The sequence below is a fragment of the Phytopseudomonas daroniae genome, from assembly GCF_004327275.1.
Classification (GTDB): Bacteria; Pseudomonadota; Gammaproteobacteria; order Pseudomonadales; family Pseudomonadaceae; genus Aquipseudomonas; species Aquipseudomonas daroniae.
In genome coordinates this window covers 109,613-165,597 of the sequence record NZ_QJUJ01000001.1, presented here as the reverse complement: position 1 = coordinate 165,597, position 55,985 = coordinate 109,613, and the positions used below count along the sequence as shown (strand labels likewise).

Sequence of the window (55,985 nt, the reverse complement as noted above, 5' to 3'; positions counted from 1 at the left end):
CTGGTGGGGCGCGAAGTGAGTTCCTGGCGAACCAACCGATTTGTAGGGTTTGCCGTCGGGCTGTTGTTTGCGCTGTGGATTACTCTGGCTGTGCCCATGCAGCTTTCCGCAGATCCGCTGATGCTATTCATCGCGGGCGCCATCGCCATCAGCGCGATGATTCTGCCGGGAATTTCCGGCAGCTTTATCCTTGTGCTGCTGGGGCTCTACCCGGTCGTGCTGGGGGCGGTGAAGAATTTCGATATGGCGGTACTGGCGGTGTTCTGCGCCGGTTGCGTGCTGGGATTGCTGACTTTTTCCAAGGTGCTGAGCTGGTTGCTGGCGCACATGCGTGACCTGACCATGGCCTTTCTGGCCGGCCTGATGCTCGGCTCGCTGGTCAAGGTGTGGCCCTGGAAGCAGACGCTGACCTGGCAAACCAACCGACATGGTGAATCGTTTCCGTTGGAGCAGGTCAATCTATTGCCATGGCAGTTCACCGAGGTCAGTGGTGAGGATGCGCAATTGTTGCTGGCCATCGCTTTGAGCTGCTGTGCCATCGTACTGGTGCTGGGTGTGGAATGGCTGGCGCGCCGCCGTCAGTTGGAAGATGTCTGACGTTTCGGCGTTTGTTACTGGCCGTCTGCAAGGGAGATACGGGTGAGTTTCACAGCCAATCAAGGGTGCTGTTCCTCGGGCACGCTACGTAACCTGCTGGCCCTGGCAATGATCGGCACGTTGCTGGCCGGTTGCGCCAGCTCACCTTCCGGTGGCGTGCAGGTGGTTGATCGCAACAGCGCTGCGGCACAGCGCCAGCCGGTTACGTCCGGTCAGTACCGTGTGCAACGCGGTGACACACTTTATTCCATCGCCTTTCGTTACGGCTGGGACTGGAAGGCCCTGGCCTCGCATAACGGCATCGCCGCTCCCTACCTGATCCGTGTCGGGCAGGTGATACGTTTCGATCGGGGCGCCCCCAGCAGACCTGCTGTCGCTTCCAGACCTACCGTCACAGCTCCCGTGGTGACTACGCCGAGCCGTCCTTCCACTCCGGTTCAGGCGCCTCCCGCGCAGACCACTACGCAGCCTGCCACTCCGGTGGTGGTAACGCCGGCGACCACGCCCGTGCAGACGGTACAGCGTTCCGCCACGGGCTGGGCATGGCCTGCCAATGGTGCGATTATCGGCCGATTTTCTTCAAACGGTAGTTTGAATAAAGGCATTGATATCGCCGGTGAATTGGGACAGCCTGTTTTAGCTGCGTCTGGTGGCTCAGTGGTCTACGCCGGGAGTGGTTTACGGGGCTACGGCGAGTTAGTGATCATCAAACACAGCGATACCTACGTGAGTGCCTACGGCCACAACCGCAGGCTGTTGGTAAAGGAGGGGCAGCAGGTCAAAGTCGGGCAGCAGATTGCCGAGATGGGTTCCACAGGAACTGACCGGGTGAAGCTTCACTTCGAGATTCGTCGCCAGGGTAAGCCTGTAGATCCAATGCAATACCTGCCACGCCGTTGATTTGTCGCTCGTCTGTTCCCTCATGTGGGATGGACGGGCTCGGATGTAGCCAAGGATAGAGGCGACATCGGGGCTTGCTGGTCGAACTCAGCAAGGGACGGAACGATAAAATGGCACTCAAGACCAAAGAAGCGCCGGAGTTTGACATCGACGATGAAGTGCTCCTGATGGAGCCTGACATCGATCTGGACGATGGGGCTGGCGAGCAGGCAGGTGCAAAGACCGCTGCGCGCAGTAAAGCCAAGCAATCCACCGGCAGCAAGCAGCACAAGTACATCGACTACACCCGGGCGCTCGACGCCACTCAGCTTTATCTCAACGAAATCGGTTTTTCTCCCCTGCTCACTCCGGAAGAGGAAGTGTTCTTCGCGCGTCTCGCGCAGAAGGGGGATCCTGCCGGCCGCAAGCGCATGATCGAGAGCAACCTGCGGCTGGTGGTCAAGATCGCCAGGCGCTACGTCAACCGCGGGCTCTCGCTGCTGGATCTGATCGAAGAGGGCAACCTCGGTCTGATTCGGGCCGTTGAAAAATTCGACCCCGAACGTGGTTTCCGTTTTTCCACCTACGCCACCTGGTGGATTCGGCAGACCATCGAGCGGGCCATCATGAATCAGACCCGCACCATTCGCCTGCCCATCCATGTGGTCAAGGAGCTCAACGTCTACCTGCGCGCCGCGCGGGAATTGACCCAGAAGCTCGATCACGAACCCTCCCCCGAAGAAATCGCCAACCTGCTGGAAAAACCGGTGGGCGAAGTCAAGCGCATGCTTGGCCTGAACGAGCGCGTATCATCCGTGGACGTGTCGCTTGGCCCGGATTCCGACAAGACGCTGCTCGATACGCTCACCGATGATCGACCCACCGACCCTTGTGAGTTGCTGCAGGATGACGACCTTTCCCAAAGCATTGATCAGTGGCTTTCGGAGTTGACCGACAAACAGCGTGAGGTGGTGGTACGCCGTTTCGGCTTGCGTGGACACGAAAGTTGCACGCTCGAAGAGGTTGGCCAGGAAATAGGCCTGACCCGTGAGCGCGTGCGGCAGATCCAAGTAGAAGCACTCAAACGCCTGCGCGAGATCCTCGAGAAGAACGGTCTTTCTGCCGACTCCCTGTTCCAGTAACCCCGGCCTGCCAGCCGTGTGCCAGTCAGCTTTGCTGACTGGCATTTTTATTGGGCGGCGCGCTTCCTGGGAGCGTACTTTCGCAGCAGCTCTGTTCGCTTGGGGAAGGGTGCTTTCATAAATGAGCGGGCAAAAAATCGCCGGGAGCGATTTTTGACGTCGCTTGCGACGGCCCGCAGGGTGCCCTCCAGGGATGGCGGGGCACAAAAAAACGGCGCCTGAGCAGGCGCCGTTTCATTTTCACGCTTGGATGATCAAGCCGGCAGCGTTTCTTTCAGCTGCAGCAGTTCATCCGATTGCGACTGCACTGCACGATACTGCTCGGCATCGCTGCTCAGCACCTCAGAAGGTGCCGGGAAGATCTCGTGCAGCTTGCTGCTCCACTCGGCCGAAGCCGCCTGCTCGGGGAAGCAGCGACGGATCAGGTCGAGCATGATCGAGACCGTCACCGACGCGCCTGGGGAAGCGCCCAGCAGGGCGGCGATGGAACCGTCCTTGGCAGCCACCAGCTCGGTGCCGAACTGCAGAATGCCGCCTTTCTTGGCATCTTTCTTGATGATCTGCACGCGCTGGCCGGCGATCTCCAGGCGCCAGTCGCTGGCCTTGGCTTCCGGGTAGAAGCCGCGCAGCGTGTTGAGGCGCTGCTCCTGGGACTGCATGACTTCCTTGACCAGATAGCGGGTCAGGTCGAAGTTGTCGCGAGCCACTGCCAGCATCGGACCGATGTTGTTGAGGCGCACCGACATGGGCAGGTCGAGGAACGAACCCTTCTTCAGGAACTTGGTGGTGAAGCCGGCATAGGGCCCGAACAGCAGGGACTTCTTGCCGTCGACCATACGGGTGTCCAGGTGCGGAACCGACATGGGTGGCGAACCCACTGCGGCCTGGCTGTACACCTTGGCCTGGTGCTGGTTGACCACTTCCGGGTTGTCGCAACGCAGCCACTGGCCGCTGACCGGGAAACCGCCGAAACCCCTGCCTTCTGGAATCCCCGACATCTGCAGCAGGGGCAGGGCACCGCCGCCGGCACCGAGGAACACGAAGCGGGCCTGGATCTCGCGGTGGTGGCCGCTCTTCTGATCCTTGGTGCTCACGCGCCAGCCTTGCTCGTTGCGAGTCAGGTCTGTGACCTTCTGGCTGCAGGTCACGCGTGCATTGCCCTGTAGCGCCAGGTAATCCAGCAGGCTCTTGGTCAGCGCGCCGAAGTTGATATCGGTGCCATTGGCCACGCGGGTCGCTGCAATAGGCTCATCGGGGCTGCGACCCGGCATCATCAGTGGCATCCACTGAGCCATGGTGTCGCGGTCTTCGCTGTACACCATGTCTTCGAAGGCATGGTGTACACGCAGGGCCTCGAAGCGCTTCTTCAGGTAATCGATGCCTTCCTGGCCGCGAACGAAGCTGAGGTGTGGAACCGAGTTGATAAAGGTCTTGGGCGAGCCAAAGGTGCCTTTCTTGACCAGGTAAGCCCAGAACTGCTTGGATTCCTCGAACTGGGCGTTGATGCTCACCGCCTTCTTGATGTCGATGGAACCGTCCGCGGACTCTGGTGTGTAGTTGAGCTCGCACAGGCCGGCGTGGCCGGTGCCTGCGTTGTTCCAGGGGTTGGAGCTTTCCACCGCACCGGAATCCATAGCTTCCACGATTTCCAGTTTGATGCCCGGATCGAGTTCCTTGAGCAGCACGGCCAGTGTTGCGCTCATGATGCCGGCTCCGACCAGCACTACATCTACAGCTTCGTAATCGTTCTGCGCCATTACCACATCTCCAAAAAATCAGCTTCCAATCGATGGCCTTCGGCCTGGGCGTCAGATGCGCCTGTCAGCGGTTGCAGAGCTGTCCTGGGGATCCGGATGACGGGAGGGGGTCGCCTTGTCCTGCCGCAAGATGATTCATATGTTCGCCACACTCTTGTGAAGTTTATTGAAACCGTTTTTTCACGTTCTTTTGGAACGCGAACCTCAAAAGTTCATGTGCCTGTTGGGCCATCCTCGGTGGCAGATGTTCCGCGAAAACGCGGGAATCGCTGCATGGCGCGAGGAGGGCTGTCGATATCGAGCAGCACGAAGTGGGCGACTCTCTGTGGCATTGCCGATGGCATGAAGTGCATCAGCGGTACGGCGAGGCCGATCAGGAGGCGTCCTTATAATCGGGGCGCGATTATAAGGCGAAAGCGAGGAAATTGATCGACTGCGTGTGACTTTTATTGCACACGCGTTCGGGGCGAAACTGGCGGGGGCGGTGTTCAGCGGGAGATGAAGGCGCTTTCCGGGAGCGAAGTACCTAGCCAGGTCAGGCGTTGTTCGTTGACCTCGTGCCAGCTCGCAGGCCCCGGAGGCTGGGCGCTCTGGCGGAATGCACGGCAGATACCTTGCTCGTCGAGGCAGGCAAAGATGCGCGGGCGTGGTGGGGTGGCGACCTTTTCCAGGAGTGCGTGCATCAAACAAACTTCCATCATGCAAAGCGACCAAAGTCTTATACCGCTGGCATGTGACGGGTCTGTGACCGGAACCGCTTTCACCCATTGCAGGTCGATTGGTTATACTTCGCGGCGCCTTATGCGCCCCCTCCATGGAGAACCGAATATGCATCGCCTGTTGTTTGGTCTGGTTGCCGTTATCAGTCTGGCCCTTGTTGGCTGTGCCCATAGCCCTCAACAACTCAGCCCGCAGCCCAAGCTCACCGGGCCGTTGACCGCAGTCGGTCAGGGGCAGCCCGTCGTGGTGCGCGTGGTTGATGGGCGCCCATCTCCGGTTCTGGGAACCCGTGGTGGTCTGTATCCGGAAACCAGCGCTATCAGCGTGACTGGCCAGGATGTGCTGCCCAAGTTGCAGGCTCAGGCCGAAATAGCGGTGCGCCTGCTGGGCTTCACCCCGTCGGCCAACGCCTACAACGCGCCCCAACTGACCCTGACTCTGGCCGAGCTGAAATATCAGTCGCCGAAAGAAGGCCTGTATGTCACCGAAGCTGATATGACTGCCACCTTCCGTGCTGATGTGCAGAACAGCAACCGCCGTTACAGCGGTCGCTACGGTGCGTCCCTGAACCAGCGTTTCGGCATGGCGCCGAACCAGGAAACCAACACCAAGCTGGTCAGTGATGTGTTGAGCGATGCGCTGACCCGTGCATTCAAGGATCCGACCCTGGCGCAGATCCTCAGCGGCCAATAAGCCGGTTGCGCTACAAGAAAAAGCCCCGACATGTCGGGGCTTTTTCGTTTCTGTGCCAAGGCTTTAGAGCGCAAGACCAGCCTTGATACGGTACTGGTTGCGCACCGGCATGGCGTACTGCAGCACCAGGTAGGGCTGTTGCTCGCTCGGACAGTTGCTCAAGCGTTGCTGCCATTGTTGCTTGGCGGCTGCCAGTTCGGCAGCATCGAACAGCGATTCGGCCGCTGGAACCTCGAGCTGCGGGTCACGCTCGCTCCACATGGCATACGCCAGGTAGTGCACGGGGAACAGGCGGTAGCCGGTGAGGATATGTGCATCGGTGATGGCCGCCAGTTGCTTGGCATCCTCGAAACCACTGGTCAGCGGATCACCGAAGTGCACGTGCACGCGACCCTTGTAGCCAGTGATGCCTAGGGCGATGCTCTTGTCGTCCTCGCCAGGTTGTTTGGTATAGCTGCCGGTCGTGGCGCGGGTGTAGAGCTCACGTGCCTTGGCCAGGTCACAGGGGTCGTATTCGTAGCTGATCGATACCGGGGTCAGCTTGAGGCTGCTGATGACCTCGGCGAACGGTTCGTTCTTGCGGCTCATGTGGAACATCTTGAGGATCGCTGAGTCGGTGCGGTCGTCACCGTCCTTGGCACGGCCTTCGGCCTGGGCGATCCAGATCGACTCGCCGTCGTGGCGAATCGAGTGGCTGATGTAAGCCGACAGCAACTGGTAAGCCGCCAGTTTCTCGCGGCGGCCGCTGATCGAGCGGTGCACGATGAAACTCTTGTTCAGGCGCATCAGATCGCTGACGAAAGGCTTCTGCAGCAGGTTGTCGCCAATGGCGATGCGTGGCGTCTTCAGGCCGGCGTGGTACACCGCGTAGTTGACGAAGGCCGGATCCATGACGATGTCGCGGTGATTGGCCAGGAACAGATAGGCGCTGCCGGACTTCAGGGTTTCAACGCCGGAGTAGGTCACGCCATCGGTGGCTTTCTCGACGGTACGGTCGACATAGGGCTCGATGGTGTCCTGCAAGGTGCTCACCGAATCGATGGAGCGGAACTGCGAGCGCAGCCGATGAGCTATAAGAGGTTTGAGCAGCCAGCCGAATGGTCTCGCCAGACGCGGGAAACGAAACTGGGTAAGGATGTCGAGGAATGCATCATCGGCCAACAGGCGCGCCAGAACCGCTGGAATTTCCGCGTCGGCGTAGGGTCGGATGCTATCGAATTCGCCCATCATGATCTCTTGTGGTTGTCGCTGCGATTGAGAGGTTAGTGCCCCGTCGAGGAGAGACGTTGCCGTTCGAGCCTGTGGGGCGCGACGACAGCCGACTCGAGAGGCAGCAATAGACCGCCGATTATACCCTGCAAGTCACATGGAGGCGCCCTATGCTGGAAACCCAGGATTACCAATGCCCATACTGCGGTGAGCCGGTCGAGGCGGTGCTCGATCTCTCGGCGGGTGATCAGCAGTACATCGAGGACTGTCCGGTGTGCTGCCGGCCGATCATCTTCTCGCTCAGTACCGACGGTGTGGACTGGCAACTGGATGTGCGCGGGGAGAACGACTGATGAAGCGGATCTACGAGCCACAGGATCTGATGGAGGGCGAGCTGTTGAAGGGCATGCTCGCCAGTGAAGGTATTCAGGCACACCTGGTTGGCGGGCACCTGGTCGGTGCGGTTGGCGAGCTGCCGGCCTGTGGTTTGCTCGGGATGCTGGTCGAAGACGACGATGCCGAACGCGCCCGCCAGTTGATCGCCGAGTACAATGGTGCGCAACCGCTACCCGGTGACGAACCGGATAATTTTCAGGGCGTGTTGCTGTGCTGAGACAGTGGCGCGTCCGCCAATCCTGATCGGGTCACCCCATGAGTGGACGTTTCGCCCTGTTTCGCTGGACGCCTGCCTTTGCAGCGCAACCCGGCTTCCCCGCTGATCAACGGCCGCACTGGAATCTCGCGCCCGGCGCCCAGGTGCTCTTGCAGTGTGCCGATGGCGAGCAGCGTTCGCTGGTTCGGGCGCGCTGGGGGCTTACTCCGCCCTGGCTTACGGATCTGTCGAAAACGCCGGCCCACGCCCGCGCCGAGACGCTGGTCGATCAGCCGATGTTTCGCGAGGGTTTTCGCCTGCGTCGTGGGTTGATCCCGGCCAACGGTTTCTACGAGTGGCGCGGTGCCGCGCGCAAGCGCCCCTACTGGTTGAGTGGCCAGGACTCGCTGCTTTATTTCGCGGCCATCTGGGAGGCCTATCCGGTCGAGGGGCATGTCTACCTCAGTACCGCCATGGTCACCCAGGCCGCCGCCTCGCTGCGTCGCCCGCTGATTCTGAATGCGCAGGATCAGCAGCGCTGGCTGGCTACGGATACGCCATTGGAGGATCTGCAGGCGCTGCTCGTCGGCCCGCCGCAGGCACTGCGGGAACGGGTGTTGAGCAACCTGGTCAATGATCCGAAGCTCGATGGGCCGGAGTGCCTGACGCCCGCCTGACCGCTTGGCTTGCGAGCACCTCTAACACCCCCTAGCATACGTCGCTCAGTTCTCAGGGAGATCCAGCATGAAACCGTCGTTGTCTTTCACCACTCTGGCAGCGGCCTTGCTGTTGGCAGGATGCCAGGCCGTCAATACCACCAGCGGTGGTGCGGTAGGCGTCGAGCGCAAGCAGTACATGTTCAGCGCGCTGTCGACCGATGAAGTCAACCAGATGTATGCCCAGTCCTACCAGGCAACGCTCAAGGAAGCTTCCACCAAGGGTGTGCTAGACAAGAACAGTGCGGATGCCAAGCGCCTGCAACGCATCGCCGACCGCCTGATCAAGCAGGCACCATTGTTTCGGCCCGATGCCGCGCAGTGGCAGTGGGAAGTCAATCTGATCGACAGCCCTGAGCTGAATGCAAACTGTGGCCCCGGCGGCAAGATCATTTTCTACACCGGCATCATTCAGAAGCTGAAACTCACCGATGACGAGATCGCCGCGGTGATGGGCCATGAAATCGCCCATGCCCTGCGCGAGCATGGTCGCGAAGCGATGTCCAAGGCCTATGGCGTGAACCTGGCCAAGCAGGGCGCTGCCGCGCTGCTGGGCGTGACGCCGGACAAGATGGCCCTGGCCGATGCTGCGGTGAACTATGGTATGACCCTGCCCAACAGCCGCAGCAACGAGAACGAAGCCGATCTGATCGGTCTGGAGTTGTCGGCGCGTGGCGGGTTCAACCCCAATGCGGCGGTTTCGCTGTGGGAGAAAATGGCCAAGGCCAGTGAGGGCGCACCGCCCGAGTTCATGAGCACTCACCCTTCGTCGTCGAGTCGCATCGCCTCGCTACAGGCAGCCATTCCGAAAGTGATGCCGTTGTATGAGCAAGCGAAGAAGTGACCTAGCCGTTACGTTCGAGCCCCATCCGTTGGGATTCTCCCGGATGCCTGGGAGCCTTTCGTGAAAATCGCCGTCGTCGGTGCACCGGGCCTGCTCGGGCATCACGCGGCTCGTGCGGTCAAGGCTGCCGGGCATCAGCTGGTGCTGATTCACAGGCTGTCTTCGCGCATCGAGCGCCTGGCTTATCTTGGTGCCGAATGCCGGGCCGCTGAGCTGCTCGACCAGCGCGCCCTGACCCGAGCCCTGCAAGGTGTCGATGGCGTCATCTTCTGCGCCGGGTACTACCCGCAGCGGCCTCGGCACTGGCAGGACGAGGTCGCCAGTGCGCTCGACCAGACCCAGCATTTCTACAATGCCTGCCAGGCGGCTGAGGTGACGCGCATCGTTTACGTCGGCTCGGCGATCGCCCTGCCACGGCATCCCCAGGGCCAGCCCGGGCATGAGGGGCTGTTCTACGACGAGATGCCGCGCTCGCGCAATGCTTACCTCCTGTCGAAATGGGCGCTGGATCAGCAGGCCCGTGAGCAGGCGCGCGCCGGCCTGCCGGTGGTGATCGCGATTCCCGGCCTGTGCCTTGGCGAGCTGGATGCCGGGCCAAGCAGTGGTCGGCTTATCACTGCCATCGACAGTGGTGAAATGCGCGGTTACGTGCCGGGCGAACGCAATCTGATCGATGCCGGTGAGGCGGGACGTGGTTTGCTGCTGGCCCTCGAGCATGGCCGCGTGGGCGAGCGTTACCTGATCTGTGGCGAGAACATCCAGATGGCGGATCTGGTCAGCCGTATCGCTGAGCGGCTTGGCGTAGCTGCGCCGACAGAGTTGTCACTGAACAAGGCTAACGGCCTGGTGGCCTGGGGAAGGCTGCGTCACCGTTTGACCGGTGCCTGGCCGTGGCTGGATGAGACGGCCATCGCACTGATGTCCGGGAGCCAGTTCCTCAGTGGGCGCAAGGCCCGGGAGGAGCTGGGCTTCGTTGCCCGTCAGTCGGTGGACGACACCCTGCAGCGCAGCATTCAGTGGTTCGCCGAGAACGGCTATTTACGTCGCCGCCCGAGCTAGAGCCTGTACGGAGCGATCATCTACCGATCAGTCCACTCAACAGCAGCGCCTGGTAGGCCGCATAGAGCGCCAGGGCCGCGAAGGCGGTGGCGGCCAATCGGCGGATCAGGGTGAGAGGCAGGCGATCCGCTGCGAAGTTACCGGCCAGTACCACCGGCACGTTGGCGATCAGCATGCCCAGGGTGGTGCCGATCACCACCATGATGAAGTGCGGGTACTGGGCGGCGAGCATCACTGTCGCCACTTGGGTCTTGTCGCCCATCTCGGCGAGGAAAAAGGCGATCAGGGTGGTCAGGAACGGCCCGTAGCGTTTCAGCTTGGAACTTTCGTCATCGTCGAGTTTGTCTGGAATCAGCGTCCACAACGCCACGGCGATGAACGAGGCGGCGAGTATCCAGCTGAGCAATGCCGGCGAGAGCAGGCCCGCGACCCAGTTACCGACCGCGCCGGCGACCAGATGATTGGCCAGGGTGGCGACCACCATGCCCCAGATGATCGGCCACGGCCTGCGAAAACGCGCCGCCAACAGCAACGCGAGCAGCTGCGTCTTGTCGCCGATTTCCGCCAGGGCAACGATCAGGGTGGGAACGAAAAGAGATTCCAACATCAGATTTCCTAAAGGGGCGGGTAGACACGGCTATGACACGTACAGCCTTCCCGCCCCGGGTAAGGTGTTCGTGTCATAGGTCTTGTCAAACCCTGCGCGGCACTCGTGCTTGCTGTGGCCGAGTTGCGCAGATCCGTCTTGGCGGATCTTGGGTCGCATGCACCATGGTCAGCTGACCAAGTATGTTGATGCATGCCGGGCGAGCTGGCGCTCACGGGAGACTACTCCCCTAGGACGCGCGCATTCTGCCCAAGTGGGGCGCTTTGGGCAAGGGCTGCGCCGCTGTGCCGCAGCCCCGAAGATTCAGCGGCTGACGGCCTGGTAGATGCGAAAACCATCGGCGTCGGCCAGGGTGCGACAGGTGCCGATGTGTTGCTCGATCAGCGGTGGATACTTGAGGAAACGGTTGGCCACCAGGCGGATCTGACCGCCGCTCCGCAGATGCTTGGCCGCCTGGCGTAGCAGGTCTTCGCTGGCCTGATAATGGGTGTGCACACCCTGGTGGAAGGGTGGGTTGCTGAGGATGGCGCTTAGCTCGGAGGGCGCCGCAGCGATGCCATCACCGCTGATGACATCGGCCTCCAGACCGTTCGCTGCCAGGGTCAGGCGGCTGCTGGCGACGGCAAACGCATCGACGTCCAGCAGGGTGACGTGGCTGTCTGGATAACGGCGCTTGAGCACCGCGCCGAGCACGCCGGCGCCACAGCCGAAATCCAATAAGTGACCGCCCGGCAGCTCGTTCAGGTGTTCGAGTAGCAGGGCGCTGCCGACATCCAGTCGCCCGTGGCTGAACACGCCGGGAAGGGTGATCACCTCGAGCGGGCCGTCATCGAGTTGCAACTGGTAGTGCTGTGCCAGGGTGGAGAGATCAGGTGTGCCGGGCGCCTGTTCCACGCGCACTTGCCACAGCTGGCAGTGGCGCGCGCTGTCGAGTTTGCGCGGTGTGCCGTAAGCAGCCATCTGCTTGGCTGCACGCTCGACGCCGGCGCGTTTTTCGCCGACCAGGTAGAGCACACCGCCAGGCAGACGAGCGGCGAGGGCGTCCAGCAGGTAACCCGTCAACTCACGGGATTTGGGCAGGAAGAGCACGGCGGAATCGAAGGCAGTTTGCGGCGGGGTAACCCCAAAGGTACTGCGTTCGGCGAAGCGCGCCTCGAGTCGGTCATGGTCGCCAGCATGCCAGCCCCAGCCAAGTGCCTCCGGCAGTTGCCCGAGCAGATCATCGGCCGGCAGTCCCGCGAGCAGTATCGGGCCGTGGAACAACTCGGCCTGACGCAGCAGCACTTCACTTCGCGGATCCATGAGATCTCCCCCGGCAAAAGCGCGAAGGGTAGGGGGGCCAGCTTCAAGCTGCAAGCCTAACGCTACAAGCGAAGCGGGCAGCCTTCAGTTCACTTGCCGTTTTGCTTGGCCAGACAGAAAACCTGCCGCGTTCTCGGCCAGTTGCCCGACAATCCGCTGGCGCGCCTCGCGGCTGCCCCAGGCGCTGTGGGGCGTGACGATCAGGCGAGGGATGTCGCCGGCCAGCAGTGGGTTGCCATCCCTGGGAGGTTCCTGAGTCAGCACGTCGGTAGCTGCTCCACCGAGTTTGCCGGCGCGCAGGGCGTCGGCCAGCGCTTGTTCGTCGATCAGGCCACCGCGTGCGGTATTGATCACGAAGGCGCCGGGTTTGAGCAGATCCAGCTCACGGGCGGTAATCAGATTGCGGGTCTGCTCGGTCAGCGGGCAGTGCAGAGTCAGTGCATCGACCTGCGGCAGCAGCTCATCCAGAGGCAGGCGATCGGCCCGTGTCGGGCGACCTGGTAATTGCCCATAAAGCACGCGCATACCGAAAGCCTCGGCGAGACGTGCTACGGCGCCACCGAGCTCGCCGTGGCCAAGCATGCCCAGGGTCTTGCCTTCGAGCTCGACTATAGGATGGTCGAGCAGGCAGAACATCGGCGATTGCTGCCAGTGGCCGGCGCGGATATCACGCTGGTAATCCGGCAAGCTGGTGGCCAGGGCGAGCAGTAGCGTCAGGGTGTGCTGCGCCACGGATGGCGTACCGTAGCCCTGACAGTTGCAAACGGCGACGCCATGGGCCCGAGCGGCATCGAGGTCGACGTTGTTGGTGCCGGTGGCTGCCACCAGTACCAGCTGGAGATCAGGACAGGCGGCGAAGACCGATGCATCAATCACTGCCTTGTTGCTGATGACCACGCTGGCACCCTGCAAGCGTTCGATGATCTGTTGGGGCGTGCTCTGGGCGTGCAGCACCAACTCCGCGAACTGATCACGCAACGGGGTCATGTCCAGGTCGCCGAGGTCGAGGGAACGGTAGTCGAGAAATACTGCGCGGCCGGTTTTGCTCATCAGCTGTACCTTTCTGGCTGTCTTGTTGGAAAGTAAAGTGCAGCCTATCAGAACCCGTGCCATTTGCCGGTTGCGTGTCCGTCAGGGGCGAGGCCCCAGATGCCACGGGTTCGCGAAATCGTAAAGCGCTTATCCAACCCAATTGTCCGATGCGGAGCCGCTATGTACTGGATGGAATTTTTCACCGTCGCCCTGATTCATCTGCTGGCGGTGGCCAGCCCTGGGCCGGATTTCGCCATCGTGGTGCGGGAAAGCGTGGCGCACGGTCGCCGCACAGGTGTGTTCTGCGCACTCGGCGTGGGTATGGGGATCTTCGTTCACGTGACGTATTCGCTGCTGGGTATCGGCCTGATCGTTTCCCAGTCCATCGTGCTGTTCAATGCCTTGAAGTGGCTGGCCGCGGCCTACCTTTTGTACATAGGCTTCAAGGCGCTGCGCGCCAAGCCGGCGGCACCTGATGCGTTGCAAAGCCAGGCCCCAGTGGCAGCACGTACGTCTCGCGGGGCGTTCGTCACCGGTTTCGTCACCAATGGCCTGAACCCCAAGGCGACGCTGTTCTTCCTGTCGCTATTCACCGTGGTGATCAACCCGCACACCCCGCTGGTCGTGCAGGGCGGTTACGGCATCTACCTGGCTGTGGCCACCGCTCTGTGGTTCTGCCTGGTGGCGATGCTGTTCAGCCAACAGCGAGTGCGCAATGGCTTTGTGCGCATGGGCCATTGGTTCGATCGCCTGATGGGCGCGGTACTGGTTGGCTTGGGTATCAAGCTGGCCTTCACCGAACTGAAGTGAGGAACGCCTTGGCGCTCCTCCTTCACTGAGGGTTACAGGACTTCCACGGCGATTGCCGTCGCCTCGCCGCCGCCAATGCACAGCGAGGCGATGCCGCGCTTGCCACCGGTCTGGCGCAGCGCGTTGATCAGCGTGATGATGATCCGCGAGCCGGTCGAACCCACTGGATGACCTTGTGCACAGGCCCCGCCATAGATGTTCACCTTGGCATGATCGAGGCCGTGTTCGCGGATGGCCAGCATGCTGACCATGGCGAACGCCTCGTTGATTTCGAACAGGTCGACCTCGTCCTTGTGCCAGCCGACCTTACGCAGCAGGTTGCCGATGGCACCGATCGGGGCGAGGGTGAACTCACTGGGATCCTGGCTCTGCGTCGCGTGTGCAACGATCCGGGCCAGTGGTTTCAGGCCGCGCGCTCTGGCTTGCTCGGCGCTCATCAACAGCAGCGCGCTGGCGCCGTCGGAGATGGAACTGGCGTTGGCCGCAGTAATGCTGCCGTCCTTGCTGAAGGCCGGTTTCAGGTCTGGAATACGGTCGATCCTGGCACTCAGCGGCTGCTCGTCCTCGCTTACCTGCACGTCGCCCTGGCGGGTCGTCAGTGTGACGGGAACGATCTCGTCGGCCAGCAAACCTGAAGCCATGGCGTGCTGCGCGCGCCGCAGCGACTCGATGGCGTAGGCATCCATCGCTTCGCGGGTGATGCCATAGCGATCCGCCGTCTCCTGTGCGAAGGAGCCCATCAGGCGGCCCGTGCGGGCATCTTCCAGGCCATCGAAGAACATGTGATCCTTGACCTCGCCGTGGCCCATACGCAGGCCGCTGCGCGCCTTCTGCAGGAGGTACGGGGCGTTGGACATGCTTTCCATTCCGCCGGCGATCATCACCTCGTTGCTGCCGGCCTTGATCAGATCGTGAGCCAGCATCACGGCTTTCATGCCCGATCCGCAGAGTTTGTTGATAGTGGTGCAGCCCGTGGCGCTGGGCAGGCCTGCGGCCAATGATGCCTGACGTGCCGGGCCCTGTTTGAGGCCCGCGGGCAGTACGCAGCCCATGATCACTTCCTGCACATCGGCCGGCTCGATGCCGACTTTGGCTATCGCCGCACGGATTGCAGTGGCACCCAGTTCCACGGCGCTGACAGCCGACAGGCTGCCCTGGAAACCACCCATGGGCGTGCGTGCGCCACTGACGATGACTATGTCTGACATGCTTTACCTCGTTCTTGTTGGAGTTGGCGAAACGGCCATCGTGGCACCGGGAAGACGGCAAAATCATCCTTTCGGCTGATTGAGCGAGCGCGTGCTCGCGCTACTGTCGGCCAAGGTGCCAAGACACATTCAGGTTCCGCGTCATATCGTCGCCTTCAACAATAGCCCAGAACAGGTGAGCCCATGCTGCAGACCCGCATCATTCCTCCCGCCGCCAATGCCCATCAGTACCCGTTGCTCATCAAACACCTGCTGTTGTCCGGCAGTCGCTATGAGAAAACCCGCGAAATCGTCTATCGAGATACGCTGCGCTACAGCTACGCGACCTTCAACGAGCGGGTGGCGCGCCTGGCCAATGTGCTTAGTCAGGCAGGGGTCAAGGCCGGAGATACGGTGGCGGTGATGGATTGGGACAGCCATCGCTATCTGGAGTGCATGTTCGCGGTGCCGATGCTGGGTGCCGTGCTGCATACCGTCAACATTCGCCTGTCGCCCGAGCAGATTCTCTACACCATGAACCATGCCGAAGACCGCTTCGTGCTGGTCAACAGTGATTTCGTGGCGCTCTACCAGGGCATCGCCGGACAGCTCACTACCGTCACCGGCACGCTGCTGTTGAGCGATGGCGATAGCGCCAGCGCAGAGCTTCCTGGCTTGGTTGGCGAGTACGAACAACTGCTGGCAGCGGCCAGACCGGAGTACGATTTCGCCGACTTCGACGAGAATTCCGTCGCCACCACTTTCTACACCACGGGAACCACTGGCAATCCCAAGGGCGTGTACTTCACCCATCGCCAACTGGTGCTGCACACCCTGTCCTTGGCCTGTACCGTCGGTGGCCTGGACAGCATCCGCCTGATGGGTAGCGATGACGTGTACATGCCGATCACCCCGATGTTCCACGTGCATGCCTGGGGCGTGCCCTATGTCGCTACCTTACTGGGCATCAAACAGGTCTACCCCGGCCGTTACGAGCCGGAGATGCTCTGCAAACTGATCAAGGATGAGCAGGTGACGTTCTCTCACTGCGTGCCGACCATCCTGCAAATGCTGCTCAACGCCCCTGGCGCCCAGGGGCACGACTTCAAAGGGCTGAAGATCATCATCGGAGGCAGCGCCCTCAATCGCTCCGTGTACGACGCCGCCAAGATCCGAGGTATCCAGTTGACGGCGGCTTACGGCATGTCGGAAACCTGCCCGCTGATTTCCTGCGCCTACCTCAACGACGAACTGCTCGCCGGCAGTGAGGACGAGCGCATTACCTATCGCATCAAGGCGGGTATCCCGGTGCCATTGGTGGAAGCGGCGATCATGGATGCCGACGGCAATCGACTGCCGGCAGATGGCGAAACCCAGGGCGAGCTGGTGCTGCGATCTCCCTGGTTGACCCAGGGCTATTACCGCGAGCCGGAAAAGAGCGAGGAGCTATGGGCACACGGCTGGATGCACACCGGCGATGTGGCGACCCTGGACGGCATGGGCTTCATCGACATTCGTGACCGCATCAAGGATGTGATCAAGACCGGCGGCGAGTGGATTTCCTCGCTGGAACTGGAAGACCTGATCAGTCGTCACCCTGCGGTGCGCGAAGTGGCAGTGGTTGGCGTGGCAGATCCGCAGTGGGGCGAGCGTCCGTTCGCCCTGGTGGTCGCACAGGAAGGGCAAGCGCTGGACGCCAGAATACTCAAGGAACACCTCAAACCATTCGTCGAGCAGGGGCACATCAACAAGTGGGCCATTCCCACTCAAATCGCTCTTGTTACCGAAGTTCCCAAGACCAGTGTGGGTAAGCTGGACAAAAAGCGCATTCGCGCCGACATCGTGCAGTGGCAGGCGGCAGGAAGTGGGTTTCTGTCGACCCTGTGAGGCACGAATTTCAACGCCGAAAATGTGACTGATCAGTCAAACAAGCGTTTGGCTTGCTAATTGCTGGGTTCAGGCCATTCTTGGCTTGTCACGGATGGGACTGATCCGTCGAAACCAGCGAGCCAGAGTGTCTCGGGCACTGCAAATCACTCTTTCGAGTGATCCACTGGCAAGGCTCGCTGGCTATAGTCAATCAGCCATAACAAAAACAAATGGAGTAGCGTCGATGACCATCACAACAAGGCCGTTCTGGCGTCTGGCAAAACTGCCGCTGGCCGTCAGCCTCGCATCAACTCTTGCCAGCCCGGCATTCGCCGTCAATTTCAATATCGGGGAGATCGAAGGGCAATTCGATTCGTCGTTGTCCGTGGGGGCCAGTTGGTCGACTTCCAAGGCTGACAGAAATCTCATCGGTATCAACAACGGAGGCTACGGGCTTTCGCAAACCACTGATGATGGTCGGTTGAACTTCAAACGCGGTGAAACGTTCTCGAAGATCTTTAAAGGTATCCATGATCTCGAACTCAAGTATGGGGATACTGGCGTTTTTGTACGTGGAAAATATTGGTACGACTTTGAGCTCAAAGACGAGAGTCGCGAGTTCAAAGCTATTAGTGACTCCAATCGCAAGGAGGGTGCCAAATCTTCAGGTGCCGAGTTGCTGGATGCGTTTGTTTATCATAATTACAGCATCGCGGATCAGCCAGGTACCGTACGTTTAGGCAAGCAGGTCGTTAGCTGGGGCGAAAGTACTTTCATCCAAAACAGCATCAATGCGATTAACCCAGTAGACGTTGCCGCGTTCCGTCGTCCCGGTGCCGAGGTCAAAGAAGGGCTGATCCCGGTCAATATGTTCTACGTATCGCAAAGCCTGACCGATAATCTTTCTGCCGAGTTTTTCTATCAGTTGGAGTGGGATCAGACGGTCGTCGATAACTGCGGCACGTTCTTCTCTCAGCCGGATGTATATGCCGATGGTTGTGACGGTAATCTCGCTGTACTAAACCCGGCGTTAGCTCCCTTCGCCGCAGCAGCAGGGCCGTTCGCTTACAACACGACTTCAGAGGGGGTGATTGTACCTCGGAGTGCTGATCGGGATGCTCGCGACAGTGGGCAGTTTGGCCTGGCTTTGCGTTGGTACGCACAGGAGCTAGATACTGAGTTCGGCGCATACTTCATGAACTATCACAGCCGAGCACCAATATTCAGCGGTGGCGCTACCAGTTCTGCAGTTATCGGCGCGATTCCTACCCTTACAGCTCCCGGATCGCCTGCCTTCAACGCTGCAGTTTCAGCCTGTGGCGGAGATCCTACCTGTATTTCAACCTTGCTAACGGGCTTCGCCTCGTCCGTGGTGGCGGGTAATAGCAATTACTTTATTGAGTATCCTGAAGATATTCGCCTTTACGGTCTGAGCTTCTCCACCACATTGCCCACTGGAACCGCCTGGAGTGGTGAAATCAGCTATCGCCCCAACGCGCCAGTACAAATTAACTCGACCGACATCCTGTATGGTGGCTTGACGCTGATTGACCCTAGCGTTTCACCAATTCAGGCGACTGCAGGTGAAGACAGCCACGGGTATCGGCGCAAAGAAATAACGCAGCTGCAAACTACGTTCACCCACTTTTTTGACCAAGTCATGGGCGCGGCCCGCATGACTTTAGTCGGGGAGGTCGGTTGGACTCACGTTGGTGGGCTTGAGAGTGTCTCTGATATCCGTTACGGGCGTGATCCTGTGTTCGGTCCGGGCCCTCTGGCTGGCGGGCGATGCCAGTCGCTGAATGCCAGCACTATTGGCGCTGGTGGGGATGCGCGAAACCTCAGCCGCTATTGCGAGAATGATGGCTATACCACCACGGATTCGTGGGGTTACCGCATGCGTGCAATTTGGGATTACAACGATGCATTCGCTGGGGTAAACCTCAAGCCGAACGTGGCTTGGTCTCATGATGTGAAAGGTTATTCCCCAGGCCCAGGCTCCAACTTCGAGGAAGGCCGCAAGGCCGTCAGTTTGGGATTGGATGCTGAGTATCAGAACACGTATACCGCCAGTTTGGCCTATACCAACTTCTTTGGTGGCAAATACAACGTGCAGAAAGACCGTGACTTTGTCGCACTCAGCTTCGGCATGAGTTTCTAAGCGCCCGTATTCATAGGAAAACGCATTTATGAAAACAACAAAAAGACTGTTGCAGACCGGCGCTCTGACTTTGTCGCTGCTGGCCTGTGGCGTGATGGCGGCGGTGTCTCCTGACGAGGCAGCCAAGCTGGGTGACACGCTGACGCCGCTCGGCGCGGAAAAAGCCGGTAACGCCGATGGCAGCATTCCGGCCTGGACCGGTGGGCTGCCGGTCAATGCTGCTGCCGTCGACGGCGGTGGTTTCCTGGCTGACCCGTTCCCCAACGAGAAACCACTGTTCACCATCACCGCGCAGAACGTCGAGCAGTACAAAGACAAGCTCACGCCGGGCCAGTACGCGATGTTCAAGCGCTATCCGGAAACCTACCGGATGCCGGTGTTCCCGACCCATCGGACGGCTACCGTTCCGGACAACATCATCGCCGCGACCAGGAACAATGCGGTCAACACCAAGTTGTTGCCGGGCGGTACCGGTCTGGAGAACTTCGAACTGGCCAACCCGTTCCCGATTCCGAAGGATGGTCTGGAAGCGATCTGGAACCACATCACCCGTTATCGGGGCGGCAGCGTGCGACGCAACGTTGTGCAGGTAACGCCACAGGCCAATGGATCGTTCAGCCCGGTCAGCCTGCAGGAAGAGTTCGCCTTCCGCTCGATGATGCCAGGTGTCGATACCAGCAAGCCAAGCAATATCCTGTTCTACTTCAAGCAGCGGGTGACGGCGCCTTCGCGCCTGGCCGGTAACGTACTGCTGGTGCACGAGACGATCGATCAGGTGAAGGAGCCGCGTATGGCGTGGCTCTACAACGCCGGTCAGCGCCGCGTGCGCCGTGCGCCACAGGTGTCCTATGACGGCCCGGGTACTGCGGCCGACGGCCTGCGTACCTCGGACAACCTGGACATGTACAACGGCTCGCCGGATCGCTATGACTGGCAGTTGCTGGGCAAGAAGGAAATCTACATTCCTTACAACAGCTACCGTCTCGACTCGCCGAAGCTGAAGTACGCCGACATCGTCAAGGCCGGGCACTTGAACCCTGATCTGACGCGTTATGAGCTGCACCGCGTCTGGCACGTGACGGCCACCCTCAAGCAGGGCGAGCGTCACATCTATGCCAAGCGCGATTTCTATATCGACGAGGATACCTGGCAGGCCGCTGCCATCGACCACTATGACGGTCGCGGTACCCTGTGGCGCGTGGCCGAGTCCCATGCTCTGTACTACTACGACAAGCAGGTACCGTGGTACAGCGTTGAGTCGATCCACGATCTGCTCTCCGGGCGTTACCTGGCCCTGGGCCTGAAGAACGAAGAGAAGCGTGCCTACGAGTTCGATTATCCGGCCAAGGAAAGCGATTACACCCCGGCAGCCCTGCGCCAGTCCGGCGTTCGTTGATCGAAACGAGTGACAGAAAAGCCGGCCTCAGGGTCGGCTTTTTCTTGTCCGTTGGAGATGTTCTGGCATGTTCACTGTGCCTGCCGAGCCCATCCGGCGGGCCAGGCCTGGGTTATGTAAGCCGGACGCATCCTGAATCATCCAGTGCATTTATAAAGGCTTCTAAAGCGTCAGGTTACGGACTAGGCTCCAGGCTTATCTGCCCAATTCGCCGCGCCCTATAAGATCCTGGCAATGAACGATCTGTCCCCTTCGCTGCGTTCTGCCCCCTTCGTCGTACCCGTCGAGGGTGGCGGGCATTTCTTTCGGCCGCCCTTGCCTCTGGGCTATATATCGCGGCCACGCTTGTGCGAGCGGCTGCGGCAAGGATTGGGTGGGCGCCTGCTGTTGGTTGATGCACCGGCAGGGTTTGGCAAGAGTTCGCTGGCCATCGAGTTCTGCGAGCTGTTGCCTGCGAACTGGCAAAGCCTGTGGCTGGGCTTGGCCAGTCGTGATAGCGATCCAGGTCGATTTCTCGAACGTCTGTTGGCCGGGCTGCAGTCCTGCTATCCCGGTTTGGCGGGCGAGGCGGCTAGCGTGCTCAAACTGCGTCAGCGGCATCAACCGTTCGCTTTCGAGACCTGGCTTGACGGTCTGCTCGATGAGCTGGCCGAGCGTCTCGACACCAGCAAACCACTGCTCGTGGTACTCGATGATTACCACCTGGCTCAGGGGGCGGTACTGGACGGTTGCTTGCAGTTTCTGCTCAACCATCTGCCGGCTGGTTTGGTGATCCTGGTGACCAGCCGGCAGCGCCCCGAATGGCATCTGGCTCGCCTGCGTCTGTCACGGCAATTGCTGGAGCTGCAGGAGCAGGATCTGCGCCTCGACGAGCACGAGGTCGAGACCCTGCTGCGCGAGCAGGGTGTCAGTCTGCCCGCCGTCGAACTGGCAGAGTTGCGCCAGCGCAGCGAAGGCTGGGTGGCTGGGCTGCGCCTGTGGTTGCTGGCGGCTGAGGAGGGCGGCGACAAGGCTCGTGGACAGGCGCGCTTGCATGGCGCCCAGGGTTTGATTCGCGATTATCTGCTCGAAGAGGTGATAGGCCGTCAGCCACCGCCGGTGCAGACGTTCCTCTACGAAACGGCAGGGCAGGAGCGCATCTGCGCCGAGCTCTGCGATGAGCTACGCGATGCACATGACAGTGCCGGCATCCTGCGCCATCTGCAGACCTATCAAGTCTTTCTCGTACCCCTCGACAGTCAGGGCCGCTGGTTTCGTTATCACCACCTGTTTTCCGATCTATTGCGTGCCCGGTCGGATCCGGCGATGACCAGGATTCGCCATTTACGTGCCAGCAACTGGTTCGCTGTCCAGGGTTTGATTGGCGAAGCGGTGGAACACGCACTGCGATCCGGGCAGCCGGGAGTTGCCGCGCAGTTGGTTCAGAACCTGTCCGAGGAGCAGTTGCTCGGCGAACAGAGTTTCGCCACCTTGCTACGCTGGAAGAGCAACCTGCCGGACTGCCTGCTGGTCAGCACGCCACGTCTGATCGTGCTGTATGGCTGGGCGCTGGTGCTGGCCTGCCAGTTGGATGCTGCCGAGGACTTGCTTGGGCAGTTGTGCCGCTTCCTGCCTGCGCCGAACGCCGAACAGCAGCGTAACCTGATGGCGCAATGGCTGGCGCTGAGCGGGGTGATCGCCCGCGGTCGTGGTGATCGTGAGACAGCACTGGGATACTGTGAGGCGGCGTTGCAGGATCTGCCGCAGGAGCGCTATGGCCAACGGCTGTTGTGCCTGTCAGCCCTCGGTAATCTGGCCATTACCCAGAACGATATCTGGCAGGCCCGTGCGATCAATCGCAACGCACTGGAACTGGCGCAACGAGCCGGCAATCCGCTGTTCGAAGCTTTGGTGCATTACGATCGTGCACGCAGCCTGCAGGCCCGCAGTGAAGTGTCGCGGGCGCTTGGCGAGGTCGAGATCGGCCTGGAGCGGCTGAGCGATTTGCCAGGCACTGCCTATGTCGCCAGAGCCCGCTTGCAGTTGTATCGCGGGTATCTGCTGACCTTGCGGCTGCAGCCGCACCTTGCTCGTGAGCATTTGCGAGCCGGCATCACCGAGGCTCGGGCGTGTCGTGATCTCGGCCTGCTGCTCGGGCATTGCTGCCTGGCTGCGCTCGAAGGCCGCGAAGGCCGTTTCGCCGAGGCGTTCGCCGAGCTGGCTGAAGCCGAGCGGCTGATGCACATATGGGACGTGCCGGCGGTTTATCACCTGGCGATCATCACCCTGAGCAAATGCGAACTCTGGCTGCTTCAAGGGCAGAGCGAGCTGGCGGCGGTCTGGTTGCAACGCCTGGCAGAAACCTATCGTGGAGAACAGGCCGCGGCAGCGCCGGAATTTCAGCCTCAGTTGCACCTGTATATCGCCTTGTTACAGGGCATGTTGGCAGATGCCCAAGGCCATCCCGAGGATGCCGAGCAGCTTTTTTCAGAACTGACGAAAACAGGTTTCGACAGCCTGCCGGGGACGACGGCGCGAGTACGGATGATCCTGCTGCTGCGGCGCGCCGGCCGCGAACAGGAAGCTCGCGCAGTCCTGCGTGGCTGTGTGCAAGCCCTGGCGGGCGGTGCGCTACTGCCGTTTCGCGAACTGCTGCAGCAGGAGCCACAATGGCTGGGCGAACGCTTACGCGAGTACCCGAGCTGTCCGTTGTGCCTGTCACTGCTCGAACACTTGCCCGCCGCGCTGGTGTTCCCTGGGGCCAGCAACGAAGGGCTAAGTACGCGAGAGTTGGCGGTGCTGCAGCTGATCGCCCAAGGCTGTTCCAATCAGCAGATCAGCGAGCGCCTGTTCATTTCCCTGCATACGGTGAAAACCCACGCGCGTCATATCAACGGCAAGCTGAACGTGCAGCGCCGCACCGAGGCAGTGGCACGCGCCCAGGTGCTGGGGCTGTTGAGCCCATGATTGCGCCTGGTAGAAGCGTGACGCTCCGTCGTCAGCATCTTTGCGGCTAGAATCTGTGCCCGGTCTGCCATCAGCTTTACAGGAACACCTATGCCACCCTCACAGCCCACTCTGATCCGCGAAACCTTCCCCGTCGGCCCCTTGCAGTGCAACTGCACCATCATCGGCGATCCATTGACCGGTAAGGCCATCGTGGTCGATCCGGGTGGCAATCCGGAGTTGATCATGGCGCGTCTGGAGGTATTGGGCCTGAAAGTGGTGAGCATCATTCACACTCATGCTCACCTCGATCACTTTCTCGCGTCCGGGCAGATGAAGGAGAAAACCGGGGCGACGCTGCACTTGCACAAAGACGACCAGTTTCTCTGGGACAACCTGGAGATGCAGTGCCAGATGTTCGGCGTGCCTTATACGCCTGTTCCGGCTCCGGATCAGTGGCTGGCCGATGATGAGGCGCTCGCCTGCGGTTGTGGGGTGGCGCTGCACACACCAGGGCATACGCCAGGCTCGATGAGTTTCTGGTTCCCCGAAGCGAAATTGCTGATTGCCGGCGATACGCTGTTCCGGCGAGGCATCGGGCGTACCGATCTGTGGGGCGGCGACTATGCCACCATCGAGCGTTCCATCAAGCAGCGACTGTACCGCCTGGATGAAGACGCCACTGTGGTGACCGGTCATGGTGCGGATACGCTATTAGGTGATGAGATGCGCGAAAATCCATTCGTGAGAGCTTGAAAAACAAGTGCTTACAGATTTTCTTCTTTGCGGTTGTTAGGCTTGGCCGGGAACTTGGCCCTGTTTGCCGGCTCGAAGCCGCGGATAAATCCTGTCATTACACAACACAAGGGAATCATTCATGAATAAGTGCCGCTCTCTGATGGCCGCGATCGCTGTATTGGCCGTTCTGTCCGGCTGTACGGCCAACCCCTATACCGGCGAGAGCCAGGCCGGCAAGGCCGGGGTTTACGGTGGTGTTGGCGCCCTGGCCGGCGCAGCGATAGGCGCGGCTACCTCGAGCAAGAAGGATCGCACCAAAGGTGCCTTGATCGGTGCAGCCGTAGGCGGCGCCGCGGGTGGCGGCTATGGTTACTATGTCGATACCCAGGAAGCCAAGCTGCGTCAGCAACTGCAGGGCACGGGTGTTCAGGTGCAGCGCAATGGCAACGACCTGACCCTGATCATGCCGGGCAATATCACCTTCGCCAGCAACTCGGCGGACATTTCCAGCAGCTTCTACCCGACACTGAACTCCCTGGTGCTGACCTTCAAGGAGTTCGACAAGAACGGTGTGAGCATCGTCGGCCATACCGACAGCACCGGTTCGGCCGATCTGAATCAGAACCTGTCCAATCGTCGTGCCCAGAGCGTTGCCTCCTATCTGGCGGCCAATGGCGTCGCATCGTCGCGTATCTCTGCCTACGGCGCTGGCCCGAATCAGCCGATTGCCAGCAATGCCAGCGAAGCTGGCCGTGCACAGAACCGTCGCGTAGAGATCAACCTGCGTCCGCTGTAAGGATTGCCGGTGTATCCGAAACCCCGCTCAGGCGGGGTTTTTCATGCCTGCGATTGTGCTTCCAACGCGTGGCTATGCAACAGACCCTAGACTGTGTGAAGCAATGGTCGAACCCATAGGATCGTTTTCGACGCCTGTCAGGCGTTGACAACCACGTTGGATCGCAGTCATGGGCATGGAGGTAGGTGTGATGCTGGATCAGGATGAGGCGCTGGAAATCCTCGTCGTCGATGACCTCTGGGACAATCTCGAGGGTATGCAGGAGCTGCTGGAGGTGATCGACCGGCCGGTGCACTGTGTCGACTCCGGCGCCAAGGCGCTCGAATTCCTGGCGCAAGGGAATGTGGGTCTGGTGCTGCTCGATGTGCAGATGCCCCGCATGGACGGTTTCGAGGTGGCGCGACGCATGCGCGATGACCCGCGCATGCGCTTCACGCCCATCATCTTCATCTCCGGGATGATTCAGACCGATGATGTTCTGAGTCAGGGCTACGGCGCGGGTGCGGTGGATTTCATTTCCAAGCCGGTGCAGCCGGCGATCCTGCTGCACAAGGTGCGGGCGCTGCTCGAGCATGAGCAGTATCGCAGAGGCCTGTTGCGTCTGAGCCAGCAACTGGAGCGCGAGCGCGCTTTCAACGCTTCGATTGTGGAAAACACCGCCGAAGGCATCATGGTGGTGGGGGAGGATGGTCGCATCCGTTTTGCCAATCCGGCGATCACCCGGATGCTCGGTTGCACAAATGATGAACTCGCGGGTAGCGAGTTGTTGGCCTGGGTCGACACCCCGTGCGAGGAATGCTGGCAGACGTCGACCTTCTACCAGCATTGGCAACGCAGAGAGGATCTACGCCTGCACGACGCCAACCTGCGCACTCGGGATGGCCATAGCGTACCCGTGGCGTTGTCCTGCTCGCCCTTGCCGGATGACCAGAACGCGATGATTCTGCTGGCGCTGGACATGTCGGTGGTTCGCGGCCTGCATCGTCAGCTCGAGTCGCTGGCGATCACCGATGCGTTGACCGGGCTGCTCAACCGACGGGGCTTCCTCCAGGAGCTGCAAGCTTCGATCTCGCGTAACGAGCGCACAGGCCAGAAAGCTGCCTTGCTTTATCTCGATCTGGATGGCTTCAAATACATCAACGACACCCTGGGCCACGAGATGGGCGATGAGGCGTTGCGTTGGGTCAGCATGCAGCTCAAGGCCTGCCTCAGGCCGTACGACCGTCTGGCGCGGATAGGTGGCGACGAATTCACGGTGATCCTCGACAGCCTGAGTAGCCCGGAGGATGCCGCGGCCGTGGCGGAAAAACTGATCGATCAGGTATCCAGCGAGCAGGGCACTCAGGGTCGGTCGTTCAGCCTGGGGGTGAGCATCGGCATCGCTTGCGTGCCAGCCGATGGCAAGACCACCGAAGAGGTGCTGCGCGCCGCCGATACCGCCATGTACGCGGCCAAGCGTGGTGGGCGGCGGCAGTTCCGCTTTTACGGCGCCGAGCTGCAGCCGGTGAGCTGAGGGTTCATGGGTGCTGCTGATGCAGCCGTGTCAACTGGCTATCCTTGGCCTGCCAGAGCGCGTTGATCCATTGCTGGAATTCTTTGCGGTAGGCCTCGTCCTGATCGTAGGCGCGGCCGATGAAGTGCGTCGGAATCGGTAACTGTTCGATGACCACCACCACTTCCTCCAACTGGCCGCTGAGTAGCGCCCAGAACCCCGGGCTGCCCTGAGGATAATGCAGCGTGACATTGATGATGCCGTGCAGTTGTTCACCCATGGCGTCGAGTACGAAGGCGATACCACCCGCCTTGGGCTTGAGCAGATACCGGTAGGGCGACTGCTGTTCCTGGTGTTTGGCCGGGGTGAAACGCGTGCCTTCGACGAAGTTGAAGATGCCCACCGGGTTGTGCCGGAACTTGTCGCAGGTTCGCCGTGTGGTCTGCAGATCCTTGCCCTTTTTCTCCGGGTGCCTGGCCAGGTATTCCTTGGAATAGCGCTTCATGAAGGGGAAACCCAGTGCCCACCAGCACAGCCCTATTACCGGTACCCAGATCAGCTCCTGCTTGAGGAAGAACTTCAGCGGGCGGATGCGTCGGTTGAACAGGTACTGCAGTACCAGGATGTCCACCCAACTCTGGTGGTTACTGGTCACCAGGTAGGAGTGCTGGTAGTCGAAGCCCTGCGTCCCTTCGATCTGCCAGCGGGTGTTGCTCAGAAGCTGCATCCAGACCTTGTTGCAGCTGATCCAGCCTTCGTGGATGAAGGTCATCAGCCGATCGCAACCAAGCTGCACCACAGGCAGCGGCAGGACGATGCGCAGCAGCGTTACGGCAAACAGCGGCCAGCACCAGAACAGTGTATTGAGAGCCAACAGGAAAGTGCCCAGCAGGCCGAGCAATGGGGCAGGCAGAAAATGCAGCATGGACGTGCGAACCTCATGCAGGTTAGGGCCTCGAGCATGGCGTCGGGGCGGTTGGCGCACAGGTTAACGATTGGCGATGGAACTGCAAGCCGATCCGAACGCGAGCCTCAGTGCTCCGCGTTCGAATTGGCTGGCCCTCACTGGTGCATGTTGGCGGCCTGAATGGCGGTGAGCGCGATGGTGAAGACGATATCGTCGACCAGAGCGCCGCGCGACAGATCGTTCACCGGCTTGCGCAGGCCCTGCAGCATGGGGCCGACACTGATGCAGTCGGCGCTGCGCTGTACCGCCTTGTAGGTGGTGTTGCCGGTATTCAGGTCAGGGAATATGAACACCGTGGCACGCCCGGCCACCGGGCTGTTGGGGGCCTTTTGCCGGCCAACGCTTTCGATGGCGGCGGCGTCGTACTGCAAGGGCCCGTCGAGGAGCAGATCCGGATTGGCCAGGCGTGCCAGACGGGTCGCCTCGCGCACTTTCTCCACTTCCTCGCCACTGCCGGAGTCGCCGGTGGAATAGCTGAGCATGGCCACGCGTGGAGGGATACCAAAAGCCTGTGCCGAGTTGGCGCTCTGCAGAGCGATCTCGGCCAGTTGTTCGGCATTTGGATCCGGGTTGACCGCGCAATCACCGTAGACCAGTACCTGATCCGGCAGCAGCATGAAGAACACCGAGGACACCAGGTTGTAGCCCGGTGCGGTCTTGATCAACTGCAGCGCCGGGCGGATGGTGTTGGCGGTGGTATGCACGGCACCGGACACCAGGCCGTCGACTTCATCCAGGGCCAGCATCATGGTGCCCAGCACCACGGTATCTTCCAGCTGGGCGCTGGCCATGGGCGCGTTGAGGCCCTTGCCCTTGCGCAGCTCGACCATGGGCTCGACGTAGCGCTCGCGGATCAGATCCGGGTCGAGAATCTCCAGGCCTGGCGGCAGCTCGATGCCCTGGGCCTGAGCCACGGCATGAACCTCTTCAGGTTTGGCCAGCAGCACGCAGCGGGCGATACCGCGCGCCTGGCAGATGGCGGCAGCCTGCACGGTGCGCGGCTCGGCGCCTTCGGGCAGGACGATGCGCTTGTTCGCCGCCTTGGCTTGCTGCACCAGTTGATAGCGGAATGCCGGAGGCGACAGGCGCAGCTCACGCGGGCTGCCGCAACGGGCGGCGAGCCAGTCGTGGTCGAGGTGGCTGGCGACGAAGTCGGCGACCTTCTCGGCGCGCTCCTTGTCGTCCACCGGAATTTCCTTGTTCAGGCGGTTCAGGTTGGTGGCGGTGTCGTAGGAGCCGGTGCTCACGGTCATCACCGGCAGGCCGCTTTGCAGAGCTCCGCGGCACAGTTCCATGATGCGTGGGTCGGGGGCGAAATCGCTGCACAGCAGCAGGCCGGCAAGCGGCATGCCGTTCATGGCGGCCAGGCTGGCGGCGAGGATGATGTCGTCGCGGTCGCCAGGCGTCACCACCAGCGTACCGGGCTTGAGCAACTGCACGGTGTTGGCCACCGCACGGGCACAGAGCACGATCTTCAGCATGCGTCGCTGTTCGTAGTCACCGGCGTTGAGCACACGGGCACCGAGCAGTTCGGCGATATCACGGGTACGCGGCGCGTTCAGTTCATCGAGCCAGGGAATGCAGCCGAGCAGGCGAAAGTCCGGGTGACGCAGCAGCGAGGAGTGTTCGCGCAGGCGCGCGGCGAAGGCGTCGAGGCCGTCGTCACTGCGGATCTTGTTGAGGATCACCCCAAGCACCTTGGGATCCTTCGGCCCGCCGAACTGCTGGGCCTGGATTTCCACACGGTCGCACAGCTCGCTGAGGCTTTCCTGCTCCGGCGCGGAAACCAGGATCACGTCGGCGTCCAGGCTCTTGGCCAGGTGGAGGTTGACCCGCGCGGCGTAACTGGCCTGGCGCGTCGGCACCATGCCTTCGACTATCACCACGTCCTTGTCCCTGGCGGCCTCCTGATAGAGGCTGATGATTTCCTCGAGCAGTTCGTCCAGGTCGCCATCGCCAAGGCGTCGCTCGACATGGGCCAGGGCCAGCGGCTTGGGGGAATGCAAGCCGTGGGTACGGGCGACCAGCTCGCTGGAGCGCTCCGGGCCGGCATCGCCCTGATGCGGCTGGGCGATGGGCTTGAAGAAACCGACCTTGAGGCCGGCACGCTCCAGTGCGCCGACCAGGCCCAGGCTGATGGAGGTGAGGCCGACGCCGAAGCCGGTCGGGGAAATGAAGAAGGTGTGCATGGGGTTCTCCGTGTCAGTCGAGCAGCGCCAGTGTGTCGAGGGCGATCTGTCGCTCTTCATTGGTGGGCACCACCAGCACCCGAGTATGGTTCTGTGCGTGGATCGGGCCGCTGACGCCACGCAGGCAACGCTCGTTGGCGGCTTCGTCCAGTTGCAGGCCGAGCAGACCCAGGTGGGCGACCGTCTTGCTGCGGATCAGTGGCGAGTTTTCGCCGATGCCACCGGTGAAGATCAGCCCATCCAGACGCGGCAAGGCGCAGCTCATGGCGGCCAGGGATTTGGCCAGGCGGTAGCAGAACACCTCGATGGCCAGGGTGGCGCCAGCATGCCCTTCATCGCGGGCCTGTTCCAGGCTGCGCATGTCGTTGGACAGGCCGGACAAGCCAAGCAGGCCGCTATCGTGGTTAAGCATGCGGTCGATCTGCTCCAGGCTCCAGCCCAGGGTGCGCGAAAGATGGCTGTGCAGGTTGGGGTCGACATCACCGCTGCGGGTACCCATCACCAGGCCCTCCAGGGGCGTCAGGCCCATGCTGGTGTCGCGGCTCTGGCCGTTGACCACGGCGCAGGTCGAGCAGCCATTGCCCAGGTGGGCGACCAGCCAGGCGCTATCGTCGACGGCCAGGCCGGTGATCTCCGCGGCGCGGGCGCTGACGAAGCGGTGGCTGGTGCCGTGGAAACCGTAGCGCCGCACGCCGTGGTCGCGGTACAGCTGTTCCGGCACCGCGTAGCGGAAGGCATGCTCGGGCATGCTCTGATGAAAGGCGGTGTCGAACACCGCTACCTGCGGCAGTTGCGGGTACAGCGCCAGAGCCGCTTCGATGCCCAGCAACCCCGCCGGGTTATGTAACGGTGCCAGGGGCGCGACGGCACGGATCGCCGCGATCACCTCATCGTCCAGGCGCTGAGCGCTGGTGAAGTGCTCGCCGCCATGTACCACGCGATGGCCGATGCCATGCAGATGGCCGCCGGTGGTTTCCTGCACCCGCTGTAGCAGGTGAGCGAGAGCTGCGCGGTGGTCGTCTCCGGGTATCGCCTGGGTGTGCTTGATGCCATCTCGCTGCCAGTGCAGGGCGGCGTCCGCGCTGCCGAGGCGTTCAGCCAGGCCGCTGATGGCGAACTGAGCCTGATCCGGATCGACCAGCGCGAATTTGATGGAGGAACTGCCGCAGTTGATCACCAGAATATTGCGTGCGGGCATTCAAAGATCCTTAGGGGCTGTTGACGTTTCGGCTAGAGCTGCGACACACCAGCCACAGGTGAAGTTGGTGCCGATATGCGCGCGCCGTTGCGTGGTATCGAGCACCCAGGCGCGATTCTGCCAGGGTGGCTGGTGGCGCAGGTGTTGAGTATGGCCACAAGATAAGACAGCCACCCAGTGACCGTCATGATCTTGCTCAAAACCGACCACGGTAATGCCCGATGCGGCCCGCCCGTCAGGGGTTGGGTCGCTTTCGCATCCACCCTTGGTTACACTCTCACGTTCATTTTCCTCGAGCAAAAGGTTCGCCCCCATGCAAATCGCCGCCAACAAGGCCGTTTCCATCGACTATACCCTGACCAACGATGCCGGTGAGGTGATCGATAGTTCCGCTGGCGGCGCGCCGCTGGTTTACCTGCACGGCGCTGGCAACATCATCGTCGGTCTCGAGAAGGCTCTGGTCGGCAAGCAGGCTGGCGACGAAGTCAACGTCTCCGTCGAGCCGGAAGAGGCCTACGGCGAATACAGCGCTGAGCTGGTCGCCACCCTGAACCGTTCGATGTTCGAAGGCGTCGACGAGCTGGAAGTCGGCATGCAGTTCCATGCCTCCGGCCCGGACGGCGGCATGCAGATCGTCACCATTCGCGAGCTGGATGGCGACGACGTGATCGTCGACGGCAACCACCCGCTGGCCGGCCAGCGTCTGACCTTCGCGGTCAAGGTTGTCGACGTGCGCGATGCCAGCGCTGAAGAAGTCGCCCACGGTCACGTGCATGGCGAAGGTGGCCACCACCACTGATCCGTATGTCGGCAGTCGATCCTTCGCTGCTGGCCGCTGGTCATCCGTGACTGCTAAGCTGCAGTCACTAGAAGGGCGCCTTTTCAGGCGCCTTTTTTGTCCCTTCTTCACTCGTTTTCGCGTTGCCCGGAGCACACCATGAGCGCTTTTCACGACTTGACACTGCACGCACTGGACGGCCAGGAGCTGCCTCTGGCTCCGCTCAAGGGCAAGGTCGTGCTGGTGGTCAATGTCGCTTCCAAATGCGGGCTCACACCGCAATATGCGGGGCTGGAGCGTTTGCAGCAAGTGTACGCCGCCCAGGGTTTCAGCGTGCTTGGCGTGCCGTGCAACCAGTTCGCCGGCCAGGAGCCGGACAGCGAATCGGCGATCGCCCAGTTCTGCAGCCTGAACTACGGCGTAAGCTTTCCGCTGAGCAGCAAGCTCGAGGTCAACGGCAGTGGCCGCCACCCGTTGTATCGTCTGCTGGTGGGTGAAGGTGCGGAGTTTCCAGGCGATATCACCTGGAACTTCGAGAAGTTTCTGGTCGGCCAGGACGGTCGTGTGCTGGCGCGTTTCTCGCCGCGCACCGCACCGGATGATCCTGCCTTGATCCAGGCCATCGAGAAAGCACTGGCCTGACCGATCAGACCGCCCTTTCCCCCCTTGCCCGCTTGGTTTCGATAGCCAGCGAGGCACACCCGGCGGTCTGTGTATCGCTGCCGAGCATGGCGCCGTGCAGGTGGTTTTCGAACTGTTCGATGATTGCCGACCAGTTCTGCCTGGCCGCGTGCCGGCGCGCATTCAGGCGCATGCGGCGCAGGTTTTCCCGGTTCTCGAGGAGCCAGTGGGCGGCGTCGATAAAGCTCTGTTCATCGTCGACGCTGGCCAGCATGCCGTTGTGCCCGTGCTCGACGTGCTGAGCGGCTGCCGCCTGGTCGAAGGCGACCACGCCAAGGCCCGCGGCCATGGCTTCGAGCAGCACGTTGCCGAAGGTTTCCGAGAGACTGGGGAATAGAAACAGATCGCCGCTGGCGTAATGCTCGGCCAACGTTTCGCCGCGTTGTATACCGCAGAACAAGGCATCTGGGAGTTGCTGCTGCAGGTTTTCGCGCTGCGGGCCGTCACCGACCACGATCAGCCTGAGCCGCTGCGCCGTGCGTTGTTTCTGCAGGGCCTCGAAAGTGCTGACCAGCAAGTCCAGGTTCTTCTCCGGGGCCAGGCGGCCGACATGCAATACAGCGATATCCTGCTCGCCCAGCCCCCAACTGCGGCGCAGTTCGTCGTTGCGCCGTGCGGGATTGAACAGTTGGGCATCGACGCCACGGGCGAGCAATTCCAGGCGCTCGAAACCGCGGCGTTGCAACTCGCAACGCTGGCTGAGGCTGGGTACCAGGGTCATGCGCGAGGCGTTGTGGAACCAGCGCAGGTAGTTGGTCAGCAGGCGTGTCAGCAAGGTGATGCCGTAGTGCCCGGTGTACTGCTGGAAGTTGGTGTGAAAGCCGCTGATCACCGGGATGCGCAGGCGCCGGGCCGCTCTCAGGGCAGACAGGCCCAGTGGTCCTTCGGTCGCGATGTAGAGTACGTCAGGGCGTTGCCTGCGCCACAGACGCAGCAGCTTGTGGCGCGCCGACTGGCCCCATTGCAGGCCGCGGTAACCGGGCAGCGGCCAGCCGCGAGTGAGCAACAGATCGTCATCATTGGCCGCAGGAGCGTCGGCGATCTGTCTGGGGCGAATCAATTGCAGGCGATGACCGCGCGCGCGCAGCCCGGTAACCAGGTGGCCGAGGGTATTGGCCACGCCGTTGATTTCCGGGCTGAAGGTCTCGCTGACCAGGGCGATGAATAGCGGGGGAGTGCTCATGACAGCAGTCTGGGCTGCCGCCATGTAGCGTTTGTGACATCAGCGTGGCGTTTGCGTGACAGCGCGCGAGCCGTCGCTGACGCCGCCTTCACGTACCCAGAACAGGGTCGCGCCCGCTACGGCTGCCGGCATCATCAGGATATTGACGAAGGGAATCAGCAACACGGCATAGGTGATGCCGCCGAAGCCCAGAGACTGCCAGCGTTTCTCGCGCAGCCAGGCGAGCATGTCCTGCCAGCTCACCTTGTTGTTGTCGGCGGGATAGTCGATGTACTGGATTGCCATCATCCATACGCCGAACAGCAGCCACAACGGCGCTGCGACCAGGTTGACCACCGGAATGAAGGAAAGGATCAGCAGGCCCAGTGCCCGCGGCAGGAAGTAAGCCAGCTTGCGCGCCTCGCGGCCGAGGGTGCGCGGCACCATGGCCATCAGCTCGCCCCAACTGAAAGGCGGGAAATTATCTTCGCCGCGTACCACTACCTCGACCTTCTCGGCGAGAAAACCGTTGAACGGCGCGGCGACGATATTGGCCAGCATGGTGAAGGTGAAGAACACCATCAGCACCACCAGCACCACGAACAGTGGCCAGAGGATGTACTGCAGGAAGCTCAGCCAGCTCGGCAGGTTCGGCATGAAGGTGTCGACCCAACTGCTGAACTGTTGCACGGCGAAGCCGATCAGCAGGCTGAACAGGATCAGGTTGATCGCCAGGGGCAGCAACACGAACAGCCGCAGGCCGGGGCTCAATACCAGCTTCAGGCCCTCACTGAGGTATTGCGGGCCGGACAGCACGGGGGCGCGCATGAAGGTGTCTCCAGAAAGTGAACGTCGCGCGACCTTAACCATTTTGCAGGCCTGGCGAAAGCGCGGGCGCGTTACCGGTGGCGTCATAGACCCGGGCTATACGCGGGATTGGCAAAGCGCATTTCCATCATGTACGGGATGCGCCTTAGTCTTTCGGCGTCCCTTTTGGAGCCGTTCCGTCAGACCTTCCGGTTTCGGAGGGCTCCTTTTTTTCTTCGGCAGCTTTGCTGTGAGGAGTCTCTGATGTCCAGTGCACGCCACGCTCGCGTGATCATTCTCGGATCCGGCCCGGCCGGCTACAGCGCGGCGGTCTATGCCGCGCGCGCCAATCTCGAACCATTGCTGATCACCGGGCTGCAGGCCGGCGGCCAACTGACCACCACCACCGAGGTGGACAACTGGCCCGGCGACGCTCACGGCCTGACCGGGCCGGAACTGATGCAGCGCATGCAGGCCCACGCCGAACGTTTCGAGACCGAGATCGTCTACGACCATATCCAGGCGGTGGATCTCGCTGCACGGCCGTTCACTCTGGTTGGCGACAGCGTTTCCTACACTTGCGATGCATTGATCATCGCCACCGGTGCCAGCGCCCGTTATCTGGGGCTGCCGAGTGAAGAGGCGTTCATGGGCAAGGGTGTGTCGGCCTGTGCCACCTGTGACGGCTTCTTCTATCGTAATCGTGAAGTAGCGGTAGTTGGTGGCGGCAATACGGCCGTGGAGGAGGCTCTGTATCTGGCCAATATTGCCAGTCGGGTGACGCTGATCCACCGGCGCAACGTCTTCCGGGCAGAAAAAATCCTGCAGAACAAGCTGCAGGCCCGGGTGGCCGAGGGGCGCATCGTATTGGCACTGAATGCCGAGGTCGATGAGGTGCTGGGTGATGCGTCAGGCGTTACCGGTGTACGCCTGCGCGAGCATGATGGCGCTACGCGAGACCTGCAGGTCGATGGTGTGTTCGTGGCCATCGGACATACCCCGAACACTGCGCTCTTCGAAGGGCAGTTGGCTCTCAAGGATGGTTATCTGCAGGTCAATGGTGGGCGTGACGGTAATGTCACCGCGACCAACATTGCGGGTGTGTTTGCCGCAGGCGACGTGGCGGACAGCGTCTATCGCCAGGCCATTACCTCGGCGGGCGCCGGCTGCATGGCGGCGCTGGATGTGGAGCGCTATCTGGATGGCCTTTGACCGCTGAACTTCAGGCCAATGCTCTGAACGACGATGCCCGTATCGACTGATACGGGCATCCTTTCATCCTGCTCCGACGAGGGCGTCGTCTTACAGGTCGAAGTCGTATTCGGCCAACTGCTTGTGCAGGCGTCGCTCCTCGAGAAAATTGTCGATGATGCGACGCTTGGTCAGGTTGGTTTTCGCCACTTCCACGGGGGCTTCGCTATTGTCCGCGTCGTCGCTGACGAAGTCGTCTTCCAGTTCCAGGTCTTCTTTGCCGTTGCTCATTCGCTTTACTCCCGGCTACAGGGGCCATTTGCCGACCTTATAAGGGCAAACGTCAGGCGAGTAAAAAAGATTTTTTCAATCGACTGATGCAGGAAGTATATGAAGCCTCAATCGTCAGAGGTCTTCAGTTTGTATTCGCACAGGTCTTCGATCCGGCAACTGCCGCAGCGCGGCTTGCGCGCCTGGCATACATAGCGGCCATGCAGGATCAACCAGTGGTGAGCGTCGAGGAGAAAATCCCTGGGTACGAACTTCAATAGTTTCTTCTCCACCTCCACCACGTTCTTGCCTGGGGCGATGCCGGTGCGATTGCTGACCCGGAAAATGTGCGTGTCCACCGCCATGGTCAACTGACGAAAGGCAGTATTGAGCACCACGTTGGCGGTCTTGCGACCGACACCGGGCAGGGCTTCCAGGGCTTCGCGGGTTTCCGGCACCTGGCTGCCGTGTTGCTCGACGAGGATGCGGCAGGTTTCGATGACGTTCCTGGCCTTGCTGTTGTACAGGCCGATGGTCTTGATGTATTCGCTGAGCCCTTCGACGCCAAGTGCCAGGATGGCTTCCGGGGTATTGGCCACCGGATAGAGTTTGGCGGTGGCCTTGTTGACGCCAACGTCGGTGGCCTGAGCGGACAGAATCACTGCGATCAACAGCTCGAAGGGGGTGCTGTAGGCCAGTTCGGTCTTGGGCTCAGGATTGTCTTCATGCAGGCGGCGGAAGATTTCAAGGCGTTTGGCTGCGTTCATCGTCAGGGTTGTTCACGGTAGTCGGTGCGCTCTAGGTGGCGCTGGTATGCGCTTGCAGCCGGCGTTCGGCGGTGGCAAGGCGTTCGAGTGCGGCATTCAGGGTGTGTTCGTCAGTGTGTGCGTTGCGTTGCAGCTTGCTCAGGTCGGCGCGGGCATAGGCCAGGTCGGTTTTCAGTTGGCGCAGTTCGGCGCTCACCCCAGGCCTGTCGACCAATACCCGCTGCGGTGCGGGTTTGCCGCATTGCTGCTCGGCGTCGTGCAGCGCCTGTTGAGCCGCTGCGTAGTCTGCGCGCAGGATACTCAGCATGGCGTCATCGACGCCCCGTCGCTCGCCGGATTGCAGCGCTGCGCGGCGGCTGGCGACTTCGATCTTGGCCTGTTTCAGCGCCTGCTCTCCAGCGCTGGGCGCTTCGCCGGCGGTATCTGGCAGTAGCTCGGCCAGCCGTCGCTGCGCTTTGTCGGCTGCCTGGCGCAGCGTATCGAGTTGCTGCCTCTGAGGTTCATCGGGCGCTTCGCCAAAGGCCTTCAGCGCCTTCTGCAGCTGCGCCCGGCTCATCGCCGCATCGATCTTCGCCCGTTTCAATGCGCCCTCGTCGGTGGCCGCCGAGGCGGTAACCGTTGATGGCATCTCGTTCTGGGCGGCCTGCAGTGCGGCGGCGGCCCGTTCGCTGGCGCTTTGCAAGGCATCCAATTGTGCCGCGAACGGTGAGTCGGGGTGCATGGCGACCTGTTTGCGGATTTTCTCGTAGGCGACCTTGGCCATGGCCGCTTCGATCTTCAGACGCTTGAGTCGCGCGGCCTGATCGTCATCGGTGGCGGTGCTGGTAGCGACTGTTTCCGGCCTGGGGCGCGCGACCGTTGTGGTACGCGCGGCGCGGCGGCGTGCATCTTCGCGGGCCAGGCGGGAGAGACGTGCCTGATGGCGAGCGCGGAACTGGTCGGCACGCTCGCGCTGGATCGTCGCTTGTGGCGCAGCGAGGGTAATCAGGTCGATGCAATCCACCGGGCAGGGCGCAATGCACAGTTCACAGCCACTGCATTCGTCGGTGATTACCGTGTGCATCAGCTTGGCGGCGCCGACGATGGCGTCCACCGGGCAGGCCTGGATGCATTTGGTACAGCCGATGCACTCGGCCTCGCGGATCACCGCAATCTGCGCGGGTGTCGCCGGTAATGCCAGTGGCAGTTCCGGAACCTGCAGCAAATCGGCTAGCGCATGGATGGTGGCCGTGCCGCCTGGCGGACACTTGTTGATCGCTTCGCCGGCAGCGATCCCCTCGGCATAGGGCTGACAGCCTGGGTGGCCACATTTGCCGCACTGCGTCTGCGGTAGCAGGGCATCGATGGCGGCGATACGCAGGGCGTTGCTCATGGTCGAAGCACGCAGCGTTGCTCACACGGCGTCGGCCCGTGAGAGCGCATGCATGGGAAGTCGCGAGATTCGATCATCGGTGTTGCAGGTCTGGCTGAAGCGTTAGCCGTGCATTATCCGGCATGTGCCGCGCCCGGTACAGCGGCACGGTCACGCCAGTGCGGACTCAAGCGCCGTTGCGGGCGCGGCTGGCCTTGCGCCACAGCCAGCGGATCAGCAGGGCAAGTGGAAACAGGATGATCACGAAGGGAATGCCGTAACCGAGCAGTTTGAGGGCTTCGGTGGCGCCCTCGGTGGCGTTGTCGAGCATGCCGCCAGCGGCTTCGCCGATACGTGCCAGGCGCCCGATCGGTTCGCCCTCGGTACTGAAACTGAGGGTCAGCAGATTGGTCGTGAGGCGACGTTGCTGCTGGGCCGATTGCTGTGCTGCGCCCGACAGTTGTACCTCGACCTCGGCCAGTTCGCGGGCCAGGGCGAGCATGTCGCTGACGCTCAGGTCGCCGCGGGCCTGGTACTGCACCGGCCGGGGCAATGCGCACGGTAATGCTCGCCGCCTGGTAGTGACCCTGGCTCTGCTCGATGGCCAGCAGGTCGCACTGGCCGAAACGCTGGCTGCTGCAGGCTTCACGCACGGCCGCCAGGCGCGGTTCGACCTGCTCGACAGGCAGGCGAATACCCACGCTGTGTTCGTAGGCGAGGAACGCGCCTCGTTGCGCCGTTTCGCCGAGCAGCGCTGCACCTGCGGGCGACTGGTTTTCGCCGGACGGCGAGCAGCCGACCAGTGTCAGCAGGGCTAGAGCGGTGGTGAGAAAACGGGATTTAGAGAAAAGCATCCTTGCACCTCAGAAACAGTTCACGATCTGTCGCACATCGCTTGCCAGCGCGTATGTGCGGCAGCAAAAAGCCGGAAGCAGGTGTAGGGTGGATGACGCTCTTCTCATCCACCATTGCGATCGCAGGGCGGTGGACGGATCGGGCCGCGTAGGTAAAGCGTCGTCCACCCTACGCCATACCGCTAACGCCCCGGATCACCAAAACCCGACGCTGGCGAGCGTCGGGGCGGCTTTTACTTGACCCGTTGGCCCGGCTTGGCGCCGCTGTCCGGGCTGAGCAGGTAGATTTCTTCGCCGCCGGGGCCAGCAGCCAGCACCATGCCTTCCGACACACCGAACTTCATCTTGCGCGCTGCCAGGTTGGCCACGTACAGCGTCAGGCGGCCTTCCAGTTTGCTTGGGTCTGGATAGGCGCTCTTGATGCCGGAAAACACGCTGCGCTTCTCGTCACCGATATCCAGGCTCAGGCGTAGCAGCTTGTCGGCGCCCTCGACGAACTCGCATTTCTCGATCAGCGCGATGCGCAGGTCGACTGCTGCGAAGGCGTCGAAAGCGATTTCGGCTGCCAGCGGATCCTTCTTCAGCTCCCCATTGCCTCGGGGGGCGTCGGCAGCGGCCAGGTCTTCCTTGGAGGCTTCGACCATGGCTTCGACCTTGGCCGGTTCGATGCGGCTGAGCAGCGGGGTGAACGGGTTGAGTTGATGGTCGGCCAGCGGCGTGGCCAGATCATCCCATGCCAGCGGTGCGACGTTGAGGAAAGCCTCGGCGTCGCGGGCCAGGTGCGGCAGTACCGGCTTGAGGAAGATCACCAGTTGACGGAACAGGTTGACGCCCAGGGAGCAGATCGCCTGCACCTCGTCGGCCTTGCCTTCCTGCTTGGCCAGCGACCAGGGCGCCTTGTCGGCGATCCAGGCGTTGGCACGGTCGGCCAGGGCCATGATTTCCCGCATGGCACGAGCGAAGTCGCGGCTCTCGTAGGCTTCGGCGATGCTCGGTGCGGCGCTCTGGAAGGCATTCCACAGTTCCGGCTCGGGATCGGCCGCCACCAGTACCCCGGCATTGCCCTTATGGATGAAGCCGGCGCAACGGCTGGCGATGTTGACCACCTTGCCGACCAGATCCGAATTGACCTTCTGGATGAAGTCCTCGAGGTTCAGATCGAGGTCATCGACGCCGCGGCCGAGCTTGGCCGCGTAGTAGTAGCGCAGGTATTCCGGGTTGAGGTGATCCAGATAAGTGCGCGCTTTGATGAAGGTGCCGCGCGACTTGGACATCTTTTGCCCGTTCACGGTCAGGTAACCGTGCACGTTGATGCCGGTCGGTTTGCGGTAGCCGGCACCTTCGAGCATGGCAGGCCAGAATAGGGCGTGGAAGTTGACGATGTCCTTGCCGATGAAGTGATACACCTCGGCGCTGGAGTCCTGCTTCCAGAACGCGTCGAAATCCAGTTCCGGGCGGCGCGCACAGAGGTTCTTGAAGCTGGCCATGTAGCCGATCGGCGCATCCAGCCAGACGTAGAAATACTTGCCCGGCTCGTCGGGAATCTCGAAGCCGAAGTAGGGCGCGTCACGGCTGATGTCCCACTCGTGCAGGCCGCCATCGAGCCATTCGGCGAGCTTGTTGGCGACCGATTCCTGCAGGGTGCCGCTACGCGTCCATTTCTGCAGCATGTCCTGGAACTGCGGCAGCTTGAAGAAGAAATGCTTGGAGTCCTTGAGCACCGGCACCGCACCGGAAATAGCCGAGCGCGGGTCTTTCAGTTCGGTGGGCTCGTAGGTGGCACCGCATTTTTCGCAGTTGTCGCCGTACTGGTCGGGCGTCGCGCATTTCGGACAGGTGCCCTTGATGAAACGGTCGGCCAGGAACATGCCTTTTTCCGGGTCGAAATATTGGGTCACCGAGCGGGTGGCGATATGGCCATTGTCGCGCAGTGCCTTGTAGATCGATTCCGACAGCTCGCGGTTTTCCGGCGAGTGGGTGGAGTGGAAGTTGTCGAACTCCACCAGGAAGTCGGCGAAGTCACCGCTGTGCTCGGCCTTGACGCCGTCGATCAGCTGTTCGGCGGTGATGCCTTCCTTTTCCGCACGCAGCATGATGGCCGAGCCGTGGGCATCGTCCGCGCAGACGTAGATGCACTGGTTGCCGCGCAGTTTCTGGTAGCGCACCCACATGTCGGTCTGGATGTACTCGAGCATGTGGCCAAGGTGGATCGAACCGTTGGCGTAGGGCAGGGCGCTGGTAACGAGAATCTGGCGAGCTTGGGACATTGTCAGGCTGTCATCGGGTGAAGGGAGGTCGGTCACTATAAAGTAACCGAGCGCGTTCCGGCCAGCGGGCAAATAGCGCTGACATCGACTTGAATTTAGAGGCGCAAGCGGGTTCCAACGAGAACCTTCCGCTCCAGCAAGGAGATGAACCATGCCTGCAGTTTTACGTCCGCTCGCCTGTGCCACCGCTCTGGCCCTGTTGGTTGGCTGTGCCTCGAACAACCCTTATGACAATGCCGGGGGTGGAGCAGCCAGTGGCGGCGGCCACCGCACTGCGACCTATGGCGGCCTGGCGGCGCTCGCCGGTGCGGCGGTAGGTGCGGCGGTCAATCATGATGACCGCGGCAAGGGCGCCGCCATCGGTGCCGTGCTTGCCGGTGCTGCGGGCGCCGGCTATGGCTATTACGCCGATCGTCAGGAAGCCGAGCTGCGTCGCAGCATGGAAGGTACCGGTGTGGAGGTGCAGCGTCAGGGTGACGACATCAAGCTGATCATGCCGGGCAATATCACCTTCGCCACGGATTCCGCGGATATCGCCCCGAGTTTCTACGCGCCGCTGAATAACCTGGCGACCTCGTTCCAGCAGTTCCAGAACAACAGCATCGAGATCGTCGGTTACACCGACAGCACGGGCTCGCGCCAGCACAACATGGCGCTGTCCCTGCGCCGCGCGCAGAGCGTGACGAGCTACCTGACTGCCCAGGGCATCGACGGCACGCGCCTGTCCAGCCGTGGTGCCGGCCCGGATCAGCCGATTGCCGACAATGCCACCGCCGACGGTCGTGCGCAGAACCGTCGCGTCGAGGTGAATCTCAAGCAGTTGCCGGGCCAGCCCGTGCAGTGAGCCTTTGCCGGCTGGCGATCCCATTCGGTTCGCCAGCCGGTCTGCATCCAGGCTGTGGCTCGGGTAGGATAGACGCCTTTCCTGCCATCTCCGGAGCCAAGCATGAGCGCTGATATCCGCGCTGCGGTCGAAGCCGTATTGCGCCAGTACACCGATCCCCATCTCGACCAGGATCCGCTAAGCGCCGGCTGTGTGCGGGCCATCGACGTGCAGGACGGCCAGGTCAGCGTCAAGCTGGAGCTGGGCTACGCTGCCGCCCTGTTCAAGCAGGGGTGGGCGCAACTGCTGCAACTGGCTATCGAGAATATCGAGGGCGTACGCAGCGCCAGCGTAGAGGTGAACTGCGTGATTGCCGCGCACAAGGCCCAGGCTCAGGTGCCGGCCCTGGCCAACGTCAAGAACGTGATTGCCGTGGCGTCCGGCAAGGGCGGAGTAGGCAAGTCGACCACCGCTGCCAACCTGGCCCTGGCTTTGGCCCGTGAAGGCGCTCGGGTGGGTATTCTCGATGCCGATATCTATGGCCCCAGCCAGGGCATCATGTTCGGCATCCTTGAAGGCACACGGCCTCAGGTGCGTGAGCAGAAGTGGTTCGTACCGCTCGAGGCCCATGGCGTACAGGTGATGTCCATGGCCTTCCTCACCGATGACAACACGCCGGTGGTATGGCGGGGGCCGATGGTATCCGGGGCGCTGCTGCAACTGGTCACCCAGACCGCCTGGGATGACCTCGACTATCTGATTATCGACATGCCACCCGGCACGGGCGATATCCACCTGACTCTGGCGCAGAAAGTCCCGGTGGCGGGCGCGGTCATCGTCACCACTCCGCAGGATCTGGCCCTGCTCGACGCCCGCAAGGGCGTGGAGATGTTCCGCAAGGTGAACATTCCGGTGCTGGGTGTGGTGGAGAACATGGCCGTGCACATCTGCTCCAACTGCGGTCATGCCGAGCATCTGTTCGGTGAGGGCGGCGGCGAGAAGCTGGCTGCCCAGTTCGGTGTCGAGCTGCTGGCTTCGATGCCGCTGTCCATGGCCATCCGCATGCAGGCCGACGGTGGCAAGCCGACGACCATCGCCGATCCGGAAAGCCAGATCGCCATGCTCTATCAGCAGGTGGCCCGGCAGGTCGGGGCACGCATCGCCTCGAGCGCGGCGGCTGCGCAGGCCGTGCCGACCATCGTCATCGCTGACGATTGATCGCCGTTGCGCGTCCGCCTGGCGGGCGCGCGACGTGAATTGAATTCCGAGAGCAATTTTTAACGTCGCTCGCGACGGCCCGAAGGGGGGCTGACATGGATGGCAGGCATAAAAAAACCCCGCCGAAGCGGGGTTTTTTATAGAAAGAGCAGGTTAGATAACCTGAACTTCCTCAGCTTGCATGCCTTTCTGACCACGGGTGGCCACGAAGGAAACTTGCTGGCCTTCTTTCAGGCTCTTGAAGCCATCGCTCTGGATAGCTTTGAAGTGTACGAACAGGTCGTCACCGGATTGCGGAGTGATGAAGCCGTAGCCTTTCTCATCGTTGAACCACTTAACGGTGCCATTCTGACGATTGGACATGTGATGTCTCCTAATATCTAAATAAATAACAGCCCTGGATAAAACCAGGCCGGGACTGAGTGCAACGAGTACTAGGAGTCGGACGATGTTTGGATCGAAATCTAGGCATCATGTAGCGATTCGCGGTGACACATGCAGCACAGTGGGGTCACCATACCCGCTTTTTTCGCTAAGTGCGAATGGTCTGTAAGTCTTTCTGCGATTTCCTTGCATTCTTCCCGACGGTTCCTCGTTCAGGCGGCCTGTCGAGAGGCTTTGAACCCTGCCGCTCGGCCCGGTAAGATGCGCTCACTTTTTCACCGCACAGACCTTTCAGGACGGCCCCGCCATGAGCATTAAATCGGACAAGTGGATTCGCCGCATGGCCCAGGAACACGGCATGATCGAGCCTTTCGTCGAGCGCCAGGTGCGCAACGAAGGCGGTCAGCAACTGATCTCCTATGGGGTGTCGAGCTACGGCTACGATGTGCGCTGCGCCGACGAATTCAAGGTCTTCACCAATATCAACTCGGCTACCGTCGACCCGAAGAATTTCGACGAGAAGAGCTTCGTCGATATCAAGAGTGACGTGTGCATCATCCCGCCGAACTCCTTCGCCCTGGCGCGCACCGTGGAGTTCTTCCGCATTCCGCGCAACGTGTTGACCATCTGCCTGGGCAAGAGCACCTATGCGCGCTGCGGCATCATCGTCAATGTCACGCCGCTGGAACCTGAGTGGGAAGGGCATGTGACGCTCGAGTTCTCCAACACCACCACGCTACCGGCGAAGATCTACGCCAACGAGGGCGTGGCGCAGATGCTGTTCCTCGAGTCCGACGAGGCTTGTGAGGTGTCGTACAAGGATCGTGGTGGCAAGTACCAGGGCCAGCGAGGTGTGACGCTGCCCAAGGCCTGATGTGGTCTTTCGGGACGCTTCGAAAAGCCGGGTTTTCCCGGCTTTTTTGTGGCCAGCCTTCCCTGGCAGCCACCCTGCGGGCCATCGCAAGCGACGTCAAAAATGGCTCCCGGCCATTTTTTGTGGCCGAGATTTCTCGGGGGCAGGGATGTGAAGGCAAATCGCAGGCAAAAAAATGGGCGCCTTGAGCGCCCGGAGAAATCAATCGATGCCTGGTTTCTGAGTGGTGGTGCCGAACGAAGTTCCCTGGATTTATAGGGCGAACTGTTCACGGACGGCTGGTCTACATGGTTACGTACGGCGCGCATGTTTGCGTGCCAGCCGCAAAGCCACCCGCTGGAGACACGCTATGAGTCAATGGAACATCGCCTACAGCAGAGACGAGGCGGCCGAAGTCCTGAAGGTCAAATCGAGCGAGAAACCGAGCCTGGAGCAGGCCGTGATCTGGTTGCTGGAATGGGCCGAAGAGAACCTGGAGCGCCTCGAACCGAAGGAGCAGCCCCGCGAAGAGCAGACCCCCGCGGTGCGCCTGGAGGAGCGCTTCGGCATTACCGTCACGGGTATCGCCCGCGACTGAGCTTCAGGCTCGGGCGCGCTCTTTGCTGGCCGGTTCTGCAACGGCGGCACTGCGGCGCGCCCCCAGAGGTTCGACCTTGCGCTGTTTCTCGTGCAGGAAGCTCAGTACCGCGTGGCGATACTGGTTGTAGCGCGGGTCGTCGGCCAGGGCGATGCGGTCACGGGGTCGCGGCAGATCGATGGTGAGAATCTCGCCAATGGTCGCCGAAGGGCCGTTGGTCATCATCACGATGCGATCGGAGAGCAGCACGGCTTCATCGACGTCGTGGGTGATCATCATCACCGTGTTGTGCAGCTCGCTCTGGATGCGCATCACCTCGTCCTGCAAGTGGGCGCGGGTCAGGGCGTCGAGGGCGCCGAAGGGTTCGTCGAGCAGCAATACCTTGGGTTCCATGGCCAGCGCGCGGGCGATGCCGACGCGCTGCTTCATGCCGCCGGAAATTTCATTGGGCCGCTTGTGCAGCGCGTGGCCCATGCTCACCAACTCCAGGTGATGCAGCGTCCAGTCGCGGCGCTCGGCCTTGCTCTTGGTACGCTTGAACACCTTGTCCACGGCCAGCGCGACGTTTTCCTGCACCGTCAGCCAGGGCAGCAGCGAATGGTTCTGGAACACCAGGCTGCGATCCGGGCCGGGGCCGCGAACTTCCCGGCCGTCGAGGATCACCGCGCCACTGCTGGAGTCGGTCAGGCCGGCGACGATGTTCAGCACCGTCGATTTGCCGCAGCCGGAGTGGCCGATGATGGAGATGTATTCGCCACGGTCGACGTTGAGGTTGATCTGGTTCAGTACGTGGGAGCTGACGCCGTCACGCTCGAAGTACTTTTCCACATGCTCGATGCTCAGGTAATGCTTGCTCATATCCGTACTCCTCAGGCCGATGTGCCGCGGGTGATGCGATTGCCGACGAACAGCACCAGACGGTCGAGCAGGAAGCCGACCACGCCGACGTAGACCAGGGCGAGAATGATGTCGCTGATACGCGAGGCGTTCCACGCATCCCAGATGAAGAAGCCGATACCGACGCCACCGATCAACATCTCCGCGGCGATGATCGCCAGCCAGGACAGCCCCACGCCGATGCGCAGCCCGGAGAAGATGTAGGGCGCAGCGGCTGGCAGCATGATCTTGTGGAAGTACTCCACGCCGTTGAGGCGCAGCACCTTGGCGACGTTGCGGTAGTCCTCGGGGATATTGCGGATACCCACCGAGGTATTGATGATGATCGGCCAGATGGCGGTGATGAAGATCACGAACAGTGCCGACGGGTGGCTGTCCTTGAAGCCGGCCAGGGACAGTGGCAACCAGGCCAGCGGCGGCACGGTACGCAGGATCTGGAACAGCGGATCGAGACCGCGCATCGCCCAGGTCGACTGGCCGACCAGAACCCCCAGGGCCACGCCGACCACCACCGCCAGGGCATAGCCGTAGGCCACGCGCTCGAGGCTGGCGAGCAGTTGCCAGGCCATACCGACGTCGGTGCCGCCGTTGTCATAGAACGGGTTGACGATCAGTTCCCAGGTGTCTTCGATGACCTGGCTGGGAGGCGGCAGCGAGGCGTTGGGGCCGCTGCACAGCAGTTGCCAGATCAGCAGCAGTGCTGCGGTGATCACCAGTGGCGGCAGCACCGACTGCAGCAGCGTGTTCGACAGACGCTTCAGCCAGCTTGGAGCGGTGACGCCGGCCGGCAGGGCCAGCGATTTGACGGGCGCATTCATGGGCGTTTCTCCGGTTAGGCCTTCAGGAGCAGGCTGTCGAGATAGGCTTGCGGGTTCTGCGGGTCGAAGGTCTTGCCGTCGAAGAAGGTCTCGAGGCCACGCGATTTCGATTGCGGAATCTGCTCGGCAGGCACCGCGAGCTCGGCGGCGGCCTGGCGCCAGATGTCTTCGCGATTGACGGTGTCGATCAGCGCCTGGCTGTCGAAGTCGTTCGGCAGGTAGCCCCAGCGTTTGTTTTCGGTCAGGAACCACAGGTCGTGGCTCTGGAAGGGGTAGGACGCGAACTCGCTCCAGAAGCGCATCAGGTGCGGGCTGTTTTCCACGACGCGGCCGTTGCCGTAATCGATGTTGCCTTGCAGACGTGCCAATAGATCCTTGGCGGGAGCGCCGATCCAGCGGCGCTTGGCGCAGATCTCGGCGACCTGTTCCTTGTTCTCCGCCGCTTCGCAGAACATCTGCGCTTCCATCACCGCCTTGAGCAGCGCGCGGGTCGCGTTGGGGTTGGCATCGACATAATCGGCTCGCAGCGACAGGGCCTTTTCCGGGTGGTTGGCCCACAGCTCACCGGTGGTCACCGCGCTGTAGCCAATGCCCTGGTTGACCAGTTGCGCGTTCCACGGCTCACCGACGCAGAAGGCGTCCATGCTGCCAACCTTCATGTTGGCGACCATCTGTGGTGGTGGGATGACCACCGTCGGCAGATCCTTGTTCGGCTCGATGCCACCGGCCGCCATCCAGTAGCGCAGCCACAGGTCGTGGGTACCGCCCGGGAAAGTCATCGCCGCGGCGATCTTCTGGCCCTTGGCCTGCTTGGCGGCGACGGCCTGTTTGAAGGCGCTGGCGTCGGTGCCGAGCTTGAGATCCTGATATTCCTTGCTGATGGATATGCCCTGGCCGTTGAGGTTCAGGCGTGCCAGCAGGTACATTGGCAACGGCGTGTTGTTGGTGGTGATCTTGCCGGCGGCCATCAGGTAGGGCATCGGCGTGAGGATGTGGGCGCCGTCGATGCCGCCACTGCCGGCGCCGAGCACCAGGTTGTCGCGGGTGGTGCCCCAGGACGACTGTTTGAGCACCTCGACACCGGTCATGCCGTGCTTGGCGAACAGGCCCAGTTCATCGGCCACGAACAGTGGCGCGGCATCGGTCAGGGCGATGAAACCGAGCTTGGCCTTGGTGGTTTCCAGATCATCGCTGCCCGCAGCCCATACCGCGCTGCTCAGGCCCGCTGGCAGCAGGCTCATCAATGCGCTGCCCCCGAGCAGGCCCATGGACTGCTTGAGAAAGGTACGACGCGGCTGACTGGCGCTGTCGTCGACGTTCTGCAATGTACGTGGCTTGTCGTCCATATCGTTTTCCCCAAAAGGCACGCATAAAAAAACGGCGTCACTCTCATGGCAGCGCTCGGGCTGCAACAAGGGTGGACGCCGTTGTCCAGGATTCGGATTGTGAAGGGACAGAGCCTGCCTCCTCGCTACGGACTTAGCAGGTTGCATGCCAGTAGCAGGAGCGCCTGGTCTGGCTGTCTGGCAACTGGCCTGGGAAATTCGATGTGCGGGAGCTAACTGATTGAACGGGAAAGCTTTTCAGCCTGTGCTGAGCAATTCCGTCGACTCTGTGCTGGATTGACTAGGCCGCTGGCGCCGCACAGCAGCGGGGCGTCTGCCGCTTGCCGTGCGCGGCGCAGGTGCATGGCCGCCAGAGTGCCGGTGGCAACGCTATGCCTGGGCATCCTCAGGCACGCTTGCCCCTGTCGCTATGTGGAGTGTTCTGGCTCTTGCGTGCGGCGAAGGCGAGCAGGCTCTGAGCGACATCGACCAGGCGCATGCTGCGCTCCATGGCGGATTGGCGAAGGCGTGCGTAGGCATCTTCTTCGCTGAGCCGGTAGTCGTTCATCAGCAGTTTCTTGGCCCGCTCGATCAGCTTGCGCTCGTTGAGCGTTTCGCGGGTTTCCTTGAGCTCATCGCTGACCCGCTGCAGGCGCTGGTTCTGCTCGTGCAGCAGGTCGAGCACCGAACGCGCCAGGTGGTTGCCCACCGAATCCTGAGGCGCGCTGTCCAGGGTGCTGCTGTGCACGCTGAACAGCAGCGCCTGATCGCTTCCGACATCCATCTGCGCCAGGCGCCCCAGCAGGGTGCGATGGTTGTCGAGGTCGGCATGGGCTTCGGCGATGCTGCTGCGACAATGTTCCAGCAGGCGCGTGGCGAGATGGTTTTCCACCTCCTTCATGGCGTCGATACGTCGGGTGTTGAGCTCGAACCACAGCTCACACAGGCCTGGATCCACCGTGGCGTTGGCCGACGTGCGCTTGGCGATGCGGCGCAGGCTGATCACCTGGGCGACGGTATCGCTACTGTGGATCTGCTGCCACAGGGCGACCGCCTCACCATCGGCGAACTCGCTGAACACATCGAAGCAACGTTCCTGGCCTTCTTCGAGATGCTGCAGGCGTTCCTGCAACTCGCCATCGAAATGCCCGTGCGAGAACCCTTCGACGCCGGCAGCGCGCTCCTGACCGGCCAGCTCCTTGCCCTGCATGAAGTTGAACATGGCCACCAGCAGCCGGGTGATGCTCGGGTCGACAGCGGTATCGGCGGCTTCGAAAACCACGGCCAGCAGCCCGCCGATCAATCGGGTGAAGGCCTGGGTCGCCTGACGTGGAGCAGGCTCCAGTTCACGGATGCGTCGGCGCAGGCCAGGCAACTCGTCCAGGCCATGCAGCACGTAGGCGATGCGGTTGAACAGGCGGGCGCGATCCGCGGCATTGGCCTGGGCGGTATCCATGGCCATGAAGCACTCGTGTACCTGACGCTCCACGGCGGCTGACTCGGCACTGTGTGCGTCAAGTTGGTGCAGGTAATGGCTCGCCTGGTTGCCGAGATAGATGTTGGAGTAGCCCCTTTCTTTTTGCAGCTGGTGAACCAGTTGACTGATGCGGGTCACCAGTTGGCAGGTGAAGGACAGGCTCTCCAGGCCCTGCAGCTCGCAGCGGCGGGCAGCGAGCATGAAGCGCAGGGTGGCAGGCATGGCGGTATCAGGCATGGGGGCAGTCTTTCAGGCAGTACGGTTGAACTAAAACAGTGCAAATAGCAGTCCAGTTGCTTAGGGTCTGTCCTCAGGCGCTGCGCATCTCGAGTTCTCTGGCAGCCTCGATAGCAGTGCCGACCACATCGCCGATCACCAGAATGGCTGGGCTTTTCAGCTTGAATGCCAGGGCGGCATCGACCATTTCCAGCAGCGTGCTGCGGCATTCGCGTTGATCCGGCAGCGAGGCGTTATCGATCATCGCCACAGCGGTGTGCGCCGCCATACCGGCATCGAGCAGGTGCTGGCGGGTATCGGTCAGAGTGGCGATGCCCATGTACACCACCAGCGTCGTACCGCTGTCGGCCAGTGCCTGCCAGTTCGGCGAGCTGCCATCCTGGGTGTGTGCGGTTACCAGAGTGACGCCGCGGGCGACACCGCGCAGGGTCAGGGAGATGCCGCAGCGGGTCGCCGCGGCCAGGCCGGCGGTGATGCCGTTGACGATCTCGCAGTGCACGCCGCGGGCGGCCAGCCAGTCGGCCTCTTCGCCACCGCGGCCGAAGATGCACGGGTCGCCGCCCTTGAGGCGCGCGACCACCTTGCCCTGGCGGGCATAGCGCAGCATCAGGCGATGGATGAACGCCTGGGGTGTCGAACGACAGCCCCCGCGTTTGCCGACGCGGATCACCCGCGCGCCGGGGCAATGCTGCAAAACCTGCGGGTTGACCAGATCGTCGATCAGCACCACATCGGCCAGGCCGAGGGCACGCACCGCCTTGAGAGTGAGCAGTTCCGGGTCGCCGGGGCCGGCGCCGATCAGCCATACGCTTGGGTTCATCACGGTATTCCTTTTATCTAGGTTCAACCCAGTCTTCGCTAGGCTTCGATGGTCTGTAGCGCCAGCAGACGCTTGATTTCCGGTACGCAGGAGCCGCACTGGGTGCCGCAGCCGAGATTCTGTTTGAGCGCGATGAGGTCGCAGCCGCGCTCGATACCCTCGCGCACCGCGGCCTCGCTGACGTTCATGCAGGTGCACAGGGTCTTGCCGGTGTGCTGACGAGCCTGGCCGGGCGGGCTCTCCACCGGCGCCAGCAGCCAGCGGCGCAGGGCCCGGCCGCTGTCGTCATCCAGTGAGGTCTGGTTTTGCCAGAGGTCACGCAGCCAGCCGCGAGCGCGGGTCTCGCCGCTCAGGCAGAAGCCCGTCAGGCGGCTCCCGTCGATACGCACACGCTTGTGGATGGGTAAGCAGCCTGGGCCATCATGAGGGTCGTCGTAGCGGATCACCGGCCCTTCGGTCAGGCCCAGTTTTTCGTGAAGCTGTTCGAGCAACGCCGCATCGGGTGCGTGATGGTGGGCGGCACGCATCACCAGTGCCGAGGTCTCGCGACCGGCGAGGCCGAAGCTGGCGTAGGCGAAGGTCTCGCACAGCGGGCGCAGGGCTTCCAGGCGTTGCTGAACATCACCTTCGATCAGGGCGTGGAATGTCCAGGGCAGGTCGACGGGCTGTACGTCTATCCCGGCGTGTTTGAGCTCCGGCTGTTTCGACAGCGGGTCGAACGCCGGCAAGGTCAGGGCGTTGATGCCGAGACCCTTGAGAAAGCGGTCACCCCAGTGCATGGGCAGAAAGGCCTGGCCCTGCTGCAGGCTGCTGTCGGCCTGCACGCGTACGACCAGCGCGCCACGGCGGCTGTGCACCTCGACCAGTTGGCCATCCTGCAGGTGCCGCTGCGCCATGTCCTGCGGGTGCAGGCCGAGCAGTGGTTCTTCGGCGTGGGCGAACAGCCGTGCCGCAGTGCCGGTACGGCTCATGCCGTGCCACTGATCGCGCAGGCGACCGGTATTGAGGGTCAGCGGATAGCGCTTGTCGCGCTGCTCCCTGGCCGGTTGGTAAGCCTCGGCGATAAAGCGCGCGCGACCGTTGGTGCTCGCAAAGCGCCCATCGCCGTACAGGCGTGGCGTACCGTTTTGCGCACCTTCGGGAAAGGGCCACTGCTGCGGGCCGCGCGCTTCCAGCAGTGCGTAGCCCAGGCCGCAGAGATCCAGGTCTCGCCCGCGAGTCAGAACCTTGTATTCCTCGAACAGTTGCTCGGGATTTTCGAAGGCGAAATGTCCCGATGGCGCACCCGGCAGACGGGTTTCCAGGCGGCGGGCAAAATCGCAGGTGATCGACCAGTCGGCTCGCGCCTCGCCAGGTGCGGGCACCGCGCGGCGCACGCGACTGATGCGGCGCTCGGAGTTGGTCACCGTGCCTTCCTTCTCGCCCCAACTGGCGGCGGGTATCAGCAGGTCGGCATATCGGCAGGTTTCGGTGGTGAAAAAGGCTTCCTGTACCATCACGAAAGGGCAGTCGCTCAGGGCCTGATGAATCCTGTGCTGATCCGGCATGGACTGGGCCGGGTTGGTGCAGGCGATCCACAGCGCCTTGATCTTGCCGCTGCCCACGGCTTCGAACAGTTCGATGGCGCTGAGCCCAGGCGTTTCCAGCAGCGCGTCGACGCCCCAGTAAGCCGCGACTTCGGCGCGGTGTTCGGGGTTGGCGACCTCACGGTGACCGGGCAGCAGGTTGGACAGGCTGCCGGTTTCCCGGCCGCCCATGGCATTCGGCTGGCCAGTGAGGGAAAAGGGCCCGCTGCCGATCTTGCCGATCTGCCCGGTGGCCAGGTGCAGGTTGATCAACGCGCAATTCTTCGCGGTGCCGGCGGTGGACTGATTGACGCCCATGCACCACAGCGACAGAAAACGCGGCGAACTGCCGATCCACTCCGCGCAGCGGCGCAAGTCCGCTTCGCTGATTGTGCAGAGTTGGGCGACGCGCGCGGGCTCGTAATCCGCGACCAACGCTTGCAGCGCCTCGAAACCTTCGGTGTGCGTCTCGATGAAGGTGCGGTCGATGCGGCCTTGCTCCAGCAGCAGGTGCAAGACGCCGTGCAGCAGTGCCACATCACTACCGGGCGCAATGGCCAGGTGCAGATCGGCGAGGTCGCAGGTGTCGGTGCGCCGTGGGTCGACGACGATGACCTTCATCTGCGGATTGCATGCCTTGGCCGCTTCCAGACGGCGAAACAGGATCGGGTGGGCGTAGGCCATGTTGCTGCCGATGATCAGCAGGGTGTCGGCCTGCTCGATGTCTTCGTACGAGCAGGGCGGCGCGTCGGCGCCCAGGCTGCGCTTGTAGCCGACCACCGCCGAGGACATGCACAGGCGCGAATTGCTGTCGATATTGTTGGTACCGACCAGGGCGCGGGCCAGCTTGTTGAAGGCGTAGTAATCCTCGGTCAGTAACTGCCCGGAAATGTAGAACGCGACGCTGTCCGGGCCATGCTCGCGGAGGGTGCGGGCGAACACGTCGGCAGCATGATCCAGGGCCGTGTCCCAGTCCGTGCGGGTGCGGCCCAGCCCTTTGCCGAGGCGCAGTTCGGGGTACAGGGCACGGGCGGCGAGATCGCCGGTCAGGTGCAGTGAGGCACCCTTGCTGCACAGTTTGCCGAAGTTCGCCGGGTGCGCGGGATCGCCGCTGACGCCGAGAATGCGCTCGTCGTCGTGCTCGATCAGCACGCCGCAGCCTACGCCGCAGTAGCAGCAGGTCGATGCGGTGGTGTGCGTCGCGCCGCCGGATTGTCGAGCGCCCATCAGGCCGCTCCTTGCAGGAGAGTCGGTTCCGCGGCGCAGGCGGGGGACAGGCTGTTCACTGCGTCTTCGCCGAACATCAGCGCATCGCGGATATCCGTCACCTTGCACCCCTCGCGGATCAGCCGCCAGTACCAGGCGGCATCGGCGGTATCGCCATACAGGCAGGCACCGACCAGCACGTCGTTCTTCAGCACCAGCTTGCGATAGCTGCCAGTGATGGGGTCGTCGAGAGTGATGCTCTGCGTCCCTGGGCCGCCAGCGAAGTCGCCCGCGGAGAACAGGTCGATACCGGTGACCTTGAGCTTGGTGGAGGTCAGCGAGCCGAGGTAACGGCGAAATCCCTGCATGGCCAGGTGGCTGGCACATACCCGTGCCTGTTCGAACAGTGGCGCCACCAGGCCGTAGGCGATACCGCGGTGGCTGACGCATTCGCCCACGGCGTACACCCGTGGGTCGAAGCTCTGCAGCGTGTCGTTGACCAGGATGCCGCGGGCGCAGGGCAGGCCTGCACGCTGCGCCAGTTCGATGTTGGGGCGAATGCCGGCGGCCATCACCACCAGGTCGGCGGGCAGTTGCTCGCCATCGCTGAAGCGTACGGCGCTGACCCGTCCGGCGTCGGTGCCGATCAGCTCGGCGGTCTGCTTGCCGAGGGCGAAGTGCAGGCCGCGTCGCTGCAGAGCGTTTTGCAGCAAGCCACCGGCGCGCTCGTCGAGCTGGCGTTCCAGCAGAGTGGCGCCGTTGTGCACCACGCTTACGTCCATGCCGCGCAGCTTGAGGCCGTGGGCCGCCTCCAGGCCGAGCAGGCCACCGCCGATGACTACTGCACGGCGGTGCAGGTTGGCGCTGTCGAGCATGCAGCGGGTGTCGGCGATATCGCGGTAGCCGATCACGCCTTCCAGCCCATTACCCGGTATCGGCAGGATGAACGGCCGCGAGCCGGTGGCGATCAGCAGGCGGTCATAGTCGGCGCTGCTGCCATCATCGGCGATCACCCGGCGGTGGATACGGTCGATCTCCACCACCTTGCGGCCCAGCAGCAGGTGAATGCCGTGCTCGGTGTACCAGCTCAGCTCGTTGAGCACGATGTCATCGAAGGTCTGCTCGCCCGCCAGCACCGGTGAGAGCAGGATGCGGTTGTAGTTGGGATGGGGCTCGGCGCCGAATACGGTGATGTCGTAGAGATCCGGGGCGATCTTGAGCAGCTCTTCCAGCGTGCGTACGCCGGCCATGCCGTTGCCGATCATCACCAGCTTCAATCGTTTCATCCGCTACCTCCGTGGCTCTGAATGAATCGTGAGCACACAAAAAAGGCGTCCTGCACCGTGAGTGCAAGGACGCCTTTGTCCGATCCCGATTCGTTTCGGGGAGCCTTGCCGTCTGACGGCGTGCTCTATGTCTGCAAGGGCATGAGCAGGGAGTGTGCCAATTGCTCGAGAATGGCCGGGCAGATTGGAGAGGGCGGCAGGAAATGACCCAGTGAATCAGGGTTCGCGTTGCTGTAACCCTGCACGGCCTTGCCATGGGCTGTCTTGTGGTGGGCTAGGGCGCAGCCGGCATCGTGTCGTTCGATGCACCGATGGCTGCGCCTGATCCACCCTGTGGTGAGCGGTATGTCTGCGCCTTGTTGGTGCGTTGCGCCCCTGGGTTGTGCGTCAGGGTGTCAGCAGCAGGCGTTTGCTGCCGTAGGTTTTCTCCAGATTCTGCTGTTGCACCGGAAAGCTCAGGTACTGGGCGCGGCGCCAGGCATCGATGCCGTCGGCATAGTGCGGGCTGGCCGGGTTGCCGGATTGCCCGGAGCTATTCAGGCCGATCATCGGTTCTTCGCGGCCGAAGTCGACGATCACCCGCATGCTCGGTATCAGCCAGGTATCGAAGTCCTGGCCCCAGTTGTAGGCCGAGACGTTCAGCGTACTGTGGTCGCCACCGGCCGGGTAGGGGCCACGATCCAGATAGCCCTTCAGCGAGCCGATGCTGGCACGTTGGCCGACGCTCAGGTAGGGCGCCATCTGCGTGCTGCCGCTTAGCCACTCGTAGGTGTGCAGCTTGCCCCACTGCCAGGCGGCGCGTTCACTGCCCAGGCGTTGTTCGAGCAGCTCGATGCTGGCCGCCAGGCTGCGGGCTAGAATCGTCGGCTTGTCTTCCTTCTGCGGGGTGCGCACGTCGTCCCAGAATGGGCTGTCGTCGCGGCCGAGCAGATGATCGGCCTGGGCCGAATAAGAGAGGTTGGCTGTGTCCACCAGGGCTTTCCAGGCCTGTGAGGTGTCCGGGCCGAGCTCGTCGAGGAAGATCTGCCGCGCGCTCTCGTGCAGAAAGGCGCCATACACCGCTGCGTCCGTCGAGGCCGCGGAGAGCTTGCCGTCGAAGGCCATCAGCCGGCTCAGGGCTTCACGCGCCTTGCCGCGTTGCGCCTCGGGCAGGCGGTCGATGGCCTGGCGCAGCGGTTCGGCTATGTTCTGGGCTTCGAACATGCTCTGCAGCTTGGCGACGAAGGGCGAGGTCTGGTCGTACTGCATGGCAATCATGCTTTGCGTGTCATGGCGGCCACTGCCGGCTAACTGCGCCAGGCGCTCGTAGCGCTCCGGGGCGTACCAGGAGTTGGACAACTGCATACCGTAACCACGCGGCACACTGCGCTGGTTGGCACTGCCCAGCCAGCCCTGCTGGGGATCCTGATCGTAGGGGTGGAGCATCGGGTCGGCGAAGCCATCCCACTCATAGCGGCTGTCCCAGCCTGGTGA

The 55,985-nt window shown here is 62.1% G+C and carries 51 protein-coding genes, 1 pseudogene and 1 riboswitch (2 of these 53 running past the window's edge); of the genes and pseudogenes, 25 read left to right on the top strand and 27 right to left on the bottom strand.

The window, feature by feature from the left end:
- The 3 genes from DNK10_RS00870 to rpoS all read left to right on the top strand — a co-directional run.
- On the top strand, positions 1-597 hold the 3' portion of the coding sequence (locus DNK10_RS00870) for a polyprenyl-phosphate transporter (protein WP_131190282.1). 333 nt of this gene lie to the left of the window's left edge; the window shows 597 of its 930 coding nt (coding positions 334-930); the start codon falls outside the window, past its left edge; its stop codon occupies positions 595-597.
- 108 nt (positions 598-705) lie between these two features.
- Complete coding sequence (locus DNK10_RS00865; protein WP_131180890.1) at positions 706-1,497, top strand: peptidoglycan DD-metalloendopeptidase family protein; 792 nt, start codon at positions 706-708, stop codon at positions 1,495-1,497.
- A 110-nt stretch (positions 1,498-1,607) separates the two neighbouring features.
- Entirely contained in the window at positions 1,608-2,618 is a 1,011-nt protein-coding gene (gene rpoS / locus DNK10_RS00860) for an RNA polymerase sigma factor RpoS (protein WP_131180827.1), read from the top strand.
- A gap of 254 nt (positions 2,619-2,872) precedes the next feature.
- On the opposite strand, the gene mqo is transcribed toward rpoS, so the two are convergent.
- Together mqo and DNK10_RS00850 are read right to left on the bottom strand one after the other, a co-directional pair.
- A complete protein-coding gene (mqo, locus tag DNK10_RS00855; protein WP_131180826.1) occupies positions 2,873-4,375 on the bottom strand; it encodes a malate dehydrogenase (quinone) in 1,503 nt (500 codons plus the stop codon).
- 488 nt (positions 4,376-4,863) lie between these two features.
- Positions 4,864-5,058: a hypothetical protein gene (locus DNK10_RS00850; protein WP_131190281.1), complete on the bottom strand. Its 195-nt coding sequence runs from the start codon at positions 5,056-5,058 to the stop codon at positions 4,864-4,866.
- Positions 5,059-5,203: 145 nt separating this feature from the next.
- Here DNK10_RS00850 and DNK10_RS00845 point away from each other — a divergent pair, with 145 nt between their 5' ends.
- On the top strand, positions 5,204-5,788 hold the full coding sequence (locus tag DNK10_RS00845; RefSeq protein WP_131180824.1) for a YajG family lipoprotein: 585 nt from the start codon (positions 5,204-5,206) through the stop codon (positions 5,786-5,788).
- Between the two features lie 63 nt (positions 5,789-5,851).
- Here DNK10_RS00845 and DNK10_RS00840 read toward each other — a convergent pair whose 3' ends face one another.
- Positions 5,852-7,015 carry a 1-acyl-sn-glycerol-3-phosphate acyltransferase gene (locus tag DNK10_RS00840; RefSeq protein ID WP_131190280.1) on the bottom strand — a complete coding sequence of 388 codons (1,164 nt, stop codon included), beginning with the start codon at positions 7,013-7,015 and terminating at the stop codon, positions 5,852-5,854.
- 152 nt (positions 7,016-7,167) lie between these two features.
- Between DNK10_RS00840 and DNK10_RS00835 the strand changes: the two genes are divergently transcribed.
- The 5 genes from DNK10_RS00835 to DNK10_RS00815 all read left to right on the top strand — a co-directional run bounded on the left by DNK10_RS00835 (position 7,168) and on the right by DNK10_RS00815 (position 10,208).
- On the top strand, positions 7,168-7,350 hold the full coding sequence (locus DNK10_RS00835) for a CPXCG motif-containing cysteine-rich protein (protein WP_131180822.1): 183 nt from the start codon (positions 7,168-7,170) through the stop codon (positions 7,348-7,350).
- Complete coding sequence (locus DNK10_RS00830) at positions 7,350-7,610, top strand: putative signal transducing protein (protein WP_131190279.1); 261 nt, start codon at positions 7,350-7,352, stop codon at positions 7,608-7,610. The genes DNK10_RS00835 and DNK10_RS00830 overlap by 1 nt, the downstream gene beginning before the upstream one ends.
- A 38-nt stretch (positions 7,611-7,648) precedes the next feature.
- A complete protein-coding gene (locus tag DNK10_RS00825; protein WP_131190278.1) occupies positions 7,649-8,266 on the top strand; it encodes an SOS response-associated peptidase in 618 nt (205 codons plus the stop codon).
- 67 nt (positions 8,267-8,333) lie between these two features.
- On the top strand, positions 8,334-9,149 hold the full coding sequence (locus DNK10_RS00820) for a M48 family metallopeptidase (protein WP_131180819.1): 816 nt from the start codon (positions 8,334-8,336) through the stop codon (positions 9,147-9,149).
- 60 nt (positions 9,150-9,209) lie between these two features.
- The gene (locus DNK10_RS00815) at positions 9,210-10,208 is read left to right on the top strand and encodes an NAD-dependent epimerase/dehydratase family protein (protein WP_131190277.1); all 999 of its coding nucleotides are present in this window, start codon (positions 9,210-9,212) and stop codon (positions 10,206-10,208) included.
- Between the two features lie 16 nt (positions 10,209-10,224).
- Here DNK10_RS00815 and DNK10_RS00810 read toward each other — a convergent pair whose 3' ends face one another.
- The 3 genes from DNK10_RS00810 to DNK10_RS00800 all read right to left on the bottom strand — a co-directional run bounded on the left by DNK10_RS00810 (position 10,225) and on the right by DNK10_RS00800 (position 13,167).
- On the bottom strand, positions 10,225-10,812 hold the full coding sequence (locus tag DNK10_RS00810; protein ID WP_131180889.1) for a TMEM165/GDT1 family protein: 588 nt from the start codon (positions 10,810-10,812) through the stop codon (positions 10,225-10,227).
- Between the two features lie 90 nt (positions 10,813-10,902).
- A riboswitch (yybP-ykoY riboswitch) is annotated at positions 10,903-11,057 on the bottom strand.
- A gap of 61 nt (positions 11,058-11,118) precedes the next feature.
- Positions 11,119-12,117: a class I SAM-dependent methyltransferase gene (locus DNK10_RS00805; protein WP_131190276.1), complete on the bottom strand. Its 999-nt coding sequence runs from the start codon at positions 12,115-12,117 to the stop codon at positions 11,119-11,121.
- An 84-nt stretch (positions 12,118-12,201) separates the two neighbouring features.
- The gene (locus DNK10_RS00800) at positions 12,202-13,167 is read right to left on the bottom strand and encodes a 2-hydroxyacid dehydrogenase (RefSeq protein WP_131180816.1); all 966 of its coding nucleotides are present in this window, start codon (positions 13,165-13,167) and stop codon (positions 12,202-12,204) included.
- A gap of 162 nt (positions 13,168-13,329) precedes the next feature.
- Here DNK10_RS00800 and DNK10_RS00795 point away from each other — a divergent pair, with 162 nt between their 5' ends.
- A complete protein-coding gene (locus DNK10_RS00795) occupies positions 13,330-13,959 on the top strand; it encodes a LysE family transporter (protein ID WP_131190275.1) in 630 nt (209 codons plus the stop codon).
- Positions 13,960-13,991: 32 nt separating this feature from the next.
- On the opposite strand, the gene DNK10_RS00790 is transcribed toward DNK10_RS00795, so the two are convergent.
- Positions 13,992-15,167, bottom strand: a complete 1,176-nt coding sequence (locus DNK10_RS00790; RefSeq protein WP_131190274.1) for a thiolase family protein — start codon at positions 15,165-15,167, stop codon at positions 13,992-13,994.
- 183 nt (positions 15,168-15,350) lie between these two features.
- Between DNK10_RS00790 and DNK10_RS00785 the strand changes: the two genes are divergently transcribed.
- The 7 genes from DNK10_RS00785 to DNK10_RS00755 all read left to right on the top strand — a co-directional run bounded on the left by DNK10_RS00785 (position 15,351) and on the right by DNK10_RS00755 (position 26,544).
- On the top strand, positions 15,351-17,033 hold the full coding sequence (locus tag DNK10_RS00785; protein ID WP_131190273.1) for a fatty acid--CoA ligase: 1,683 nt from the start codon (positions 15,351-15,353) through the stop codon (positions 17,031-17,033).
- 226 nt (positions 17,034-17,259) lie between these two features.
- On the top strand, positions 17,260-19,176 hold the full coding sequence (locus tag DNK10_RS00780; RefSeq protein ID WP_131190272.1) for a DUF1302 domain-containing protein: 1,917 nt from the start codon (positions 17,260-17,262) through the stop codon (positions 19,174-19,176).
- A gap of 28 nt (positions 19,177-19,204) precedes the next feature.
- Complete coding sequence (locus DNK10_RS00775; RefSeq protein ID WP_131190271.1) at positions 19,205-20,572, top strand: DUF1329 domain-containing protein; 1,368 nt, start codon at positions 19,205-19,207, stop codon at positions 20,570-20,572.
- Between the two features lie 234 nt (positions 20,573-20,806).
- Complete coding sequence (locus tag DNK10_RS00770; RefSeq protein ID WP_131190270.1) at positions 20,807-23,518, top strand: winged helix-turn-helix domain-containing protein; 2,712 nt, start codon at positions 20,807-20,809, stop codon at positions 23,516-23,518.
- A 90-nt stretch (positions 23,519-23,608) separates the two neighbouring features.
- A complete protein-coding gene (locus tag DNK10_RS00765; RefSeq protein ID WP_131180809.1) occupies positions 23,609-24,253 on the top strand; it encodes an MBL fold metallo-hydrolase in 645 nt (214 codons plus the stop codon).
- Positions 24,254-24,374: 121 nt separating this feature from the next.
- On the top strand, positions 24,375-25,031 hold the full coding sequence (locus tag DNK10_RS00760) for a YiaD family glycine zipper/OmpA-like lipoprotein (RefSeq protein ID WP_131190269.1): 657 nt from the start codon (positions 24,375-24,377) through the stop codon (positions 25,029-25,031).
- A gap of 169 nt (positions 25,032-25,200) precedes the next feature.
- Complete coding sequence (locus DNK10_RS00755) at positions 25,201-26,544, top strand: GGDEF domain-containing response regulator (RefSeq protein ID WP_131190268.1); 1,344 nt, start codon at positions 25,201-25,203, stop codon at positions 26,542-26,544.
- A gap of 4 nt (positions 26,545-26,548) precedes the next feature.
- On the opposite strand, the gene DNK10_RS00750 is transcribed toward DNK10_RS00755, so the two are convergent.
- From DNK10_RS00750 to DNK10_RS00735, 4 genes are all read right to left on the bottom strand, one after another.
- On the bottom strand, positions 26,549-27,448 hold the full coding sequence (locus DNK10_RS00750) for an acyltransferase (RefSeq protein ID WP_131190267.1): 900 nt from the start codon (positions 27,446-27,448) through the stop codon (positions 26,549-26,551).
- Between the two features lie 137 nt (positions 27,449-27,585).
- Entirely contained in the window at positions 27,586-29,679 is a 2,094-nt protein-coding gene (pta, locus tag DNK10_RS00745) for a phosphate acetyltransferase (protein ID WP_131190266.1), read from the bottom strand.
- 13 nt (positions 29,680-29,692) lie between these two features.
- Positions 29,693-30,877 (bottom strand): acetate kinase, encoded by a 1,185-nt coding sequence (locus DNK10_RS00740; RefSeq protein WP_131190265.1) that lies wholly within the window; start codon positions 30,875-30,877, stop codon positions 29,693-29,695.
- Entirely contained in the window at positions 30,878-31,222 is a 345-nt protein-coding gene (locus DNK10_RS00735; protein WP_131180803.1) for a DUF3565 domain-containing protein, read from the bottom strand.
- Here DNK10_RS00735 and DNK10_RS00730 point away from each other — a divergent pair.
- The gene (locus tag DNK10_RS00730; protein ID WP_042555353.1) at positions 31,191-31,676 is read left to right on the top strand and encodes an FKBP-type peptidyl-prolyl cis-trans isomerase; all 486 of its coding nucleotides are present in this window, start codon (positions 31,191-31,193) and stop codon (positions 31,674-31,676) included. The genes DNK10_RS00735 and DNK10_RS00730 overlap by 32 nt on opposite strands.
- Positions 31,677-31,814: 138 nt before the next feature.
- A complete protein-coding gene (locus tag DNK10_RS00725) occupies positions 31,815-32,297 on the top strand; it encodes a glutathione peroxidase (RefSeq protein ID WP_131180802.1) in 483 nt (160 codons plus the stop codon).
- Positions 32,298-32,301: 4 nt separating this feature from the next.
- Here the strand turns inward: DNK10_RS00725 and DNK10_RS00720 are convergent, their stop codons facing one another.
- Positions 32,302-33,519: a glycosyltransferase family 4 protein gene (locus DNK10_RS00720; RefSeq protein ID WP_131190264.1), complete on the bottom strand. Its 1,218-nt coding sequence runs from the start codon at positions 33,517-33,519 to the stop codon at positions 32,302-32,304.
- 39 nt (positions 33,520-33,558) lie between these two features.
- The gene (gene cysZ, locus DNK10_RS00715; protein WP_131190263.1) at positions 33,559-34,326 is read right to left on the bottom strand and encodes a sulfate transporter CysZ; all 768 of its coding nucleotides are present in this window, start codon (positions 34,324-34,326) and stop codon (positions 33,559-33,561) included.
- Between the two features lie 243 nt (positions 34,327-34,569).
- Between cysZ and trxB the strand changes: the two genes are divergently transcribed.
- The gene (gene trxB / locus DNK10_RS00710; protein ID WP_425273836.1) at positions 34,570-35,517 is read left to right on the top strand and encodes a thioredoxin-disulfide reductase; all 948 of its coding nucleotides are present in this window, start codon (positions 34,570-34,572) and stop codon (positions 35,515-35,517) included.
- A 90-nt stretch (positions 35,518-35,607) separates the two neighbouring features.
- Here the strand turns inward: trxB and DNK10_RS00705 are convergent, their stop codons facing one another.
- The 4 genes from DNK10_RS00705 to DNK10_RS26085 form a co-directional block, all read right to left on the bottom strand.
- Positions 35,608-35,787 (bottom strand): PA3496 family putative envelope integrity protein, encoded by a 180-nt coding sequence (locus DNK10_RS00705; protein ID WP_131190262.1) that lies wholly within the window; start codon positions 35,785-35,787, stop codon positions 35,608-35,610.
- 107 nt (positions 35,788-35,894) lie between these two features.
- On the bottom strand, positions 35,895-36,533 hold the full coding sequence (gene nth, locus DNK10_RS00700; protein WP_131190261.1) for an endonuclease III: 639 nt from the start codon (positions 36,531-36,533) through the stop codon (positions 35,895-35,897).
- Positions 36,534-36,564: 31 nt separating this feature from the next.
- Positions 36,565-37,905 (bottom strand): RnfABCDGE type electron transport complex subunit B, encoded by a 1,341-nt coding sequence (locus tag DNK10_RS00695; RefSeq protein ID WP_131190260.1) that lies wholly within the window; start codon positions 37,903-37,905, stop codon positions 36,565-36,567.
- A gap of 166 nt (positions 37,906-38,071) precedes the next feature.
- On the bottom strand, positions 38,072-38,386 hold the full coding sequence (locus DNK10_RS26085; RefSeq protein ID WP_244216188.1) for a hypothetical protein: 315 nt from the start codon (positions 38,384-38,386) through the stop codon (positions 38,072-38,074).
- Here DNK10_RS26085 and DNK10_RS26080 point away from each other — a divergent pair.
- Entirely contained in the window at positions 38,385-38,702 is a 318-nt protein-coding gene (locus tag DNK10_RS26080; RefSeq protein WP_244216187.1) for a hypothetical protein, read from the top strand. The two genes, DNK10_RS26085 and DNK10_RS26080, sit on opposite strands and share 2 nt — an antisense overlap.
- Before the next feature lie 269 nt (positions 38,703-38,971).
- Here the strand turns inward: DNK10_RS26080 and metG are convergent, their stop codons facing one another.
- Positions 38,972-41,005 (bottom strand): methionine--tRNA ligase, encoded by a 2,034-nt coding sequence (gene metG / locus DNK10_RS00685; RefSeq protein ID WP_131190259.1) that lies wholly within the window; start codon positions 41,003-41,005, stop codon positions 38,972-38,974.
- A 151-nt stretch (positions 41,006-41,156) separates the two neighbouring features.
- Here metG and DNK10_RS00680 point away from each other — a divergent pair, with 151 nt between their 5' ends.
- Both DNK10_RS00680 and apbC read left to right on the top strand, forming a co-directional pair.
- Positions 41,157-41,849 (top strand): YiaD family glycine zipper/OmpA-like lipoprotein, encoded by a 693-nt coding sequence (locus tag DNK10_RS00680; RefSeq protein ID WP_131180794.1) that lies wholly within the window; start codon positions 41,157-41,159, stop codon positions 41,847-41,849.
- A gap of 102 nt (positions 41,850-41,951) precedes the next feature.
- Positions 41,952-43,046 carry an iron-sulfur cluster carrier protein ApbC gene (gene apbC, locus DNK10_RS00675; protein ID WP_131190258.1) on the top strand — a complete coding sequence of 365 codons (1,095 nt, stop codon included), beginning with the start codon at positions 41,952-41,954 and terminating at the stop codon, positions 43,044-43,046.
- Positions 43,047-43,199: 153 nt separating this feature from the next.
- Here apbC and DNK10_RS00670 read toward each other — a convergent pair whose 3' ends face one another.
- Positions 43,200-43,409: a cold-shock protein gene (locus tag DNK10_RS00670; RefSeq protein ID WP_042555234.1), complete on the bottom strand. Its 210-nt coding sequence runs from the start codon at positions 43,407-43,409 to the stop codon at positions 43,200-43,202.
- Positions 43,410-43,737: 328 nt separating this feature from the next.
- Between DNK10_RS00670 and dcd the strand changes: the two genes are divergently transcribed.
- A complete protein-coding gene (dcd, locus tag DNK10_RS00665; protein ID WP_131180792.1) occupies positions 43,738-44,304 on the top strand; it encodes a dCTP deaminase in 567 nt (188 codons plus the stop codon).
- A gap of 349 nt (positions 44,305-44,653) precedes the next feature.
- Positions 44,654-44,881 carry a hypothetical protein gene (locus tag DNK10_RS00660; RefSeq protein ID WP_131180791.1) on the top strand — a complete coding sequence of 76 codons (228 nt, stop codon included), beginning with the start codon at positions 44,654-44,656 and terminating at the stop codon, positions 44,879-44,881.
- Between the two features lie 3 nt (positions 44,882-44,884).
- Here DNK10_RS00660 and DNK10_RS00655 read toward each other — a convergent pair whose 3' ends face one another.
- The 8 genes and pseudogenes from DNK10_RS00655 to DNK10_RS00620 all read right to left on the bottom strand — a co-directional run.
- Positions 44,885-45,739, bottom strand: coding sequence for an ABC transporter ATP-binding protein (locus tag DNK10_RS00655; protein WP_131190257.1), 855 nt, complete (start codon positions 45,737-45,739; stop codon positions 44,885-44,887).
- Between the two features lie 11 nt (positions 45,740-45,750).
- Entirely contained in the window at positions 45,751-46,596 is an 846-nt protein-coding gene (gene ntrB / locus DNK10_RS00650; RefSeq protein ID WP_131180789.1) for a nitrate ABC transporter permease, read from the bottom strand.
- A gap of 14 nt (positions 46,597-46,610) precedes the next feature.
- Positions 46,611-47,942: a CmpA/NrtA family ABC transporter substrate-binding protein gene (locus DNK10_RS00645; RefSeq protein ID WP_131190256.1), complete on the bottom strand. Its 1,332-nt coding sequence runs from the start codon at positions 47,940-47,942 to the stop codon at positions 46,611-46,613.
- 385 nt (positions 47,943-48,327) lie between these two features.
- Positions 48,328-49,635, bottom strand: a complete 1,308-nt coding sequence (locus DNK10_RS00640; RefSeq protein ID WP_131190255.1) for a nitrate regulatory protein — start codon at positions 49,633-49,635, stop codon at positions 48,328-48,330.
- 73 nt (positions 49,636-49,708) lie between these two features.
- Positions 49,709-50,455 carry a uroporphyrinogen-III C-methyltransferase gene (gene cobA, locus DNK10_RS00635; RefSeq protein ID WP_131190254.1) on the bottom strand — a complete coding sequence of 249 codons (747 nt, stop codon included), beginning with the start codon at positions 50,453-50,455 and terminating at the stop codon, positions 49,709-49,711.
- A gap of 38 nt (positions 50,456-50,493) precedes the next feature.
- A complete protein-coding gene (locus DNK10_RS00630) occupies positions 50,494-53,247 on the bottom strand; it encodes a nitrate reductase (protein ID WP_131190253.1) in 2,754 nt (917 codons plus the stop codon).
- A gap of 56 nt (positions 53,248-53,303) precedes the next feature.
- A pseudogene (locus DNK10_RS00625) lies at positions 53,304-54,512 on the bottom strand (NAD(P)/FAD-dependent oxidoreductase); the annotation flags it as partial.
- Positions 54,513-54,899: 387 nt separating this feature from the next.
- Positions 54,900-55,985: the end of a penicillin acylase family protein gene (locus tag DNK10_RS00620; RefSeq protein WP_425273842.1), read on the bottom strand. It continues 1,386 nt past the right edge of the window; 1,086 of the gene's 2,472 nt are visible here — the last part of the coding sequence; its start codon lies off the right edge, out of view — the gene reads right to left on this strand; its stop codon occupies positions 54,900-54,902.

Bases quoted from the DNA above. Each gene is read 5' to 3' on its own strand.
- DNK10_RS00830 (WP_131190279.1), top strand. From the start codon at position 7,350: ATGAAGCGGATCTACGAGCCACAGGATCTGATGGAGGGCGAGCTGTTG.
- DNK10_RS00800 (WP_131180816.1), bottom strand. From the start codon at position 13,167: ATGAGCAAAACCGGCCGCGCAGTATTTCTCGACTACCGTTCCCTCGAC.
- cysZ (WP_131190263.1), bottom strand. From the start codon at position 34,326: ATGCGCGCCCCCGTGCTGTCCGGCCCGCAATACCTCAGTGAGGGCCTG.
- rpoS (WP_131180827.1), top strand. From the start codon at position 1,608: ATGGCACTCAAGACCAAAGAAGCGCCGGAGTTTGACATCGACGATGAA.
- metG (WP_131190259.1), bottom strand. From the start codon at position 41,005: ATGTCCCAAGCTCGCCAGATTCTCGTTACCAGCGCCCTGCCCTACGCC.
- DNK10_RS00820 (WP_131180819.1), top strand. From the start codon at position 8,334: ATGAAACCGTCGTTGTCTTTCACCACTCTGGCAGCGGCCTTGCTGTTG.
- pta (WP_131190266.1), bottom strand. From the start codon at position 29,679: ATGCACACCTTCTTCATTTCCCCGACCGGCTTCGGCGTCGGCCTCACC.
- DNK10_RS00825 (WP_131190278.1), top strand. From the start codon at position 7,649: ATGAGTGGACGTTTCGCCCTGTTTCGCTGGACGCCTGCCTTTGCAGCG.
- DNK10_RS00640 (WP_131190255.1), bottom strand. From the start codon at position 49,635: ATGCCTGATACCGCCATGCCTGCCACCCTGCGCTTCATGCTCGCTGCC.
- DNK10_RS00740 (WP_131190265.1), bottom strand. From the start codon at position 30,877: ATGCCCGCACGCAATATTCTGGTGATCAACTGCGGCAGTTCCTCCATC.
- DNK10_RS00795 (WP_131190275.1), top strand. From the start codon at position 13,330: ATGTACTGGATGGAATTTTTCACCGTCGCCCTGATTCATCTGCTGGCG.
- DNK10_RS00730 (WP_042555353.1), top strand. From the start codon at position 31,191: ATGCAAATCGCCGCCAACAAGGCCGTTTCCATCGACTATACCCTGACC.
- DNK10_RS00865 (WP_131180890.1), top strand. From the start codon at position 706: ATGATCGGCACGTTGCTGGCCGGTTGCGCCAGCTCACCTTCCGGTGGC.
- DNK10_RS00660 (WP_131180791.1), top strand. From the start codon at position 44,654: ATGAGTCAATGGAACATCGCCTACAGCAGAGACGAGGCGGCCGAAGTC.
- DNK10_RS00750 (WP_131190267.1), bottom strand. From the start codon at position 27,448: ATGCTGCATTTTCTGCCTGCCCCATTGCTCGGCCTGCTGGGCACTTTC.
- DNK10_RS00775 (WP_131190271.1), top strand. From the start codon at position 19,205: ATGAAAACAACAAAAAGACTGTTGCAGACCGGCGCTCTGACTTTGTCG.
- DNK10_RS26080 (WP_244216187.1), top strand. From the start codon at position 38,385: ATGTCGCTGACGCTCAGGTCGCCGCGGGCCTGGTACTGCACCGGCCGG.
- DNK10_RS00845 (WP_131180824.1), top strand. From the start codon at position 5,204: ATGCATCGCCTGTTGTTTGGTCTGGTTGCCGTTATCAGTCTGGCCCTT.
- DNK10_RS00790 (WP_131190274.1), bottom strand. From the start codon at position 15,167: ATGTCAGACATAGTCATCGTCAGTGGCGCACGCACGCCCATGGGTGGT.
- apbC (WP_131190258.1), top strand. From the start codon at position 41,952: ATGAGCGCTGATATCCGCGCTGCGGTCGAAGCCGTATTGCGCCAGTAC.
- cobA (WP_131190254.1), bottom strand. From the start codon at position 50,455: ATGAACCCAAGCGTATGGCTGATCGGCGCCGGCCCCGGCGACCCGGAA.
- DNK10_RS00805 (WP_131190276.1), bottom strand. From the start codon at position 12,117: ATGGATCCGCGAAGTGAAGTGCTGCTGCGTCAGGCCGAGTTGTTCCAC.
- ntrB (WP_131180789.1), bottom strand. From the start codon at position 46,596: ATGAATGCGCCCGTCAAATCGCTGGCCCTGCCGGCCGGCGTCACCGCT.
- DNK10_RS00720 (WP_131190264.1), bottom strand. From the start codon at position 33,519: ATGAGCACTCCCCCGCTATTCATCGCCCTGGTCAGCGAGACCTTCAGC.
- DNK10_RS00645 (WP_131190256.1), bottom strand. From the start codon at position 47,942: ATGGACGACAAGCCACGTACATTGCAGAACGTCGACGACAGCGCCAGT.
- trxB (WP_425273836.1), top strand. From the start codon at position 34,570: ATGTCCAGTGCACGCCACGCTCGCGTGATCATTCTCGGATCCGGCCCG.
- DNK10_RS00785 (WP_131190273.1), top strand. From the start codon at position 15,351: ATGCTGCAGACCCGCATCATTCCTCCCGCCGCCAATGCCCATCAGTAC.
- DNK10_RS00655 (WP_131190257.1), bottom strand. From the start codon at position 45,739: ATGAGCAAGCATTACCTGAGCATCGAGCATGTGGAAAAGTACTTCGAG.
- DNK10_RS00670 (WP_042555234.1), bottom strand. From the start codon at position 43,409: ATGTCCAATCGTCAGAATGGCACCGTTAAGTGGTTCAACGATGAGAAA.
- DNK10_RS00725 (WP_131180802.1), top strand. From the start codon at position 31,815: ATGAGCGCTTTTCACGACTTGACACTGCACGCACTGGACGGCCAGGAG.
- DNK10_RS00680 (WP_131180794.1), top strand. From the start codon at position 41,157: ATGCCTGCAGTTTTACGTCCGCTCGCCTGTGCCACCGCTCTGGCCCTG.
- mqo (WP_131180826.1), bottom strand. From the start codon at position 4,375: ATGGCGCAGAACGATTACGAAGCTGTAGATGTAGTGCTGGTCGGAGCC.
- DNK10_RS00835 (WP_131180822.1), top strand. From the start codon at position 7,168: ATGCTGGAAACCCAGGATTACCAATGCCCATACTGCGGTGAGCCGGTC.
- DNK10_RS00850 (WP_131190281.1), bottom strand. From the start codon at position 5,058: ATGCACGCACTCCTGGAAAAGGTCGCCACCCCACCACGCCCGCGCATC.
- DNK10_RS00755 (WP_131190268.1), top strand. From the start codon at position 25,201: ATGGGCATGGAGGTAGGTGTGATGCTGGATCAGGATGAGGCGCTGGAA.
- DNK10_RS26085 (WP_244216188.1), bottom strand. From the start codon at position 38,386: ATGCTCGCCCTGGCCCGCGAACTGGCCGAGGTCGAGGTACAACTGTCG.
- dcd (WP_131180792.1), top strand. From the start codon at position 43,738: ATGAGCATTAAATCGGACAAGTGGATTCGCCGCATGGCCCAGGAACAC.
- DNK10_RS00780 (WP_131190272.1), top strand. From the start codon at position 17,260: ATGACCATCACAACAAGGCCGTTCTGGCGTCTGGCAAAACTGCCGCTG.
- DNK10_RS00840 (WP_131190280.1), bottom strand. From the start codon at position 7,015: ATGGGCGAATTCGATAGCATCCGACCCTACGCCGACGCGGAAATTCCA.
- DNK10_RS00695 (WP_131190260.1), bottom strand. From the start codon at position 37,905: ATGAGCAACGCCCTGCGTATCGCCGCCATCGATGCCCTGCTACCGCAG.
- DNK10_RS00765 (WP_131180809.1), top strand. From the start codon at position 23,609: ATGCCACCCTCACAGCCCACTCTGATCCGCGAAACCTTCCCCGTCGGC.
- nth (WP_131190261.1), bottom strand. From the start codon at position 36,533: ATGAACGCAGCCAAACGCCTTGAAATCTTCCGCCGCCTGCATGAAGAC.
- DNK10_RS00630 (WP_131190253.1), bottom strand. From the start codon at position 53,247: ATGGGCGCTCGACAATCCGGCGGCGCGACGCACACCACCGCATCGACC.
- DNK10_RS00735 (WP_131180803.1), bottom strand. From the start codon at position 31,222: ATGGAAACGGCCTTGTTGGCGGCGATTTGCATGGGGGCGAACCTTTTG.
- DNK10_RS00770 (WP_131190270.1), top strand. From the start codon at position 20,807: ATGAACGATCTGTCCCCTTCGCTGCGTTCTGCCCCCTTCGTCGTACCC.
- DNK10_RS00760 (WP_131190269.1), top strand. From the start codon at position 24,375: ATGAATAAGTGCCGCTCTCTGATGGCCGCGATCGCTGTATTGGCCGTT.
- DNK10_RS00705 (WP_131190262.1), bottom strand. From the start codon at position 35,787: ATGAGCAACGGCAAAGAAGACCTGGAACTGGAAGACGACTTCGTCAGC.